The sequence below is a fragment of the Bradyrhizobium sp. HKCCYLRH3097 genome (genome assembly GCF_051167875.1).
Lineage (GTDB): Bacteria > Pseudomonadota > Alphaproteobacteria > Rhizobiales > Xanthobacteraceae > Bradyrhizobium.
The window spans coordinates 172,035-225,668 of record NZ_JBNPTX010000010.1 but is presented as its reverse complement, the minus strand read 5'-3'; the positions used below and the strand labels follow the sequence as shown (position 1 = coordinate 225,668).

Below are 53,634 nucleotides of genomic sequence, written 5' to 3'. Positions count from 1 at the left end.
GTTATGGCCGTGTTCTCGACGATCGACGTGAAGTCGCTCGACGAAGGTGCCGCATCGGTCGGAGCCGCGCCATGGCGCCGCTTCATCGACGTCATCGTTCCCAACGCCGCGCCCGGCATCCTGGCGGGCAGCCTCATGGTGGTGACACTATCTCTCGGAGAGTTCAACCTGACCTGGATGTTGCATACGCCGCTGACCAAGACATTGCCCGTCGGCCTCGCCGACAGCTACGCATCGATGCGGCTCGAGGTCGCGTCCGCCTACACGCTGATCTTCTTCGTCATGATCATCCCGCTGCTGGTGGCCATGCAATGGATCGGCGAGAGAGGAAGCCTGAGGTGAGCACGATGACCCGGCATGGAGCCGCCCTCAAGGTGGAGAATTGCGGCAAGACCTTTGCCGACGGGACCTGCGCGCTTGCGCGCGCCACGCTCGACATCGCGCAGAGCGAGACGCTGGTGCTGTTGGGGCCGTCCGGCTGCGGCAAGACCACGCTGCTGCGGATCGTGGCCGGGCTCGAAACACCCGATGCGGGCGGGCGCGTGCTTTTCGGCGGCAAGGATCTGACGAGGCAGCCGATCGAGAAACGCAATGTCGGCATGGTGTTTCAATCCTACGCGCTGTTCCCCAACATGACCGTCGCGGACAATATCGGCTACGGGCTCAAGATCCGCGGCGTGCCCAAGCCGGAGCGCGCCGCGCGGGTCGCCGAGCTGGTCGCGCTGACCAACCTCGCCGGCCTCGAAGATCGGCGCATCGATCAGCTCTCGGGCGGTCAGCGCCAGCGCGTCGCGCTCGCGCGCGCGGTCGCCATCCGGCCGAGCGTGCTGCTGCTCGACGAGCCGCTCACCGCCTTGGACGCAGCGCTCCGCGAGCGGTTGCGCGGCGAGCTCAACGGCCTGTTGCGAACGCTCGGAATCACGGCAATCTACGTCACGCATGACCAGGCCGAAGCCATGGAGCTCGGCGACCGCATCGTCGTGATGCGCAAGGGCGCCATCGCCCAGATCGGGACGCCGCGCGAGATCTATTTCTCGCCCGCCGATCGATTCGTCGCGGAGTTCGTCGGCGCGGCCAACATCATCGAGGCGCCGATCGACGGCGCCCAGCTCGTTCTGCCGGGAGGTCGGCAGCCGATCGCCGATCCCGGTCCACGTAACCTGGCGGTGGCGATGGTTCGGCCGGAAACGATCGGGATCGTCGATGCCGCGGCATCGAGTCTGACTGGCGTCGTCGACAGCGTCCGCTTTGTCGGCGACCGGCAGCGGATCATCGTCCGCGACGCCGCCTCAATTGCACTGACCGTGGACGCGCCGAATTCGATCAGGGTCGCTGCGGGAGAGCGGATCGGCCTGCGGATTGCACCGGACTCCATTCGGCTGTTGCCGGAGAAAGGCTGATCTGCTGATGACCAAGAGCCCCGTCGTCATCGCCCAGATATCCGACCTGCACATCAAGGCGCCCGGCCGGCTCGCCTACCGCCGCGTCGATACGGCGCGCGCGTTGACCCGTTGCATCACGGAGCTCAACCGGTTCGAGCCGAAGCTCGATCTGGTGGTGATCTCCGGCGATCTCGTCGATACGCCGTTGTCGGCCGAGTACGATCATCTCAAGGATCTTCTCGCCGAGCTCGAAACTCCATTCGTCGCCGTGCCCGGCAATCACGATTCACGCGAGCTGATGCGCGCGGCGTTTCCGGACGCTCTGCATGGTCAGCCCACCGGTCCGCTGAACCGGTGCGTGGAGTTGGCCGATCTCGATCTGCTTCTGCTCGATTCCAGCGTGCCCGGCCATCCGCATGGCGAGCTCGATGAAGCGAGTCTGCAATGGCTCGACGCCGCGCTGTCCGGATCCAGCGAAAGGCCGGCCCTGCTGTTTCTGCACCACCCGCCGTTCGCCACTGGCATCTGGCACATGGACCGGCAGAACCTGCGCAACGCCGACGATCTCGCGGCCGTCCTCACGCGCCATCCGCGGGTGCAACTGATCGGGTGCGGTCACGTTCATCGCGCGACGCTGACCCGGTTTGCGGGCATCCCCTGCACGATCTGCCCGGCACCGAACCATGCCGTCGCGCTCGACCTGGCCGAGCTTCGCCCGCCATCCTTCCGGATCGAGCCACCGGCCTTTCACCTTCATGCCTGGTTTCCAGGACCGGGATTTGGAACGGTCGTCACGCATCAGGTGCCGATCGGGATTTTCAACGGGCCGCATCCGTTCTTCAATCAGGACGGCACGCTCATCGACTGAGGGCGCAAGAACGAAGCGAGGCGGCGGGGTCTGGTCTAGCTCTCGACCTCGAACGTCACGCGCTCCGCCGCGAAGCGCGAGCGCTTGCTGACCAGCGGCGTCCCATCGGCATCGATGTCGGTGCTGTCGACCACCAGCACCGGACGGCCCAGCGCGAGGTCGAGCCGTGCGGCGTCGCTCGCGTCGGCGATGGCCGCCGTGATCCTGGTCGCGCCGCGGCGATAGTCGCGAATGCCGTAATGCGCAAGCAGCGCCGTCATCGAGCGGAGCGATGCGAAGATGTGGCCGGCCTCGGGAAATCGCTCGGACGACAGCCAGGACGTGCTGACGCAGATGGGGGTCTTGTCGGCAAGACGCAGTGCCTCGATTCGGACCAGCGGCGCCCCCGTCTTCAGTCGGAGCGCGTGCGCGAGTTCGCGCGTCGCCGACTCTTCGGACGCTGCGATCAACTGTCCGCGCGGCTCGCGCCCGCCGGCGCCCACGATCTCGGAGAACCTGGTTCGCGATCTCAGGGGATATGACAGACGAGGCGCTTCGACATAAGTGCCGCTGCCGCGCTCGGCGCGCACGAGGCCGCGCTCGGCCAAGGTCGCGAGCGCGCGACGCACCGTATGACGGTTGACGCGGTAGGTTTCGGCGATCTCGGTCTCGCCGGGCAGGCGGGTGCCGGCCGCGAAGCGGCCGTCGGCGATGTCGCGCTCGATGCCGTCGGCCACCCGGCGCCACAGTGCCACGCCCGAGTCGGCGCCCTGCATGCTCATCTGCGGTTCTCCGCTGCGCGACCTGAAAATCACGCCCATGTCATCAAACAGTCATGGCGCTTCGTTACGAAGTTGTCTATTAACATAGACAACTTCGCGATAGCAAGTTCGAGGTGACGATGGAGGGCGAGACCGCGATGCAGGACCGGCGCAGGACGGCGATGCGGGTATTGGCGCATGCCTCGCATGAGGACATCCGCGTCAGGCTCGACGGACTGGCGCTGCCTGAGTATCGCGACCTGCGTCCGGCGGAGAATGGTCTCGTGATGCTGCGGGGCCGGATCGGCGGTGATGGTGCGCCGTTCAATGTCGGCGAAGCGACGGTGTCGCGCGCCGCGGTACGGCTGGAGAGCGGCGAGGTCGGGTTCGGCTATGTGCTCGGACGAGACGCCGGGAAGGCGCGTCTGATGGCGCTGTGTGACGCGATGATCCAGTCGTCGAGCCATGCGCGATCGATCGAGACTCAGGTGGTCGCGCCGCTGCAGGAGCTGATGCGCGCATCGCGGGAGCATCGAGCGGAGGAGGCTGCGGCCACGCGTGTCGATTTCTATACGATGGTGCGAGGAGAAAGCTGATGGCTGCTGCCGCTTCCGATCTGCAGCCTGGTTTCGCCGACAATGTCCTGTCCGCGCAATCGACCTTCCGTACCGTCATGGAGGCCATGGCGCGTCCGGGCAATGTGCGGCAGGTCGAGGGCAATGTCGGCCGGCCGTCGTCGTTGATGCCTGGTGCTGCCGCGATCGCGTTGACCTTGTTCGATCACGATACGCCGATCTGGCTCGATGCGCCGCTCGCCGGCACGCCCGAGGTCGGCGCCTGGCTCAAGTTTCACACCGGGGCGCCGATCGTCGCCGATGCCGCGCTCGCCTGCTTTGCGGTGGCGGCGGACGCCGAAGCGCTGCCTGATCTGGATTCATTCGCGCTCGGCAGTGCTGAATACCCTGATCGCTCGACGACGCTGATCCTGCAGGTGCCGAGCTTGTCCGGAGGGCCGGCGTTCAAGCTGCGCGGTCCTGGCATCGACGGGACGACATCGTTCCGTGCAACGGTCGCGCCCGCCGATCTGTTCGAGCGGCTGTCGATCAATGAGAAGCTGTTTCCGCGTGGTGTCGATGTGGTGCTGGTCGATGGCTCGTCCATCGTCGCCATCCCGCGAACGACCCGACTCGTTTCCGCAGGAGAGTGAGGCATGTATGTTGCCGTCAAGGGTGGCGAGCGCGCCATCGAGAACGCGCACCGGCTGCTGGCGCATGAACGCCGGGGTGATCGCGATGTGCCCGAACTTTCGCTGGCGCAGATCTCCGAGCAGTTGGGGCTTGCCGTCGATCGCGTGATGACCGAGGGCTCGCTGTACGACCGCGAGCTCGCGTCGCTCGCAATCAAGCAGGCACGCGGTGATCTGATCGAGGCGATCTTCCTGGTGCGTGCCTTCCGCGCGACCCTGCCGCGCTTCGGTGCGACCGAGCCGGTCGACACCGGTGCGATGCGGGTGCAGCGGCGCGTCTCGTCGACCTTCAAGGACATTCCGGGCGGCCAGGTGCTCGGGCCGACCTTCGACTATACGCATCGGCTGCTCGATCCGCAGTTGGCGGCCGCCGCCGAGCCGGAGCCGCCGGCCCGTGCCGAGGCGCCGAATGCGCCGACGCCGCGTGTCACCGATATTCTCGGCCAGGACGGGCTGATCGAGCCGTCGCCGCAAGCCGATGTTGGCGCGCCGGTCGGCGATCTCACCCGCGATCCCCTAGGCTTTCCCGCGGATCGTGATCTGCGGTTGCAGAATCTCGCACGCGGTGATGAGGGCTTTCTGCTCGCGCTCGGCTACTCGACCCAGCGCGGCTACGGCCGCAACCATCCCTTCGCCGGCGAAATCCGCTTCGGCGAAGTCGAGGTCGAGTTCTTGGCCGAGGAGATCGGCTTTGCGGTGCCGCTCGGATCGATCGAGCTGACCGAATGCCAGATGGTGAACCAGTTCAAGGGGTCGGCGACCGAGCCGCCGTGCTTCACGCGCGGTTATGGCCTCGCCTTCGGGCAGAGCGAGCGCAAGACGATGTCGATGGCGCTGGTCGACCGCGCCTTGCGGGCGCGCGAGCTCGGCGAGGACATGGTCGCGCCGGCGCAGGATGAGGAGTTCGTGATGTCGCACTCCGACAACGTGCAGGCGACCGGGTTCGTCGAGCATCTGAAGCTGCCGCATTATGTCGACTTCCAGTCCGAGCTCGGCCTGCTGCGCAAGCTGCGCCAGGAGTTCGCCGAGGCCAATGCCGCTCCCGAATTGAAGGAGGCTGCGGAATGAACGCGCCGACCTACAATTTCGCCTATCTCGACGAGCAGACCAAGCGGATGATCCGTCGCGCGATCCTGAAGGCGATCGCGATTCCCGGCTATCAGGTGCCGTTCGCGAGCCGCGAGATGCCGATGCCCTATGGCTGGGGCACCGGCGGCGTACAGGTCACCGCCGCCATTCTCGGTCCCGACGACGTGCTCAAGGTCATCGACCAGGGCTCGGACGATACGACCAATGCGATCTCGATCCGCAAGTTCTTCGCCAAGACCGCGGGCGTTGCGACCACGACGTCGACGGAAGAGGCGAGCGTGATCCAGACCCGGCATCGCATTCCCGAGGCGCCGCTTCACGAGGGGCAGGTGCTGGTCTATCAGGTGCCGATCCCGGAGCCGCTGCGCTTTCTCGAGCCGCGCGAGACCGAGACCCGCCGCATGCATGCGCTGGCCGAATATGGCCTGATGCACGTCAAGCTCTATGAGGACATCGCACGCTTCGGCCACATCGCGACGTCCTACGCCTATCCGGTCAAGGTCAATGCGCGCTACGTGATGGATCCGTCGCCGACGCCGAAGTTCGACAATCCCAAGATGGACAATTGCCCGGCGCTGCAATTGTTCGGTGCGGGACGCGAGAAGCGAATCTATGCCATTCCGCCCTATACGCCGGTCGTCTCGCTGGATTTCGAGGACCATCCGTTCACGCGCTACAAGTTCGATGCACCCTGCGCGCTGTGCGGCGCGGAGGATTCCTACCTGGACGAGATCGTGACCGACGACAAGGGCAGCCGCATGTTCGTCTGCTCCGACACCGATTACTGCGAGGGCCGCCAGGCGTCCGGACATCGTGGCGAGCAGAGCGCCGCCCCGCACAAGGAGAGCGCCCATGGCTGAGATGATCAGCGCATCCGATCAGCCGCTGCTCGTCGCGGAAGGGCTTGCGAAGAGCTACGGCCGGTTGGCAGCCTGCCGCGACGTCTCCTTCGTGCTCTATCCCGGCGAGGTGCTCGCCATCGTCGGCGAGTCCGGCTCGGGCAAATCGACACTCTTGCAGATGCTGTCGGCGCAACTGGCGCCGACGTTGGGCCGCGTGTCCTATCGGATGCGGGACGGGGTGCTGCGCGATCTTGCCGGCCTTGGCGAGGTGGAGCGCCGTTTTCTGTTCCGCACCGATTGGGGCTATGTCCATCAGGACCCGACGCAAGGCCTGCGCATGGCGGTCTCCGCCGGCGCCAATGTCGGCGAGCGGCTGATGGCGGTCGGCTGGAATCACTACGGTCAGATCAGGCAGACCGCCTCGTCCTGGCTCGCGCGCGTGGAGATCGACGTTGCCCGCATCGACGATGCGCCGCGGACCTATTCCGGCGGCATGCGGCAGCGGCTGCAGATCGCGCGCAATCTCGTGACCGAGCCCAGGCTCGTGTTCATGGATGAGCCGACCGGAGGACTCGACGTGTCCGTGCAGGCGCGCCTGCTCGATCTGATGCGCAGCCTCGTCAACGAGCTCGGCCTCGCCGCCATCGTCGTGACCCACGATCTGGCCGTGGCGCGGTTGCTGTCTCATCGTGTGATGGTCATGAAGGAGGGGCGGGTGATCGAGACCGGCCTCACCGACCAGGTGCTCGACGATCCGCGCGAGCCTTACACGCAGCTCCTCGTATCCTCGATCCTGCCGCCATGATGCAATGAGCCCAATGCGATGACCGTGATGATCGATGTCGAAAGTGCAGAGAAGACCTTCACCATGCATCTGCAGGGCGGCATATCGCTGCCCGTGGTGCGCGGCGTGTCGTTCCAGGTCAAGGCCGGCGAATGCGTCGTGTTGTCGGGACCGTCGGGTGCCGGCAAGTCGTCGATCCTGAAGATGATCTTCGGCAACTACCGTTGCGATGGCGGACGCATCGGCGTCCGGCACCTCGGCGAGATGACCGATCTCGCCGGCGCCGAGCCGCGCCTTGTCCTCCATGCGAGGCGGCAGACCATCGGTTATGTCAGTCAGTTCCTGCGCGCGGTGCCGCGTGTCCCTGCGCTCGATGTCGTTGCCGAGCCGCTGCTCGCGGCCGGCCTGCCGCGCGACGATGCGAGGGTGCGGGCGGGAGGACTGCTGCGGCGGCTGAACATTCCCGAGCGGCTGTGGTCGCTGCCGCCATCGACCTTCTCGGGCGGCGAGCAGCAGCGGGTCAACATCGCTCGCGGCTTCATCTCCGACGTCCCGGTGCTGCTGCTCGATGAGCCGACCGCGTCGCTCGATGCGGCGAACCGTGCGGTCGTGGTCGACCTGATTGCGGCGAAGAAGAAGGACGGGGTGGCGATGCTCGCGATCGTGCATGATGACGATATCCGTGCGCAGATTGCGGATCGTACGGTCGACGTCACGACATTCGCTGCGGCGGCATGAGGTACACATTGCAGATGAGCGCGAACATGTCCGATATCGTGATAGGCAATGCCAGGCTGGTCCTCGCCGACCGGGTCGTCGAGCAGGGCTGGGTGGCGATCGCCGGAGGCCTGATCGCGGAACTGGGCGAGGGGGCGGCGCCGGCCGGCAGCCTGGATGCCGGCGGCGACCTGCTGATGCCCGGGCTGGTCGAACTGCACACCGATCACCTCGAGGCGCATTTCGTGCCCCGCCCCAAGGTCTATTGGGATCCCGTTGCTGCGGTCATTTCCTATGACGGGCAACTTGCGACCGCGGGCATCACGACGGTGCTGGATTCGCTGCGGGTGTGGAGCGAGGAGGGCGCCGAGGGCGTCGACGGCCAGGCCAATGTGCTCGCGGAAGCGATCGCGACGGCGCGCGACGGCGGGCTGCTGCGGTCCGATCACTTCCTGCATCTGCGCTGCGAGGTGCCGATGCCGACCGTGGTCGAGGAGGCGCGGCAACTGGCGGGGCGTCCGGATGTGCGGCTGATGTCGCTGATGGATCATACGCCCGGGCAGCGCCAGTTTCGCGACGAAGGCAAGCTGCGCGACTACTATCGCGGCAAGAGCGGCGGCAAGACCGATGCGGAGCTCGACGTGATGTTCGCACGCCGCTTCGCCTATCAGCAGGCCTATGCGGCGCCGAACATGCGCGACATCGTTGCACTGGCGAAGACCCATGACGTGCCCCTGGCCAGTCACGATGACACGACGGAGGAGAACGTCGCCGATGCAATCAAGGACGGCATCGCCGTCGCGGAGTTTCCAACCACGATGGAAGCCGCGCGGGGCCTTCACCAGGCGGGCATCAGCATTCTGATGGGCGCTCCGAACGTGGTGCGCGGCGGGTCTCACTCCGGCAATATCGCCGCCGTGGACCTGGCGCACGAGGGCCTGCTCGACATTCTGTCGTCGGACTACGTCCCGTCGAGCCTGCTGATGGGCGCGCTGCAATTGCCGCAGCGGGTGCCGTCCATCGGTCTTGCGGCGGCCGTCCGCACCGTCACCAAGGCCCCTGCGGACGCCGTCGGCCTGCATGATCGCGGCGAGATCGCGGTGGGCAAGCGTGCGGACCTGATCCGCGTCCATGTCGCGGGCCAGTTGTCGGTCGTGCGCAGCGTCTGGCGGGAAGGACAGCGGGTGGCATGAGCGAAACCGAGGTTGCATCGGCGAAGACGCCCGCGAAGCTCGGTCCCGGCCGCCTGATCCTGGTGGTCGGGCCGAGCGGCGCGGGCAAGGACACCTTGCTCAATGTGGCGCGCCGCGAATGCGCTGGCGACGACCGGATCGTTTTTCCGCGGCGGATCGTCACGCGCGAGGCCTCGGCTTTCGAGGATAATCTCGAGATGAGCGCGTCCGCTTTTCGTGAGGCGCTCAGCGCCGGTGAGTTCGCGCTGCATTGGGAGGCCCACGGACACGACTACGGCGTGCCGCGCGCGATCAAGAATGACATCCTGGCCGGCCGCATCGTGGTCGTGAACGTCTCGCGAACGATCATTCCCGCCGCGCGGCGGGACTATGCCGACGTCGTCGTCATCGCCATCACTGCGCCGGCGGATGTTCTCGCCGAACGGCTCGGCAAGCGGCACCGCCCGAGTGACGGCGATATCGGTGAGCGTCTTCACCGGGCGGTGAGCGAGGACGCCGCAGCGGACGTCACGATCGTCAATGTCGGCGATCCCGAGCCGCACGGTCACAGGCTGGCGAACATCATCAAGCGACCGATCGACGCAGAACCGATCGGATCCGAGGGAGGAAGCGGCCATGTCGATCATCACCACGATTGAGCAGCTCGAGGCGATCTATGGCGAGACGGGGCTGGCATCGACGGCGAAGGTGGCTGATCGCGTGACGCCGCACTACCGGATCATGATCGAGAAGTCGCCTTTCGTGGCGCTGGCGACGTGTGGTCCCGAAGGTCTCGACTGTTCGCCGCGCGGCGATCTTCCCGGCTTCATCCGCATCCATGACGACAAGACGCTGATGATGCCGGATCGCCGCGGCAACAATCGCGTGGATTCCTTGCGCAACGTCGTGCGCGATCCGCGGATCGCACTGCTGTTCCTGATTCCGGGATCGGGCAACACGCTGCGTGTGAACGGGCACGGTCACCTGTCGACCGCTCCCGATCTGTTGGAGTCGTTCCGGATGGAAGGCAAGCTGCCGCGCTCCGTCCTGGTCATGACGGTGGGAGAGATCTACTTCCAATGTGCGCGCGCGATCGTTCGTGCCGATCTCTGGAACCCGGACAAGCGGGTCGACCCGCAGCAACTGCCTACGCCGGGACAGATCCTTGCGGCGATGACGGCCAACGACATCGACGGCGCGGCGTACGATCGCGAGTGGCCCGAGCGTGCGCGGAAATCGATGTGGTGAATTCGGAGCGCGGCTCTTCAAAAAAGGGGAGGCCGCGCTCCTAAAGATCAGGCTGCGACATCGAGCAGGCGTGAGGATCCCCTGACGAGCGCCTTGCGGCCGGCCATTGTGAGTGTTGCCGCGCCATTGTCGATGGAGGCGAGTCCAAATGCAGTGAGCTCGTCGACAATCATGCCGTTCAGCCTGCGGCGTTCACGCGCGGGAATGCGAAGCGCCTTCAGCGTCTCCCATTGGTCCGGCGTGAGTTCGTGTTCGAATTCCGCGTTCATGCTGCCTCGAATGTTGACGTCCGGCACTCGTCTTAGAAAGTCCGCGTGACGAAGATGCGACCTTCATGCATCCGTACTGATACGGTCCACGTCATTACGCTCGAACCCGCCCGCGATTAATTCAAATTTGAATGATCGCGAATGTGGTGCTGCATTGCAGCTCGCCGTGTTGGTAGCGGTGAACGATCGTCCGTCGTTAACAGATAATTAAGCGATGTGGGCAGCGCACAACGGTAACGCCGCTGTCACATCGGTGTGTCAAACGGCGCCATCGTCCTGCTCGAATCGGCCGGCGCATGTTTGAAGCGAAACACGTTGAATGGCTGACCTGACCGACGTTCCGCCGCTGCGATCGAACCGCAGAATCTGGTTGCGCAGTCTGGGCGGACTGGCCTTGAGCCTCTCGATTGCAGCTGCGGCCGTGTATGTCCTGGCACGCGCCGTCAAGAAGCTCGACCTTGCTCATGTTCTGTCGATCGTCGAGGCCACGGACCTTCATCTGATCGCGATGGCGCTGGCGTTCATCGTCCTCTCCTACGCCAGCCTCACGCTCTACGACCTGTTCGCGTTGCGGACGATCGGCCGCCGGGACATTCCCTATCGCGCCGCCGCGCTCGGCAGCTTCACGAGCTACCCGATCGCGCACGGCATCGGTGCGGTCGCGCTGGTCTCGCCACTGGTGCGATATCGGATCTACGCGCCGTACCGGCTCGGTGCGATCGACATTGCCAATATCAGCTTCCTGACCGGCCTGACCTTCTGGCTCGGAAATCTCACCGCGCTCGGCCTGAGCTTGATGATCGATCCGGATGCCTTCGGATGGATGGAATATTGGCCGCCGGCGATCAACCGTCTCGTTGCCGCGGCACTGCTTTGCGCCGTTGCCGCCTTCGTCGTGTGGAGCTGGCCCGGGCGGCGAAGTGCGCGCTGGCCCGTTCGACTGCCGTCCGGGCCCGCCGTGCTGCTGCAGATCGTGGTCGGCCTGTTCGAGCTCAGCGCCGCGGCGCTGGCAATGTACGTCCTCATGCCGCCGGAACTCGGCATCGACCTCGCGCGGCTGATGGCGGTCTTCATTGCCGCGACCTTGCTTGGATTTGCCAGCCATGCCCCAGCCGGCATCGGCCTGTTCGACGCAACGATCCTGCTGGGCCTGGGCGGCGTTGACCAGGAGCGCCTGCTGGCGGCGCTGCTGATCTTCCGCGCGCTCTATCACCTGTTGCCGTTTGTGCTCGCCCTGGTCGTGTTCGGCAGCGTCGAGCTGTCGCGCTCCTGCCGGAGGTCGTCGATGGTGTCAGACCGGCGAGTTCAGCTTCAACCCGATCATGCCGGTGATGATCAGCGTGAGGCAGATCAGCCGTGTCGGGTCCGCCGGCTCGCTGTAGAGGATCATACCGGCGAGGATGCTCCCGGCCGCGCCGATCCCGGTCCATACCGCATAGGCGGTGCCAAACGGCAGTGAGCGCAGCGCGAGCGACATCATCGCGAAGCTGAGCAGAATGGCGATCACGGTGGCGACGCTGGGCCAGAAGCGCGTCAGGCCGTCGGAATGCTTCAGGCCAAGCGCCCAGATGATCTCGAGAGCTCCGGCCGCGAACAGAGCTAGCCAGCCGTTCATGAGGGCCGCGCGCCCAACGGTGTAACATCGCCCACAGATCCGAGGCGGGCCTCGCGAAGCCGCGGATCGCCTGCACCGAGCAGTCCGGCCATTTCGTCATCTCCGCGCCGGTCGAACCTGCCGTCCATCTGCATGGTTTGCGCGACGCGCATATGACAAGCTGGGCGCGCGTCGGGTCTATCTCTCCTCCATCATCGTGAATACGAATCCTGTCAGCGTTGCGCCGACAGCAAAGGACAGCGTCAATACACCGACGAAGATCACGAGCGTCGCGTGCGGATCGACACTGTGGGCGATCAGGGTCGAGATGCCGAACGCATCCAGTTGGGTCAGCCCGAAGGCGAAGCCGAGCCCCATGGCGATGCCCATCAAGGTGTGGCAGGCCAGCTCGATCAGCATGGCCGGATTGACTACTGCGCTGCGTCGTTTGGGCGGCATGGGCTCGGACTCCACGCTATGGCCGATGAACGCTGGAACGGTGAACGTTGTTCCTGTGCCGGCTGGCAAAGCCGATTGCCAAACCGAGCCGACAGCGGCTACGGATGACCGAGGTTCGGTCGCGGAAAAACAAAGCTCGAACGGCCCGCAAGGGGGGCCGGCGCGCGGCCGAGCGGCGCAGCGTCGCGCGATCCGACAGGGAGGATAACCCATGACGAACGCCATTCGTTTCCACAAGACCGGCGGTCCCGAGGTTCTCGCTTGGGAGCAGATCGAGGTCGGCAAGCCCGGCCCCGGCGAGGCGCGTATCCGCCACACGGCGGTCGGGCTCAACTTCATCGACATCTACAATCGTTCCGGGCTCTATCCGGTCCAGCTTCCGAGCGGACTGGGCAGCGAGGGCGCGGGTGTGATCGAGGAACTGGGCGAAGGGGTGACGGACCTGAAGGTGGGCGACCGGGTCGCCTACGGCTCGTCGCCGCTCGGCGCCTATTCAGAGGCGCGGCTGATGCCGGCCGCGCTGCTGTTGAAACTGCCCGACGAGATCGACGACAAGACCGCCGCTGCCATGATGCTCAAGGGCCTGACCGCCCAGTACCTGATCCGGCAGACCTACCGCGTCAAGGCGGGCGAGACCATCCTGCTGCATGCCGCCGCCGGCGGCGTCGGCCTCATCCTCAGCCAGTGGGCCAAGCATCTCGGCGTTCACGTCATCGGCACCGTATCCAGCGATGACAAGGCGCAGCTGGCCAAGGCCCACGGCTGCGAGCACACCATCATCTATACGCGGGAGGACTTCGTCGCGCGCGTCGGCGAGATCACCGGCGGCAAGAAGGTGCCCGTGGTCTATGATTCCGTCGGCAAGGACACGTTCCTGAAATCGCTCGATTGCCTCGCGCCGCTCGGCTACGCCGTGCTGTTCGGCCAGTCCTCCGGCACGGTCGATCCGCTCAATCTCGGGCTGCTCGCCCAGAAGGGCTCGCTGTTCGTGACCCGGCCGACGCTGTTCACCTACGCCGCCAAGCGCGAGAGCCTGGTCGCGATGGCCAACGAGCTGTTCGACGTGGTCAAATCTGGCGCGGTGAAGATCGAGGTCAACCAGACCTATCCGCTCAAGGAGGCGGCCCGGGCTCACGCCGATCTCGCGGCACGCAAGACGACCGGCTCGACGGTCTTTCTGGTCTGATCTGGCGCGTCCTCCGGTCGCGAGATCCCGATAGGGCCGGCGCAGCCGGGTCAAACCCGCTCGTGCTTGCGCAGGTCGCGGAGGTGATCGGACCGGGCGGCCTGCAGGTCGGCGTCCCGCCCATCGATCTCGGGCAGGGCGGCTTCGGACATGATGTCGGCCGTGACGTCGGCAACCGACCGGTCGACGATCTCGTGGATGAAGCTGACGTTCGAATATTCCCCCGACGCGATGCGCGCAACGACGTCGCGCCGGGTCATCTCAGGATCGACCACGGCCTCGCGTCCGCGCCGGCCGTAGTCGATCATCACGACGAAATACTGCATGGAGCGCCGGTTCGCCTTCGGCTGACTGTGATCGCTCCATTATTTCTTTAAATCAGAATTTTGTCAAGACTGATTCGGTCCACCCTCGTCTCACCGACTCCATCCCCAGCCTGCGCGGCCGCGACCACGCCGGTATCAGCGCAGAGATAGTCCAGGCGATGTGACGTGGCGTGCGGAAGCATGTTCCCGCACGCCATGAGGACCGCGTCATCGCCCATCACTGCACGTTGAACGTCGCGCCGGGACATTCGGTGGTCACGCTGATCGGGATCGCCTGCGCCGCCGCCGCGGTCGGCTTCGGCTTCGCAACCACCTTCCAGCGGCCGGGCTTGTTCAGCCAATATCTGTGCCTCGATGTCGCAATGCGGCGCTCGGTATAGGTCGTGCCCTTCCAGATCAAAGGGCCCTTCGGCTTCGGTGCCGCGACCTCATGCCACGGTCCGAACTCGCCGAAGTCCATGAACCACAGATGCCATTCGAGCTTCTGATATTCATGATGGGACGCGACCACCTCGACGATGGGGCGACCGTTCAGCCACGACACCTCGTCCTCGAGTGGCTTGATCTGCTGGCAACGGGTATGCAACGGCTCCTGAACGCGAAGCAGATCGTCTCGCTGGCTTTGCGTGAGCATCGCCGAGGTGACGGGCAGTCCCACGTTCGGATCATCGGCCGGATATGAGCAGATCGGCACCGTCGGCGGCCCCTGGCCCGTCCAGGGATTGTTGCTGCAATAGACGCGCCTCGTCACCGACGAAATGCCGGTGGTCGCCGTTTCCTCCGCCTTTCCGGTTTCCCGGTCCCAGACACCGCTGAACGTCGTCTTTTGATTCGGCGGACAGGCCACGGTCTTGTGGGCCGTCCACCAGTGCGAAACCTCGAATTCATAGTACGAGTAGCGCGGCTCTGGATACAGCACGGCTCTGACGCTGGTCAGCGCGTGGTGCGCTTCGCACGCCGTTCCATAGGTATCCAGCCAGCACACGAGGTGGAAGTTTTCGTTCGGCCAGCATCCCGCACGCGCCGACGACGTAAAGCCGAGTGCGGCGATCACCAAGGTAAAGGCAAGAAGATATCTCCGCATGGCGTTTCCCATGATGGCGTTTCCCCCATGTCCTGCCTGTGCAGCCACAGGTTGAAGATGAGTTTGCTCCGGCGCGGCGCCTGGTCGTTGATCGGGATCAATCCGCTTGCGCGACGCCGTCAACGCCGGCCGGACGTCGGCGATGACGCGATGGCACAGCGGGTCCGCTCGCTGGCGGCCCGTGGATCGTCGGGGCGGGTCACCGCTTGGAGCCGAGATAGCGGAAGACCAGCCTGTCCCACCGCCGCCTCCGAATGCCGACTGCTACGTCCATCGCGATGAGCTGCGGGTCGAGGACTGATCCGGGCGCCGGGCGCGGCTGGTGGCAAGGCGTCACGCCCGTCGGGCGAATCAGGGTCGATGCGCCCGCACGATGGTCCGTTCATGGCCTTCGATCGCCTGCAGACGACGTGTGCGGAAACGCTTGTTTTGGGCGAGGCTTCAACGCATTGCCCCGGTCTGGCCCGCCGGGCCGAAAGATTCTTCTTTCTCTTTTTCAGAATTCATGATTGTCTACGCGCATCCCGCCTCATGGAGAGGGGCGTATCGCGGTCGTCACGACACGTGGAGGCGGGGAGTGATGGGCGAGCCGGTTTGCAGCGTGGTCATTCGCGCCGACGAACAACACCGGCTCGTACGGTCAAGTCGCGTGGTCCTGATACCCCGATGCCGGTATCAAGCCTGCGCCGGCGCTGACAGCGCCGCGTGGGTGACGGTGACCAACAAGCCCGGCGCACCGGGGAGAACGCGAAGCAGCCGTGAAAACCATCGCGCAGGGAGGGCCGGATCGTTCCGGCTGGACCTGTGGTACCTGCCGCCTGCGTTTTTTGAGCAGGCGGGCCACGGGCCTCAGTCGAGGTCCGGCCTTCCCTGCACCCTCTCGTTTGAAGAGGGTGAGACCACTGTATCACTCGGACGCCTGGGCGCCGCGAGGCTAAGGACGCACATCCCCATATGTCGCTCAGAATTGTTGATCACGACGGCGCCACAGGCGCGGGGCCTACCCTCCCTTGGAGGCGGGATGCAGGGAGAACGCCGCGGCGTTCCCCCTGCATCCGGCGTCGAGTCTTACTTGTTCGCCGCGCGGGCGCGCGACTTGGCGGCCGCCTTGGCGCGGATCCGCGAGATCTGGCCGCGTGGCAGGGTGACGAAGATCTCGCCGATCCAGTCCAGCTTGACCCCCACGATCGGCTTGGCGTTGAAGCTCTTCAGATTGACCACGGACGGCGATTTGCCGCGTTCAATCGTCTTCAGGTAGCGCTCGCCGGACTTGAGGCGTACCACCGCCTCCTCGCCGTAGAAGCTCGACAGCGGGTGCCGCTGCTCGCGGTAGACCACGATCACGTCGCCATTCTCGTATTTCGGCAGCATCGAATCGCCCGTGACCTCGAAGGCGATGGTCTCCTCGGAGATCGGGAAGGGCAGGGCGACCTCGCCGAGGCCCTCGACGGGCACCTGCTCGTAATCCGGCTCGATCACCGAGCCGGCGCCGACCCGCCCCATGATGGGGACGGAATTGAGCTCCAGATATTCCGTGATGAGCGGAATCTCGGCCGCCTTGATCAGGCGCTGGCCGCCGAGGATCTCGGAGACCGCGCCCGGCCGCACGCCCATGGCGCGGGCCAACCCTCCTTTCGTCTTTCCCGGCTTCTCGAGTGCACGCTCGATCATGGCAACGTCCAACATGGCTTTGACCTCTTTTGCGAATCTCGGAAGGGATTATATGTTTCGAATAATCAGAACTCAAGCTTGACTTTTTCTTCGGAATATCGGAAGATTTGGCCGTCGGGTGAGCCGGCGGATCCGGCGGCCCCGACCCAGAAGGAAGAGGCGAGAATGCAATCCACAGATTGGCCAGACCAGCATTCCAAGATGCTGTGCGAGCTTCATGCCCAGGGGCGGTCCTATGCCGAGATCGCGCGCGCCCTCAATGCGCAGTTCGGAACCGCCTATACGCGGAACGCGACGCTTGGCCGCGGCAAGCGGATCGGGCTGGCCGCGCCGGGCGGGCCGAAAGCCGCGCGATCCGCGCCCCGGTCGATGTCCGCGGCGCCCCGAACCGGACGGCGAGGCGCCGACGCGGCGGTGCGGCCGATGCCGTCCCCGGCGAAGCCCGCCGCGGCCGTCAAGCTGCGTTGCGTCGGCATCAGCCCGCGCCTGCTGTCCCTGGACCAGCTCGAGCGCAACGATTGCCGCTACCCCTATGGCGGTGACCGGGACGACGATCCCATCACCTTTTGTGGTCATCCGCGCCAGCCCGGCTCCTGCTACTGCACGCCGCACTACCATCTCACGCGGCTTCCGCCCGAGGAGGCCGCCGTGCGCTCCGCCGGCCCTTTGATCCTGCGGCTGGTTGCCGCCGCGTAGAGCGCGGCAAACCCGACCCGAACCGACCCCATCCATTTTCCGGAGACGAGACATGGTGCGCCCCAGACGCAGCAAGCCCCATCGCATGTCCAAGACCCACGACCGGAGAGCTCACGACCTGCCGCGAAATGCAGACGTGATTCCCGTGGAGATCGACGATCCGCTGGCGCTCGAGCCCGGCGATAAGATCGTCGCGTTGCGATCGGTCCGCAGCGACCCGCTCGGCCGGCTGCACGCGCACAAGCAGCTGGATGACGCCCAATACCGGGCCGGACGGGCGTTCCAGAACGATTGGGAGCGGGCCGAGCGAGGCCCGCAGGCGGTCGATCCCTCGCGCGAGCACGTTGACGGCGCCCGCGGGCGTGAGCCGGTCACCGAAGGCCAGAGGCAGGCGGTGCTGCGGCTCAACCGCGCCGAGCGCGAGCTCGGCGCCGACGGCGCGGCGATCACCCATGACGTCCTGGTGCACGGCCTGACCATGGAGCAGGTCGGACACAAGCGGGGGCTCGCCAGCCAGCGCTGGAATGATTATTTTGCCCGGCGCTTCAAGGAGTGCCTGGACCGGCTGGCCGTGGTCTACGGGTTGTCCACCGACAGGGTCTCCAGGAAATGCGATGGGGCCGTGCGATCGGGCCATCGGGGCGAGAGCTAACGGCCGGTACGACCGGCACTCGTTCCGTCGTCGACGGGTACGAGCGCCGGTCGGACAATCGTTTTCCCTCAGGGATGCGGCGTCACGACATAAGTGGTGCTGTAGGGCTCGACGCGCAGCGAGGCATGCGACAGCAGACCGATCTTGGCCGAAGGTGCCATCTGCAGCTCGCCGTTCGGGCCGCGATGAACGTTGTACTGCCAGGCTGAGAGGTCGCCTTTCTGCGCCAGTGCGCGCGCAACGGCGCTGGCATCGCTGCCGCCGATCGTCGCCAGCTCGTCGCTATTGAGACCGATGACGATCTCGTCCTTGACGGTCACCACCTTGAACAGCGAGGTCGCGCTGTCACCGGCGCTCGCCATCGAAGCGGTGAGCGCCAGCGTGGCGACGGCGCTGAAGAATGGGCGTGTCAGTCTGGAAGGCATGAGGACTCCTGTTGCCGACGGCATGATGGACGGCGTCGGCGTGCAGCCATTGGTTCCCGACGGGGGGCCGTCGGTTCGAAGAAATCGATGCGGCGGTGGGCTGAACCAGGGGGCGTGACGTCGCGTCTAAGCACGATTGCGGGATGCGTACGTGCCGCCGGACGGCCGGGTTGGTCCTGAGTTGACACAGGTCAAGCTGCACGCCCGGGCATGTCGTATTTGGGAACGAGTGAAGTGAAGGGTGATGCCATGTTCAGCGGGAAATATCGATCTCCTTCGGCCGGTGGAAAAATCGCGATTGCGGCCGTCGCGGCCATCGCCGCGGTGGCGAGCGCGCCGGCGCCAGCCCATGCGGGGGCGGCGGGTCCGGCCAACAAGTCGGCGGTCGCGACGGCGACATCCGGCGATTTGACCGATCTCAGCGCTCGTCGGCGCTATCGCCGCGTCTACAGGGGCAATCCGGCCGCCGGCTTGGCCATCATGGGTGCAATGATCGGCACCATCGGCGCAATCGCCGCGCATCAGCACGACGACTATTATTACTATGGGCCCGGCTATTATCCCGGACCCGGCTATTACGGGCCGCCAAGGGTGTACTACGCACCGCGGCCATATTATGTTCGTCCGTACTACGGGCCGCCCGGTTACTACTACAGTCCGTACTGACGTGACGCGGCGCTCCGTCCATGTTGTGGTGTCGGCTCAGAAGCCGCCGGCGCTGAAACGGAGCGGCTGCACGACGTCGTACGCCGCCTTGCTGATCGGGACCGCGTAGTCGACGGTAAGCGGTCCGAACGGTGATGCCCAGGTCATGCCGACGCCGACCGAGGAGCGCAGCACGTTCCTGTTCGCCACTTGGGCATTCTGGGTCGGGCCGCGATAGCCGAACACGGTTCCGGCGTCGACGAAGGCCGATGCACGCAGGCCGTATTCCTGCGGCAATCCGGGAATGTTGCCCTGCAGCTCCGCCGTGGTCGCCCAAAACAGGCTGCCGCCGACATTGTCCATCGTCGATCCTGGCGTCAGATCGCGCGGCCCAAAGCCGCCCGGCGCGAAGCCGCGCACCATGGTGGGACCGCCGAAGAAGCTGTTGAGCAGCGGCGCCTGCTGGCCGCCCCATCCGGTGATATAGCCGCCTTGCGCGCGCACCATGCCGGTCAGGTCGCTGTTGATCGACCGATAATAGCGGACGTCGCCCGTGGTCCGTAAGAAGCGAACGTCGCCGCCGAGACCGGCGAGATCCTGCGTCAACTGCGAACGAATGCCGCTGGTCGGCACCTTGTTGTTGTCGAGCGAGCTGTAGGTGACGGTATTGCCGAGCGAGGACACCGTCTGCCGTCCGGCTGCGACCGCCTGGCGAACCGGCAGGGACACCGCCGCCGGCGAGATCCCCGGCGCGAGCACCACCCTTTGGTCGTAGAGCGAATAGCGCCACAGCATGGCAGTCTGCTCGCTGACCGGCATGCCCAGGGTGAGGGCACCGCCATAGGTGTTGCTGCCGAACGATTGGAATGTGCTGACCATGCTCTGTCGCGCGAACAGCTCCATGCCGGGTGTCGTTCGACCGAGGGCGTAGGGCGAGGTGAAGGACAGGCTGGCGCCTCGCGCGAACTGCCCGTAGGTGAAAGTGGCCTGCGCAGTGTTGCCGGTGCCGAGTACGTTGCGGTCACCGATCTTCACCTCGGCGAGCAATCCGTCCGTGGACGAATAGCCGCCGGAGACGTTGAAGTCCCCGGTCGCCTGATCGACTGCCTCGACATCCAGCACCACGCGATCCCTGGCCGAGCCCGGCCGCGTCGAGATCTTGACGGTCTTGAAGTAGTTGAGGTTGCGCAGGCGACGTTCGGCGCGGTCGATCAGCGTCCGGTTGTAGGCGTCGCCCTCGCTGACGTCGAACTCGCGTCGAATCACGTCGTCATGCGTGCGCGTGTTGCCGTGGATCTCGATGCGCTCGACATAGCTGCGCCGTCCCTGCTCGATCTGGAAGGTGACGTCGGCCTGCCGATCCTGCGCATGCCGATCGATCCTGGGCTCGACCTGCGCAAACGGAAAGCCGAGCTTGCCAAGTTCGGCCGCCAGGACGTCCGAGGTCTTGTCGATCTTGCTCTGGTCGAAGGTGTCGCCCTGCTGCGTCAGCAACAATGTGCGCAGGCGGTCGCAGGCCAGCCCCTGCACGTTGCAGGAGACGTCGACTGCGGCGAATTTATAGAGTCCGCCTTCCTCGATCGCAAAGGTGAGGTTGTAGCCGCCATTTGCCGCGTCATAGTCGACGCTCACGTTCGTGACCTCGGCATCGGCGTAGCCGTGGTCACGGTAATATCGCCGCAGCAGCTCGCGGTCCTCGTTGACGCGATCTGCGTCGTAGACGTTGCCGCCGGTCACGAAGCTCAGCACGTTGGTGGCCGAGGTCTTGATCACCGCGTGCAATTGTCGGGCGCCATAGGCGCGGTTGCCCGTGAAGTTGATCGCCCTGACCGGCGTCTTCCTGCCTTCGGTGATGGTGAAGACGAGATCGACGCGGTCGTTGCCGCGATCGATGATCTCCGGGACGACGCGGACGTCGTCGCGTCCCGCACGATGATACGCCTGGATGATGCGGGCGACGTCGCCCTGGACAGTTGCGCGTTGCAGGCCGGCTCGCGGCTTTGATAGCACCGCGCCCGTAAGCTCCGCATCCTTCACCTTCTTGTTACCTTCGAAGGCGACGCGATCGAGCACTTTTGCTTCCGAGACGCGGACCACGGTCCGTCCGTCGGCGCGGCTGATCTTCACGTCGTCGAACAGTCCGCTTGCAACCAGCGCCTTCAAGCCGGCGTCGAGCGCGGCGGCGTCGTAGCGCCCGTTGGCGTCAGCGCGAAAATAGGATCGCACGGTGTCGGCATCGACGCGCCGATTGCCCTGTACTGCAAGGGCTTCGCCCGCCACCGCCGGCGGCGCGGACGTCAGCACCGACAGCGTCGCAACGATCAATGCGACGTGTCGCGATCTGCTGTCTCCGCGGTGACGGCTGTTTTGGGTCAACATGCGCGCATCTGCCTGCTCGTCATGCCGGGATGCAAAAGCCGGTGGGCGGCCAAATCATGTCGAGGCCGTGGAGACTCGGGGGCCTGCGATCACGCCTGCGAAGGGTGGCCAGCAGGGAACTGGGCGCGGCCGCAGAATCGACGCAGAGTCGATTCAAACGACGTGCAGCATCGTCCTCATCCGTACGCGCCAGCAGATGCTGATGCGGCGAACGTTTGTCGGGAGCAGACCATGCGCGCGATCGCCTTGGCCCTCATCGCTTGCACTTTCGTTCAATCAGCCCTTGCTGCTGCGGTCGTCCCAGAGATCGACCCACGCGCGTCGCTCGGTGTCGTCCAGAATTGGATCTACAACTATCGCACCAAACCCGACTACGCCCATGTGCCGGCGGCGGTCCGGGTGCTGTTTCATTCGCAGACGTTCAAGGAGCCGGAGAACGCGGGCATCTATCTCGGCTTCATCGCGGGGGCGATCGGCTCCAATCCCGCCAAGGCCGAACAACTCGTCAACAGCTTCTTTCCCGTGCCTCCCGAGGAGGAGTGGGTGGTCGTGCGTGCCATCGCTTATTCGGGTCTGCCGGATTGGCGCAATCTCATGCGCAGGGTCGCGCCGAAGATGCCGGGCCGCCGCGTGATGATCGACGGCTATCTGAGCGGCGCACAGCCGACCTTGATGGACATCCCCTTGGAGGAAACGAAGCCTGGCGTGATGGACAAGCTGCGTGGCGCATTGACGCAGAATCCGTTCAAGAAGGAGGAGCGCAAGCTCGACACGCGGCTCAGCTACGCGACCCACCAGGATCTGCTCGACATCCTCTGGGGTTATTACTTCGCAACCGGCTCGCGCGTACCGATCCAGCGCATCGTGCAGATGCTGCCGTGGTCGAAGAGCCGCGACACGGTCGACAAGCTGACGATCGGCAGCATGGCGCGCTATACGCTTGCCAGCTATTCGGTGCGCGATGCCAGCCTGCGCGACTATCTCCGGGAGGAGCTGGCGCGGCAGTCGGGACCGGTCAAGGAGCCGCTCAGGGAGGTGGTTGAGGCCGCCGATACGGTGCAGCTCGGCGCCGTCCGCAAGGATGCCGTCGCCGCCGTCGAGGAGCTGAAGACCAGGGGCTCTGACGCCCGGCGCAACATGGATTTCTGGGGACAGCTCGGCGTCGGCGCCCTTGCGCTCGGTTGTGTCTCGGCCGCCGCGCTGGGGCAGGTCGCCGTCGGCATCCCTTGCGTGATCGGCGGCTCGGCCTCCCAGGGCCTGCTCTCGTTCTGGGAGAAGCAGCAATAGGCCCTCGGTGGCGCAGCGGCGGCGTTCGTTGGCGGCCGAGGGAAGGGGAGAGCCGGTGGAGTGGACCGGCGGGGCGTCTAGCCCTCAAGGTGCTCTTGCTGCGGAAGCGGCCCGATCGCGTGCCCGATATGCACACTCAAGAGTTGTTCGGCTTTTCGTTTCCTCTACGAAAAGTAGAAAAAGCAGTCAGCGCGCAGTCACTGCCGGCACGCCTATGAAGAAATCAGGACAGGCTGGCTTTCACTGCAGCCGGATAAACCGGCTCGCGGTGAACCTCCGCGCCAGATTCGTCGACGACGACGATGGACAGCCTGCGGTCGGTGATGCGCGGGTCGTGCCGGAGGCGCCGGGCCAAATCCCGGCTGTGCTCGATCGCCCCTGCACTCGTCGCAAATTCCAGGCCGGTCCGGTCTCTGGTCGGAATGCCATCCTTCATATCGAAATAATAAGTGCGCATGGTCTTCCTGCAGCCGCTGTGTCGCGGGAGTGGGCACGGATCCCGAGCGAGATCCGCAACCCATTCTTCCCCCCAAGCAAACTATAGAAGACCTCTAATGTGGAGGACAAGCTTACCGCTGCCGTAATCCCCCCGCCTCGTTCGGTAAACGACCGTTTCCACTGGTATCGTCAGCCAGAAACTGCCAGAAGGCTCAAATTGTGACGCCGAAATCAACCAACCGGTCAGTTCGGCTTGCTGCAAGAGTTGTTCGCTGGCATACTTTCAACCTCGTCGGGTTCCGCACGGTCGATTTCCAGGCGGGCCATCCTGAGGATCAGGGTCGCAGTCGTCAGACCGAGACTTTCAGCCTCGATTGCTGCAGTATCTACCTTGCGTGCAAGGCCTTCACGTTTGCTAAGGACTGGCATTACTGTTTCCTGCCAAAGGTGCGAGATGAAGAATTCAACATTCATCGCGGAGCTGCACACGAAGCTCGGAGCCCCATCGAGCGAAGCCGTGGAAAGCCTTCGTCTGCTGAAGGCATTCCTGAAGCTGGCTCCGGGCCAGCGCATCGAGGTGATCGAGATGGTTGAGCGGTTGACCGCGGAGTACCTTTCGGAGACCGATCGCCCTCTGTCCTGAGCTCATCCCTCCCGATTACCTGCAATGGTTGCGGGAGGTCGCGTCGCAATCGCATAGATTGCATCGTCCAGCGCTTCCGATTCGTGCAGCGTCCCGGCCGGCAGCAGAATCTTGTCGCCGGCCGTGCAGATGCGCTCGCCGCCTTCCCAACGAAACGTGAGTCGTCCCTGGATCACGACGAGGATTTCGTCGACGGGGTGGGTATGGAAGGCGTGAACCTTGCCGGCCGCATCGTGCTGCAGCTCGATGCAGCCCTGCGTCGGCAACAGCGCCAGGATGTCGGGATCGATCGCGAAGCTGGTCTTCGTTCCAGCGATGATCTGGGTCATGCGGCCTGCTCCTTGTCTGCAATGGACGATGGCTTGGTCTGCGCCAGCTTGTGGAAGGGACAGGCCGGCGGCGGCTGGTTGTCGTCGTAGAGGAAGTACTGTTTGAACTCCCGGCCCTCCGGATTGCCGTAGCGTCCGAGCTGGGGCGAAGGCGCCGTCGTGTCGAACGGGACCAGCCGTTTGCGCACCTCGCCGAAGGCCTTGGCGGCCGCCTCCTCCGTGCCGAGCATCCGTTCGAACACCCAGCGCGGCTGGAAGGTCAGCATGAATGCGCTCGAGCGGCGGCTTTGCCGCATCACATGCGCGGGCGTGCTGCAGACGACGAAGATCGGCTCACCGGCAAACGAAAACTCCCACATCGGATGATCGACGGTCTCGGGAATTTCGGCGGGCCACGGCTGGCTGTCGACGCGCGCCAGCTGATCGAGGATGTGCCAGAACTTCTTGTAGTAAGAGTTGATGGTCTGGACCGGGCGCGGGCGCGTGAACAGCACCAGCGAGGTGTTGGGTCCGTGCGAGCGGCTCTCCGAGACGAACAAGGCGAGCTGCTGGCCGAGCACGTCGATGTCGATGGGGTCGAGAAACAGATAACGAAGCTGATCGTGACGATAGCCCGCGACGCCGAATACGCACGGAAAGGGTCTTGCTTCGCTGCTCATCTGAGCCTCGAATTCCGAAAACAGGACACTTTGCCAGGTGCCGGCCTGATGGCCGGATCGGGCTTCGTCCCTTCTCAAATACAAACGCGACATACTGACCCTCTCTGTTCTTATGCTTAAGTACGAAGTATCAATTCGCGCCTCATCATCAGCGGCCCAAGGAGTCCAGGAAGCGACATCAGAACGAGAATTTCGATCAGGGCTGCGTAGCCGGAATCGCTGGCGGCACTGCGCAGGCTTGATCCGATGTCGGGGTTGAGGCCGCTCGCACTCACCATGGCAAAGGCGATCACCGGCTGAGCCAGTCCGGCAAAAATGCCGGCGGCCGTCGTATTGATCGATGCGCCGACGCCGATGCGCTCCGCCGTGTAGAGATGCTTGGTGCTTTTCAGGATCAGCGGCACGGTGCCCCCGGCCACCAGACCGAGCACGGCGAACACCGCGCCGACATAGAAGAAGCCGAAGCTGTGCGCCAGTGCCGGCAACAGCATCACGACGAGCAGCATGCGCAGCAAGGTGATGGAGATCAGAGCTGCATTGAGCGACTGCATCCGGTCCGCGGCATGGCCGAGAAAGATCGATCCGATGGCGTTGCCGACCATGAAAGCGAGCAGGGGACCGCCGGCCGCCGCAGGCGAGATGCCGAAATAATGCGCGACCATCGGGATGCCCCATACCCCGGCGAGCGTGGTCACGACCGCGAAATGGGCAGCGAAGCTCATGGCGCAGCCCCAGGTCGCGGCCGATCCGAGCGCATGCCAGCTTGTGACCAGGACGCTCTTCAGCGTCCGGCTGGTGTAGTTCGCCGGTGCCGATTTCAAGGTCGCGAACGCGCAGGCAAAGTTCGCGACGCCGACGCAGGCGATGAAGAGAAAACAGGCGCGCCAGCCGAAGCCGCTGACCGCAGCGGCGAGCGGGGTCGTGGCGAGGACGCCGCCGACATAGCCCGACACCTGGGAGATGCCGGACATCAAGCCGAAACGCTGGTCGGAAAAGCTCTGCGCGACGAGCTTCAGCAGCGCCGTGAACACCAGCGCGTCGCCGCAGGCCACGACCACGCGCGCGACGAAGACGTCGAGCAGGCTGGGCGACAGGGCGAAGGCGGCACTGCCGAGCACCGACGCCGTCATGCTGCACAGCACGACGCGCTTCACACCGTAGCGGTCGACCAGAACGCCCGCGGGGATCTGCATCAAGGTGTAGCCCCAGAAGTAGCTGGAGGCGAGCATCGCGACGCCGGAGGCGTCGGTGCCGAAGTCGCGCATGAAGTCGAGGCCCACGGTCTGCGGCGACATCCGCTGCAGGAAGGCGACGGCGTAGGCGAGCGCGACCGTACCCCACGCAACATAGGCGCGATCGAGGAACCGGAGCGGAGAGGATGCGACCGCTTGTTGTCCGAGCGCCGCCATCACACCCTCGCATAGCCGACGGAGAACAGGGCGTCGGCGGAATCCGGGATGATCCGCGACATCGCGGTCTCGACCAGCGAGGCTCTGCCGTGATAGTCTTGCCTGATGTGCTGGATGTGTCCGTAGGCGCCGCGCATGATCATGCGGGGCACCTCGAGCGGCTTGCCCGGATAGATCGTCGCGCACATCTCGACGCAGGCGGCCTGCAACTCGGCATCCGCCGTCTCATCGAGCAGCGACGGCGCGACTCTCTCGCAGATCTTGGCGTTGGCAGCCCACACGATCGGGTTGCGCGTACGCCATCCGTAAAGAATTTCTTCGCCGGGTGTGGCCGAGCCGTGATGCTTGAGGATCTGCGACGTAAAGAACCCATACAGGCCACGACCCTGATGTGCGGGTAATACTTCGGTCCCACTGCGATAAATGGCCGGCCGCTGCGCGATGGTCATCACGCGATAGACTGAGAACGCGACCAGTCCGACGTGATCGTAGACCAGAACGAGGCCGTATTTGCCGGTGAATGGCGACGAGGCCGCGGTCCAATGCGGTTCGATTGCTTTCCAGTTAATGGCAATGATCGAATTCATTGCATCCATGATCGGCTGCCGATCAGGCAGCTCGATCTCCGACGCGTCGGAAAAGCTGTAGACGGTGTAGTCGTCCCAGGGCGAGGCGATGGTCCTGTATCGACCGTCCAAATTGCGCGACATCGCGTGAACTCCACCACTGCAAGGTCGAGCTATACAGGCGGTCCTCCGATGGCTTAAAGGACAATATGCCCTCGAATTCTGCCAACTCTCCCCGGCGTGCTGCGGTGCGTCGAGATAGTGCCGAAAGGCGGCTGGCCATCTTTGCCTTTCCCGGAGTGACGTTGCTCGACGTTTCCGGCCCGGCGCAGGTGTTCGCCGAACTCAGCGAGATCGAGCTGCCAGGGCCGGGCTATGCGCTGAGCTACGTGTCCAAGGAGGGCGGACTGGTGCCGACCGATGTCGGCCTGATGATCGACACTGCGCCACTCTCGTCCCTGAAGCCTGAGGAGGTCGATACGCTGCTGATCCCGGGGGGGCCCGGCATCTGGAAGCTGCGGCAGGACGAGATGGTGATGCAGTGGATCGGCCAGGTGCTCCCCGGTGCCCGGCGCATCGCATCCGTCTGCCTGGGCGCCTTTGCGCTGGCCTGGGTCGGCGCGCTGGAGGGCAGGCGGGCCGCGACACATTGGCGCTACTGCCCCCGTCTGCAGGACAGTTTTCCGAACGTGAAGGTCGAGCCCGACGCGATCTTTGTGCAGGATGGCCGGGTCTGGTCATCCGCAGGCGTGAGCGCCGGCATCGATCTCGCGCTGGCGATGATCGAGGAGGATTTCGGCCATACGATCGCGCTCGACGTGGCGCGCCGGCTCGTCGTCTTTCTGAAACGTCCTGGTGGCCAGAGTCAGTTTTCGACCGTCCTGGCGGCGCAGGCGTCCGACGTCGAGGGTCGGTTCAGTGCGCTGCATGCCTGGATCATCGAGAACATCGCCAGCGACTTGCGGGTCGAGGCGCTGGCCGCGCGAGCCGGCATGACGCCGCGCACCTTTGCGCGCACCTATGTCAGCCGCACCGGCATGACCCCGGCACAGGGAGTCGAGGCGCTCAGGGTCGAGACGGCGCGCCTCCTACTCGAAAGCCGCCAGATCGAAAACGTGGTCGAAATCGCCAAACGGGCGGGCTTTGGCGACGACGAGCGCATGCGGCGGGCGTTCCTGCGGCATCTCGGTGTGTCGCCGTCGGAGTATCGGCGCCGCTTCTCGGGCTGAGCGGCGCTTGCCGCAACCGGGGCTGACAAGACTCGCCGGACTCGGCGCCCTTTCCTTTGCTTTCGGGTCAATCCCGCCGCTCGCTTTGAGGCCGGTGCGGCCATGCCTTATGCGAGCGCTCAAAGCCTTCCGTAAAAGGCCACGTGTATAATGCTGAAAATTTGATGCAGATCCGCCTCCGCCGAGGGGAAAGGCCAATGACCAACATCGTTCCCTTTCGCACGAGGACACTCTCTCCTGAGGCCGCCTTTGCGAGCGCTGAGCAGAAGGCGGTGGTTGTGGTGGCCGGTGCTGGCCACATGGACACCGTGCGAGCCGGTGCATTCAGCATCAGGGAGGTTGCGAGAAAAACTGTCCTCCTCCTCGATCTTGCCCTGCAGCATGCGCGAGAGCTCTCGGGCCTCGTTGCGGACGAGCGCGCGCGACGGATCTATGATCGTCACCTCGCTTCGATCGAATACGCTTTGCAGATTGCGCGCCAACGTATAGCCGCATTCTGACAGCCGCTGCTTTCCTCCGCATCCATTTGTACGGCGACGCAGGGAGTCGGATGTGGTAGTTGGATCTGTTGTGGAGGAAGCAACGATGACCCAAACCAAACTGGAAGTGCCCGCTGAACTGCGGGACCTGGCCGAAAAGACCATCTCGCAGGCTGAAAAAGCGTTCGAGATGTTCTTCGACGCAGCCGGCAAGTCGATCGGCACAGTTCCCGGGCCTGCCGCCGACATGTCCAAGCAGGCGCTCACTCTTACCGAGCAGAACATCAAGACGGCCTTCGAGCACGCTCGAAAGCTCGTTCACGCCACCGAGCTCGAGGAGGCGATGCGGATCCAGTCCGAGTTCCTGCGCAGCCAGTTCACCAACGCCGGTGAACACATGAAGACGATCACGGCGAGCATCATGTCCGCCGCGAGCAAGGCGACCGAGCCCAAGAGCTGAAGCGCGAGCCTCGCCGTCGCGGGAGCGACGGTCTGCATGGACGGAACTCGGCGGCAGCGCTGCCGCCGAATGGATGCGAGCGGACGAGACGGGCGAAAGAGCCCAGCCCTATTTTCGCAGGCTGCCGATATAGGCGGCGATGTCGGCTGCCTCCAGCCGGTTGAGCGGGAAGCTTGGCATCTTCGGATGCGGGTCGAGCAGGAAAAACGCGACCTTCTCCGGCGTGAAATCCGTTCTCTGAGCAATCTGGGCGAAGGAGGGAACGTCCGCGCTGGCCTGCTTCTGCGTCCCCTCGATGAGGTGGCACGAGGCGCACCAGCGACGGGCCAGATCTCCGCCGTGATCCGGATCGGCGGCCCAGGCCGGTGTCGACGCCGCAGCTGCGATCGCGATCGCCATAACTCTCATCACCGAGGCGTGCATCAAGGAACTCCTGATCTTTGTCTGTCGAGTGGTGGCATACCTCGCCGGAGTGACGGCGGGTGGCTCACGAAGGAATGTTTCGCCCCCGGAGAGGAGCGATCTTGGCGGCTCCGTCTCGCAGGCACGCGCGGCACGTCGATGAATCTCGACGTCAATTACAGCATGATTTGGGAAAGTGGGACAGGTCGATCCGGCTGACGATTGCCTTCAGGAGCGCGGTCGCGCGGCGCAGCCAAGACATATCGGCCGGGCGAGACACGTCGGTCGAGGCGGTGATCGTCAACTCTTCCGCAACGTAGGACATGTCGAGCCCTCCCTGTCGCTCAGCATCTTTCCGCTCAGCCTGTTGACGAGATGCGTACCGCCACATGCTGGGCATGCGGCCGCCTCATAGGCATCGAACTGGTCGGCAAGAACCGGTGCGGCCAAGTCGATCTGAACGTTCGATCCCGTCTGGGAGCAGCGAAAAACGAGAGTTTCCATCATCTAAACATGACAAATGCCGGCATCGATGCCTTGATCTGTCTCAACAGACGATGAGGCGACCGGCGCGTGCCGGACTGCCGGAGGACAGAATGTCAGGTCAGGCTATGCGATGCGGCCTTCGCCCTGCCGATCCGTTCGGCAACGTTTACCGTGGACACGGAACCCGTCTGCGCCGCACGGAGGGCCGCATCGATCTTCGACTTCACGCGCCGCGCTGCGAGCGCAGCGAGTCTGGTCTGGGTGCGTCCGGTCTTGATCTGATCGCCAAACTCGTACCGCCATTCCCAAATGTCCGGTTCAGCAGTCGCCACGACGGTATATTGAACACCTCGGTGGATCACGGAATCCCCCCTGTCAACACTTCCACTCAAAGTCAATGTCTAACCAATCTACAATCAATCCGGGCAAATACGGGACTGGAACAATTGCCAGCTCCGCGGTGGTTAGAGGGTTAACACCACCATGCCGACAATGTTCCGCAGGTGCCCGGCTTCCGTGCACACTTTTCCGGTGCGGATATCGGCCGTGCACAATCGGCGGAAATCGCGGGGCAGCCTGAAGACGCAGACGGGGGCTGCGTTCAAGGGCCCGAAATCTGCCAGAAGGGCGGACGACGCGTGTGGCGGATTCGAGTTCCGATCGATGGCCGGCAGGAGATATCAAGGCACGACATGCCGGAGTCGATGTTAGTCCGCCATCCCGAGACGAGGTCCATCTTGCTTGCCGATGATCAAGAGCTGGCGAAGACAGATAGCGTGGCAGCCGGCAACGGCAACGGAGGTCGTGACCTCCGGGTCGACGCGTTCCGGGGGCTCGCCCTTTGGTTCATCTTCATCGATCATGTTCCGGACAATTCGCTGGCGTGGCTGACGCTGCGCAACTACGGCTTCAGCGACACCTCCGAGGTGTTCGTCTTCGTCTCCGGCTACACCTGCATGCTCGCCTATGGCGGAACGCTGCCGAAGCAGGGCTGGGCGACCACGGTGGTGCGGGCGCTGCGGCGCGCCTGGGAGATCTATGCGGCGTTCCTGGTGCTGCTGCTCGCCTATGCGGCGCTGGTCTGGGTGATCGGCGGCGGCACGCGCTTCGTCGACGAGACCAACACCGGCTTCTTCTTTCGCGAGCCCGGGCCCACGCTGGTGCATGTGGCGCTGCTGCAATTCGCGCCCGTCAACACCGACATCCTGCTGACGTTCGCAATCCTGCACATCTGCTTTCCCGTCATCCTGTGGCTGATGATCACCAGCGCGACGTTGACGCTGGTGCTTTCATTCCTGCTCTACATGATGGTTCAGCTGTTCAGCTGGCAGGTGCCGGCGTGGCCGAGCGGCGAACTGTATTTCAATCCGTTCGCCTGGCAGTTCCTGTTCGTGATCGGCGCCTGGTACGGCTGTGCCGGCACCACGCGCCTGCGTCCGCTCCTCGACTCGCGAGCGCTGTTGATCGTGGCGATCACCTATCTCGCGTTCAGCCTGTTGATGGCGCTCAGCTGGGAGTTCAAGAGTCTCGAGAACCTGATCCCGTCGGCCATCAGCGGCCTGATCTATCCGATCTACAAGAGCCACCTGGCGCCGGTGCGGCTCTTGCACTTCCTGGCGCTTGCCTTCGTGGTGTCGCGGCTGGCGCCGCGCGACTGGAAGGGGCCGATTCGTCCGCTGATGACGGCCATGATCAGGTGCGGCGAGAACTCGCTCCCGATCTATTGCCAGGGTGTGCTGCTGGCCTTCCTCGGCCAGGTCATTCTGACCGACGTGGCGAGCGGGTTGGCGATGCAGCTGCTGATCAGTGTCGCCGGGATCGCGATCATGACCATCGCGGCCACGCTGCTGACATGGGAATCACAGCTCGACCGGCGCGGGCCGCGGCTGTTCTGACCACCGCTCCTCAACGCCGGCGTGCGACGGTGACCCCGAGCAGGAAGGCGACGAACAGGCTCGCGAGCGGCGCCTCGCGGGTGATCGCGCTGATGGTCGACAGGGCGGTCCCCGGCCGCCGCGCGGCCCTTGCCGCTTCGCTCAGCCGGTCGACGGCGGCACCCAGCGTGCCCACCACCTCGCCGAGTGTATGTGACATGTCCGTCGCGGTGTCGAGCGCGCGTTCGGCAACGCCCGGCTGTGGAGGTGTTTCGAACGTTTCGCTGTTCACTGTCGTTGCCTTCTTGCCGCGGCTCGTCGGATTGGCACCCCCCGTGCCGACGCGATTCGGCCGAGGGCGAATGTAATGCTCCTGAAAATGCCGGCTGATGCGATTGGTTCCCATGGACCGAGACGTCGCTGGCGAAGCATGCGGTGCAAAATCGCGCTACGCTGGGCGACCGGCCGTCGATGAAAGGATTCCGTCTTGGCTTCTCCAGACCTTACAGCGCCACATCGCATCGCCGTCCTCGGTGCGCCGATCGATCTCGGCGCGTCGGTCCGCGGTACGCTGATGGGGCCTGCTGCGCTGCGCACCGCAGGTCTCGTCACCGTGCTGGAAAGCCTCGGGCTCGACGTCACCGACTACGGCGATGTCGGCATCGCCGACATCACGGAGCAGGTTGACGAGCCGCCGATGAAGGCCAAGCACTATCGCCAGATCCAGCGCTGGTCGCGGGTGCTGGCGCGTCGCAGTCAAGAGCTGGCGCAGACCGGCGCCATCCCGGTGTTTCTCGGCGGCGACCATTCGCTGTCGATGGGGTCTGTGAACGGGATCGCGCGCCATTGCCGCGAGATCGGGCGGGAGCTGTTCGTGCTCTGGCTCGACGCACATGCCGACTACAACACGCCTGAAACCACCATCACGGCGAACATGCACGGCATGTCCGCCGCGTTCTTGTGCGGCGAGCCGGGTCTCGATGGTCTGCTCGGCGACGAGGCACGCATGTCCATCACCCCAGATCAGTTGGAGCTGTTCGGCATCCGCTCGATCGACAGAGCGGAAAAGGAACTGCTGCGTCTCCGGCGTATCAGCATCGCCGACATGCGCGCCATCGACGAATTCGGCGTCGGCGTGCTGATGCGCCGGATCCTCGACAAGGTTCGTGCGCGGAACGGCGTCCTGCATGTGAGCTTCGATGTCGACTTCCTCGATCCCGAGGTCGCCCCCGGCGTCGGCACGACCGTACCGGGCGGCGCGACCTATCGCGAGGCGCATCTCATCATGGAGATGCTGCACGATTCCGGCCTGGTCCGTTCGGTCGACATCGTCGAGCTCAACCCGTTCCTCGACGAGCGCGGCAAGACCGCGCGCGTCGCCGTCGAACTGGTCGCCAGCCTGTTCGGTCAGCAGATCACGGACCGGCCGACGCCGAGCAATGCGATCGTTCCGGATCAATAGAGCGGATGCCTCCTCACTCGACCTCGGTGAGCCCGAGGCATCCGCGATCTCGGGCTCAGTAGCGGGCGTCGTACATCTTCGACTCGACGAAGCCGAGCAGATCGTTCGGCGCAGGCCCTGTGGCGAGCCCGTTCTGATAGGCAACGCCGGCCACCGCGGCGCCGATATAGGCAGACACCTCGCGGATGCGCGGCAGCGCCGGGTAAAGGCTGCCCTGCTCAAGATCGGCGCCGGTGACGCAGTTCGCCAGGGTATGCGCGGCGGCCATGAACATCTCGTCGGTCACCAGCCGCGCGCCGCTGGCGATGGCACCCAGGCCGACGCCGGGAAAGATGTAGGAGTTGTTGCCCTGGCGCGGCACGAAGGTCTTGCCGTCGAGCTTGACCGGATCGTAGGGGCTGCCGCAGGCGAACAGCGCGCGGCCCTGGGTATAGCGATAGGCCGACTCCGCGGAGCATTCCGCCTTCGAGGTCGGGTTGGAGAGCGCGAAGATGATGGGTCGCTCGTTCAGTTCGGCCATGGCCTGCAGCACTTCTGGCGTGAAGGCGCCGCCGACGGCCGCCACGCCGATGATCGCGGTCGGCTTCAGCGTCCTGATCGCGGTCAGGAAGTCTGCGATCGGCGCCTGGTCGTGCGCATAGCGCAGCTTGTGGCCGTGCAGGTTCTCTCGCCCCTTGATGACGAGGCCGCGCGAGTCCGTCAGCCAGTTGCGCCGCAGCGCCTCTGCTTCGGACAGGCCCTCGGCCATCATGGCGGAGACGACGAGATCCGCGATGCCGGTGGCCGCCTCGCCGGCCCCGAGGAACAGCACCGTCTGGTCGCGGAGCTTGCCGCCGGTGATGCGCAGCGCCGAAAACAGGCCGGCAAGCGCCACCGCCGCCGTGCCCTGGATGTCGTCGTTGAAGACGCAGGCGTCGTCGCGATATTTGTGCAGCAGCTTGAATGCGGCGTGGTTGGCGAAGTCCTCGAACTGGATCAGCACGCCCGGGAAGGCGGCGCGGGCCGCGGTCATGAACTCGTCGACGAACGTGTCGTAGGCTTCGCCCGTAAGGCGCTTCTGGCGCAGCCCAATGTAGTAGGGGTCGGCCAGAAGCTCTTCGTTGTTGGTGCCGACATCGAGCATGACGGGCAGGCACTCTTCCGGATGGATGCCGGCGCAGGCCGAGTACAGCGACAGCTTGCCGACCGGAATGCCCATGCCGTTGGCGCCGAGATCGCCGAGGCCCAGTATGCGCTCGCCGTCGGTGACGACGATGAGCTTGGCGCGATACGGCCAGTTGGCGAGGATCTCCGCGATCCGGCCGCGGTCGTTGGCCGAGATGAACAGGCCGCGCGGACGCTGGAAGATCAGGCCGAATTTCTGGCAGGCGAGGCCGACGGTCGGCGTGTAGATCAGCGGCTGGATCTCGTCGATGTTGTCGCAGACCACCCGGAAGAACAGCGCTTCGTTGCGGTCATGCAGTGCGTTCAGTGCCACGTACTTCTCGAGGTCGCTGGACAGGCTGCGAAGATTGACCAGGATCCGCTCGGCCTGGGCCTGCATCGACATGACCCCGGCGGGCAGGAAGCCGCGCAGGCCGAGCGCATCGCGCTCCTGCTCGGTAAAGCCGGTGCCCTTGTTGAGCAGCGGATCGCGCAGCAGCGCGAGTCCGCGCGGAGAATAGGGGGGTAGCGTCGATGCGCTCATGCGTTGCGGCTGGGTCAAGGCAGTCTCCGAGGTCCTTTGTTCGAGCACCGCCATACCGGAGCGCGCCCGGCGTTGATCGGCATCAATCGCGGCGGGATGGCGGGAACGGGACTGTTAACACAGTTTACGTTCCGCATTGCACCAATGACGTTGTGCAACTGCGTTGCAGCCCACGCAAAGGAAAATGCGATGGCCGCTAGGCGCGGCCCGTGACGAATGACCAAAGCAGCGCCAGCACGGCGATGGCCATGATACCTGTCCCCATCCACCCCAGGGCGATCAGCCAGGTCCGTCCGCGGAAGCGGCCCATCAGCCTGGGATTGGACACGATCACCATCATCATCGCCATGATCGGCACAGCGGCGATGCCGTTGAGCACGGCGCTCCACACCAGCATATGGATCGGGTCGATGCCGGTGAAGCCGAGCCCGAAGCCGATGATCGTGGCGGCAGCGATGATGCTGTAGAAGCCGACCGCCTCGTCCGGCTTGGCCTCCAGGGTCGCGTGCCAGCCGAAGATCTCGGCGACGGCGTATGCCGCCGAGCCCGCCAGCACCGGGATCGCCAGCATACCGGTCCCGATGATGCCGAGCGCGAACAACAGGAAGGTGAAGTCGCCCGCGAGCGGGCGCAGGGCTTCGGCGGCCTGCGTCGCCGAGTCGATCCTGGTGATGCCATGCGCGTGCAGCACCGTGGCGGTCGTCACGATGATGAAGAACGCGATCGCGTTCGAGAAGATCATGCCGATCGTGGTGTCGATCCTGATCCGTCGGAGGTCGGGGTGGTCCTTCTTCGACAGCTCGCGCAAGGGACGGTCGACCTTGCCCTGGTTCATCTCCTCGACCTCCTGCGAGGCCTGCCAGAAGAACAGGTAGGGGCTGATGGTGGTGCCGAGCACGGCCACCACCGTCAGCAGATAGTTGGCCTCCGTCGAGAAGCTGGGCCAAACCGCCGCGAGCAGCGCCGTGCTCCAGGGCACTTTGACCATCAAGGCGGTCGCGACGTAGGCGAACAGGCTGAGGGTCAGCACCTTGATGAAGGGTGCGTAGCGGCGGTAGGGCAGGAATACTTGGAGCAGCGTCGAGCCGGCGGCGAAGATCAGCGCGTGCTCATGATTGAGACCGCCGATCACCAGCGACAGCGACTCCGCCATCGCCGCAATGTCGGCTGCGATGTTGAAGGTGTTGGCGCCGACCAGGAGCGCGACGAGGCCGAAGACGATGCCGCGTGGCGCAAGCGCGGTGATGTTGGCCGCCAGCCCTTTGCCGGTGACACGGCCAATGCGCGCGCTCACCAGCTGGATCGCGATCATGAAAGGCGCTGTCAGAAAGACCGTCCACAACAGCCCGTAGCCGAACTGCGCGCCGGCCTGGGAGTACGTCGCTATTCCCGACGGATCGTCGTCGGCGGCACCGGTCACGAGACCTGGACCCAACAGCCGGAATACGCTCCAGAGCGACCGTTTCGGCTTGTTCGGTTCAGATCCGATGGTCGTGGTCATGGCAGCGCTCCCCCGGCGGTGTATGTCTCTCGAAGTCGCACGACCCCTTTTTGTTCCCGGCTCCGGAACCGGAGGAGATTACCAGCGTTCCAGATCACGTCGGATTTCGACCAGGGGGAGCGCGTGCCGGACCAGCGACAAACAGGGCACGATCAGGAGCTCGGCATGGCCGAGCGCGAGAGGCTTTTTTCCGGAGGCAGTGAGCTGGCCGGACTGATGTTGCGGTTCGATTGGGAGAGCACCTCGATCGGACCGCCGGCGCGTTGGCCGCAGAGCCTGAAGACGGCCGTCAGGATCATGTTGACATCCCAACAGCCGATCTGGATCGGTTGGGGCAGGGAGCTGATCTATCTCTACAACGATGCTTACAAGACCATCATCGGCGGCAAACATCCGTGGGCTCTCGGCCGACCGATCTCTGCAGTCTGGCACGAGATCTGGGAGGACATCGGTCCGTTGCTGGCCAAGGCCGGCGGCGGTGATCAGGGCACCTATGTCGAGGCGCAACTCCTGATCATGGAGCGCAACGGCTTTCCCGAGGAGACGTACTACACATTTTCCTACAGTCCCATTCCGGACGACGATGGATCACCCGGAGGAATCTTCTGCGCGAACACCGATGACACTCAGCGCGTGATCAGCGAGCGCCAGCTCTCGTTGCTGCGCGAACTGGCAAATGCCGGGGCCGGGGCCCGCAGCATCGATCAGGCCTGCGCAAGCTGCGCGGACGCCTTGGCGCGGGAGTCGCGCGACCTGCCGTTCGCAATGATCTACATGACCGACCCGGACGGCGAGGCGGCGCGACTGGAGGCCCTGACCGGCATCGACCGCGATCATCCTGCCGTTCAGCCGAGGCTGAGAATTCAGCCGGAGGGAACGTGGCCTCTGGCTGAAGCGCTGAAGCTGCAGGATGCGGTGCTGGTTCGTGACCTTCCGCGGCGGTTCGGCCTCAGTTTTCCGACCGGCGGATGGCGTCAGCCGCCACAGCACGCCGTTGTGCTTCCGCTGCCCGCGTCGGGGGAAGCCGGACGGGGCGGATTCCTCATCGCAGGTCTCAATCCGTTCCGTCTCTACGACGAGAGCTATGCCCGCTTCCTGAACCTCGTCGCGGGGCAGATTGCAGCGGCCGTCAGCAATGGCGGGGCCTATCAGGCAGAGCGCCGTCGGGCGGAAGCGCTGGCCGAAATCGACCGCGCCAAGACGACGTTCTTTTCCAACATCAGCCACGAGTTTCGCACGCCGCTGACGCTGATGTTGAGCCCGCTGGAAGACCTGCTCGGCCGCGACGAGGCCCAACTCACCTCCGACGCGCGATCCGTCCTCAGCCTGATCCACCGCAACGGCATTCGCCTGTTGAAGCTCGTGAACACTCTGCTCGACTTTTCGCGCATCGAGGCCGGCCGCATGACCGCGCACTTCGAGCCGATCGATCTTGCGGTTTTCACGGCCGAGCTCGTGTCCAACTTCCGCTCGGCGACGGATCCTGCCGGCCTGCGTCTCACCATCGACCCAACGCCGCTGTCCGAGTCGGTGTATGTCGACCGCGACATGTGGGAGAAGATCGTTCTCAATCTGGTGTCGAATGCGTTCAAGTTCACCTTCGAAGGTGAAATCGCGGTGTCGATCGGCTTGTCCACTGACGGCAATCATGCCGAGCTCAGGGTTCGCGACACCGGCACCGGCATCCCGCCCAGTGAACTGCCGCACCTGTTCGAACGGTTCCGTCGCATCGAAGGCGCGCGCGGCCGATCCTTCGAGGGCAGCGGCATCGGTCTCGCTCTCGTGCAGGAGCTGGTGAGGCTTCATGGAGGGGAGATCGCTGTAGACAGCGAGCTCGGTCGCGGCTCGGTTTTCACCGTGCGAATTCCGCTAGGCTCGGCGCATCTGCCAGCGGGCCAGATCGGACCTTCCCGTGTCCTGGCCGTTACCAACGTCCGTGCCGAAGCCTACATCGAGGAGGCGCTCGGGTGGTTGAACGGCGGTGTGCCGTTCGAGCTTCCTCACCCGTCATCATCCGACGACCTGGGAGTTCGCTCCGCGACGGCATCGGCCCGTGATCGCGTGGTGCTCGCGGACGACAATCCTGATATGCGCGACTACGTCCGCCGTCTGCTCGGCGAGGATTATGACGTGGAGGCGGTCAGCGATGGCATGTCTGCCCTGGAGGCCGTCCGACAGCGCCGCCCCGATCTCGTGCTGACCGACGTCATGATGCCGGGGCTCGACGGCTTCGGCCTGCTGAAAGCGCTGCGTAGCGATGCGCAGCTTCGCGACATTCCTGTGGTCATGCTGTCGGCGCGCGCCGGAGAGGAGGCCAAGGTCGAGGGGCTTGATGCCGGGGCGAGCGACTATCTCACCAAGCCGTTCAGCGCGCGCGAGCTGCTGGCGCGGGTGCGCGCCAATATCGATCTGTCGCGGGTGCGGCACGAGGCCGAGATCACGCTGCGTGAGCTGAACGAGCGTCTGGAGACGCAGGTCTCCGAGCGTACCGCGGAGCTGCAGGCCAAGGAGGCGCGGCTGCGGACGATCTTCGAGGCGAGCTACACGTTCCAAGCGCTGCTCTCGTCCGATGGGACGCTTCTGGACGCCAATGCGACCTCGCTCGAAGCGATCGCTGCGCCGCTGCACGAGGTCGCAGGGCTGCCATTCTGGGAGACGCCGTGGTTTGCGGGTACGCCCGGCATGCCCGAGGTGATCAGATCCCTGGTCGACGCCGTCGCTCGCGGCGACGGGGCGCGCCAGGAGCTGCAGCTCGAACTGCCGGTCGGCGGCTCGCGCTGGTTCGACTTCCAGATGCGGCCGGTGCGGGACGAGACCGGACAGGTGGCCGCCATCGTGCCCGAGGCGGTCGAGCTGACCGAACGGCGCAAGGCGGAGGAGGCATTCCGCCAGGCCCAGAAGATGGAGGCGATCGGCCAGCTCACCGGCGGCGTCGCGCACGACTTCAACAATCTGCTGACCGTGATCCGGTCGTCGGCCGACCTGTTGCGCCGGCGCCAGCTGTCCCCGGAGCGCATGCGGCGCTACGTGGATGCGATCTCGGACACGGCGGATCGCGCCGCCAAGCTCACCGGACAGTTGCTCGCTTTCGCGCGGCGGACGCCGATGGAGCGCCGCGTCTTCGATGCCGCGGGGCATATCGAGCGGATCGAAGAGATGCTGCAGACCGTCCTCGGAGCGCCGGCCGTGATCGAACTCGACCTCGCATTGCGGCCGCTTCCGGTCGACGTCGACATCAATCAGTTCGAGACGGCGCTCGTGAACCTCGTCGCCAATGCGCGTGATGCGATGGAGGGGCAGGGCGTCCTGACCATTCGCGGCGAGATCGTCCGAGAGGACGGTCGGTCCGGGCAGTCGTCGTTCGTCTCCATTGCCGTCAGCGACACCGGATCCGGCATTCCTCCAGATCAGATCGACCGGATCTTCGAGCCGTTTTTCACCACCAAAGGGGTTGGGCGCGGCACCGGCCTCGGCCTGTCTCAGGTCTACGGCTTCGTTCATCAGTCCGGCGGACGGGTGCTGGTCGACAGTGAGCTCGGCAAGGGCACGAAGCTGACATTGTTACTCCCGCTGACGCACAAGCCGCTGGGACCGCGCGAGCGGAGCGAGCAGGGTCCCGAACAGCTCGCCGCGCGCTGGAATGTGCTGGTCGTCGAGGACAATCCGGAAATCGGCGAGTTCTCCACGCAGTTGCTCGAGGATCTCGGCTACCGAACGGTGCTCGCGCGCAGCGGAACGGATGCGTTGCGGATGATCGACGAGGATCCCGAGAGCTTCGATCTCGTGCTCAGCGACGTCGTGATGCCCGGCATGGACGGGGTGACGCTCGGCCAGGAAATCCGCCGGCGGCTGCCGATGATCCCGATCGTGCTCAACAGCGGCTACAGCCATGTCCTCGCCGACGGCGACCGCCACGGTTTCAGCCTGATCCAGAAGCCTTACTCGGTCGACGAGCTGTCGCGCGTGCTGCGGCAGGTCATGGCCGCGCGAGCCGCAGGCGCGAAGCCGGCGTCGTCGGCATGAGAACCGCGGCAGCTTTCCCCTGACCATGGTGGGCCTCGCGCGATCCGCACTTGAAGGATCGCGCCGGACCGGCGTATTTTCGGTCTCCGGGGGAAGTCTCATGGCAGACGAGAAATGGCGGCTGCGTGGCGGTCGGGCGCAGCGGCGGATATTCGCTCTTGTCTCGGGCGCGGCGCTGGTGACGAGCGGCGGCGCCCTTGCCAAGGACGATGAGGCGGACGCGCCGGCGCCGGGCCTTGCCAACGTCTACATCGATTTCCGCACGAACTACGCCTATGTGCCCGGCGGAGCATTGTCGACGGGCCTTGGCGACACCTCCCTGTTCGGAACTCTGTCGCAGCTCGCGACCTTGCGCAAGCTGCTCGACCGTCCAGCCTTGCCAGGACGGCCGCAACTGTCGGCTCCGACCAACCAGGGCCTTGGCGTCGACGTCCCGCTCACGGTCGATCTCGGCGACGCGTTGTCGCTCTACGCGGGCTTCACCGGCAGCACGTCGTACAACGGCCTGTCCGGCTGGTCCGACGTGGCGGTCACGAGCTGGTTCCTCGGCTTCCAGGCCGATGTCTATCAGCAGAACGGCGGCGCGCTTCCGACGCTCACCTTGCAGTCGACGCTGACCCGGTCGGTGCCGGACGCGCCGTTGGCGACGACCTCGTTCAACACCGTCATCGAAGCCAAATACGCGCTCGATCCGGATGAGATGAAAGGCTGGCTCGCCGGCGTTCAATATACCCATGTCGAGGTCGACTCAGTGCTAGCGCATGTCGGCAGCACGACGGCGGGCTATGTCGGCGGCTTCTATCAGTGGGAGAACAACTGGAAGGTCTCCGCGCGCGTCGGCCTCCAGTCGTTCGGCGGTGCGCAGCTGCTTGCTGTCACGCCGATCGCGCCCTACACGCAGCCGCTGGTCAGGCTGGATCTCGACCGCATGGACGATGACGACAACCGGCTGTTCGGCATCACCGCGCAGATCGCCTGGGCGCCGAAGCCGGTCTACCAGCTGACGGTGAGAACGCCGCTCTACGCGATCAAGAACTGACGGGTTGATCGAAGCTTCGCGCCGGCTCGTGTCAGCGCATGCTCACGAACTTGCCCCAGAGGGCGGCCAGCAACGCGCCCGTCATCATGTAGTGCGGCTTGTCGCAGAACAGGCTGCCATATTGACAGACATCGGCGCCGACCGCTCCGAGCTGGTGCTGGCTCGCCACATAGAACAGGGCGGACAAGCCGGCGAGCACGACCGCAACGACATACATCGGAAGATCTCCTCCGCCGGCCGCGCCCGACGGGCTGAAGTTGCGTTGCCGGCCGGCGCAACTATCTGCGCTTGACACGTCGGGCAAATCAGGCGCATTTTGCCATCGTCGAAGAAATCATAGAGCCCGCGCCGCGAACTCGGCAGCGGGCTTTTTGTTCGCTCGGACCGGATTTGGAGCGGCGGTTATCGAAATCGCAAGGCCTGACTGCTGCATTTCGATCAAATTTGACACGTCGGGCAAATCACCGGCATAGTGTTATTATCGAATTTTCCGAAAATATGATGCCGGGTTGTCCGCGGGCATTTGACGTGAGCAGCGCAGGCCGGCATCGTCTGTCGACCATGATCGCCGGCAATTCATCGCGCGCCGGCGCGAAGACAACTTCGAACATCCGGTTACTCGCTGGCCTGCGCGAACGGGCCGGCGCGTGGGCGTGGCGACCGTCGCTCCGCCCGCAGCGGTCTCTTGCTTGAGCCGAGGGATAGGGTTCGCGCCTGAAACGATCGCGCGTTCGGCTGCGATCTGCCGCACTTTTCCTTCGCCCAGGAGAGAGAGGAAGATGACCGCCTATCTCATCGCGCTCGCCCTGATCGGCCTGGTGATGATCGCAGCCGCCGATGCGATCTCGTGACGATCACCAACCTCGCATTCACCATCCATGATACCGGACTTGACCATGTCGAAGACGATCACCGAAATTCGCTCGATGGCCCGCAGCCACACCAAGACGGCGATCAATACGCTGGTTGGCGTGATGCGCTCGCCGAAGGCGACACATGCCGCGCGCGTGTCCGCCGCCAACGCCATCCTCGACCGCGGTTGGGGGAAGGCGCCTCAGGCGCTGCAGAACAGCGAGGACGGCGCCCTCGAGCTGATCCACCGCATCGAGCGTGTCATCGTGCATCCGGATGGAGAGGACGATGCACAGGAGGATGAGTGATCCCGGTGGTGGGTGAGGCGTGTGCGCTCGTACGATCGGAAGATCGACGTTCAATTGAGTGGCGGCTTGCTGTTCACCCCGGCTTCCGCGACGGTGGCGAAACCAGATCAAAACGCGTCGGCCCGAAATAGTGTGTCAAGACGGACTCAGCGCCCAAACAAGTAGGAAAAGTCGGAGCCGGCCGACTTGACGCCGATGCGCGTTTGTTCGAGCTTTGTTCTCGATGCGAACGTCGCCCCGCGTCGTTTCTTTCCGTGGGAAATCGCAGTCTGGATATCTTCGGGTCATCAACATGATTGCATCAGCATGGTCTCGGCAGGCGCGAGTTGTGAGTGTCTTGAAGCGGCTGCTTGCTCTCTGGCTGTTGCTCTTCGGATTATCGTGCCGCGCGGCTGTCGCAAGCGATGTCCTCATCAGCTATGCGGTTGAAGCCAAGGGAGAGACGGATAGCGGCAATCTCAACGATTGCGAAAAGGTCGGCGTATGCCGCTTCCACGCTGCCGGTCTGGACGTTGAAATCGTCCTCTATTCAGAAGCAGGCGTTGCCATGCTGGAGATGATTGTCAAAGGACCGCCTGACTGCTGTTATACCTTCGAGGCCAAAGAGCAATTTCGAGCGACCATCAAACCCGGCCTGACGCGGTTGGAGATCTATCAGCGCATGTGGTCACCGCACGATGATTTCGTCAGGACCCCATTCTCCTGGAATGGACGGATTGGAACCGTCTATCTCGCATTCTCACAAAAGCGCTTGGCGAAGTAATCGGGCGCGCGGGAGCTGGCCGTTGACAATTCCTCCGTAATCTGATGTTCTGTTTTTGTTCCAGGGGAGCTCAGCTCGTGCGACTGTCCTCGTTCGCCCCTCGCCTCAGAGGCTGGAGGCCGTCGGATGACACTTGTCGCGACCAGCCTCAGCACTTCGGTAGCCCGCATGCGTTGCGCGGTAGAGGAGGCGTATTGTGCGACCTAATAAGGGGGGACTGATCGCTTCGGCCCTCTACGCCGTGCACTTTCTGGTGTTCAGCTGCCTGTCATATTTCGCCGGCTTGAAGTCAAGCGTATTGTTGGCCGAAATGGCTGTTCTTCCGGCCGGGATGATCCTTGGTTGGTTGTGGCCAGCCTTGGGTCTTCACGATCCGCCCTTCGATATCGATAGTTGGATGAATAGCTATCTCTTCTATTTCCCCGTAAGCCTGCTTGTGTCGTATCTTTTCGGATGGATGCTTCATAGTCTCTGGCGTCTGGCTGTCAGACGCATTGGTCCTGGCCTGGACCGGATCGACGCCCGTTTGATCAAACGATTCCATCGGGATTAGTCGCACGACGCGACGACCGGTGGCCTCGTTGCGCGGCGAGCGCCGATCCGCATAGCGGCGCGCAGGACGGACTGCCCGCTCCAACATTTCGCGGTCGCAAGATGAATGAGCCCGACGCTGAGCCGCCGGCGTCGTCATATGGATAGCTGCGCCACCATGTCGCGTCCAACTGCGCTCGCAGCGAGCACGCAGCGTTCATTCAACAATCTCTATCAACACAAAGGGAGGCGACTATGGCCGCTCGACACTCGCTCACATTTCAGATCAATCCCGGCCTGCCGGGGCACGCCGCCGTCGTCGTCAATGATCCGACCGGGCAGGTGTATGCGGGATTCGGGCCAGAGCATCATGGTTCGATTTCTGACAAGGGAAGATTCGACGCTCATTCGATGCAGGATGGAAAGGCGCCACCGAACGACTTTTCCAGCGTTGCGGATGAGGGCCAATACGCAACGTTCACAGTTCCAATCACCGAACGGCAAGCGGATCTCGCCCGTGGCGAGATCGCAAAGCTCAGTGCCGAGCCTCTCTTTTACAATGGCTGGGATCTTGCTCGTTTTTCACAAGACCCCCGCATCTGTACTTCGATCGTGAACCGGATCACCGAAGCTGCAGGTCTCGGAAAGCACCTCTATCCGGTTCCGCAAGCCAACTACGAGTATCTGTCCGACATAGCCGACACGTTGGCGAAGGATCCAAAAGCGCGGAGATTGGCACGAACCGGATTGCCAGTTCCTGACGCCCTTCGTGGAATTCAGAAGGACTACGCCTACGTCGGCGGTGGAGCGGACACTCCTTCCGAGCGATTGGGACGGTTTCCCGGTCAATCAAACAGCGGCGCGCGATCCGTGCCCGCCGCCCTCTTCGATGAGCGGTTTGGAGACTGGATCAATCCGGTGGAAGGAGCCGCCGTGCCAAGGCAGGCCGAGTCGGGCTTCACCATCGAGGACAAGCGTCAGCCCTTACGCCGTCTTCGATCGCGGCAGTCGACTCCGACGGATCAATCCGTATTCGATGCTGGGGCTCCGCCCGTGCCCTTCCTGTCGGGCCCGTGGACCGCGCAGCCGCCCGGCAGAAGCAGGTGATCGTTGTCTACGCTGAAAATCCTCACCGCAAGAGTGTTCGAGCCACTGCTCGCGCCGGCTCGCTACAAGGGCGCGTTCGGCGGGCGTGGCTCGGGCAAGTCGCACTTCTTCGGCGAACTGCTGGTCGAGACCTGCCAGGCCGAACGAGGTACGCTCGCCGTCTGCATTCGCGAGGCGCAACGCACCTTGGCGCAATCATCCAAGCGGCTGATCGAGGACAAGATCGCGGCGCTCGGCCTCGGCCAAGGCTTTCGGTCGTTCAGCGACCGCATCGCGACGCCGGGCGACGGGCTCATCATCTTTCGCGGCATGCAGGATCACACCGCGGAATCGATCAAGTCGCTGGAGGGATTTCGCATCGCCTGGATCGACGAGGCACAGACCCTGAGCGCGCGCTCGCTGGCGCTACTGCGGCCGACGATCCGCGCGCCGCGCTCGGAACTGTGGGCGAGCTGGAATCCGCGCCGCAAGTCGGATGCCGTCGACGATTTCCTGCGCAGCCGCAAGCCGGACGGGGCGGTCGTGGTGAAGGCGAATTGGCGCGACAACCCGTGGCTTCCGGCGGTGCTTGACGAAGAGCGCCGACTCGACCTCGCGCTCTATCCCGACCGTTACGAGCACATTTGGGAGGGCGACTACGTGCGCGCGTTCGAAGGAGCCTATTTCGCCGATCTGCTTGCGCAAGCGAAGCGCGACGGGCGGATCGGCAAGCTGGCGGCGGATCCGCTGCTGCCGTTGCGCGCCTTCGTCGATATCGGGGGCGCCGGCGCCACAGCCGACGCGTTCACGATCTGGATCGTGCAGTGGGTCGGCAACGAAATTCGCGTGCTCGACTATTATGAGGCGGTCGGCCAGGTCCTCGCCTTCCACGTCAACTGGCTCCGCACGCGCGGCTATCAGAACGCGATCCTCTATCTTCCGCATGATGGCCTCGCGACCAATGCGGTGACCGGCAAGCGCTATGCCGACCATCTGCGCGACGCCGGCTTCGCTGTCGAACCGCCGCTCAAGAACCAGGGCAGGGGGGCGGCGATGATGCGGATCGAGGCCCTGCGCCGGCTCGGCCCGCAGCTCTGGTTCAACGAAGCGGCGACCGAAGCCGGGCGCGAGGCGCTCGGCTTCTATCACGAGCGCAGGGATGAGACGCGCAATGTCGGGCTCGGCCCCGAGCACGACTGGTCGTCGCACGCCGCCGATGCGCTCGGACTGATGGCGGTCTGCTACGAGGCTCCGGGGCGGACCGCAAGCTTTAACCGTCCCATTCGATATCAGGATGCGGGGTGGCGGTAACGTCGCCAGGGCTGGCGAAGGCGTTGGAGAGCCGATGGTCCCAGACGTTATGCGTGCCGCACTCTTCGCGATCGTGATTGACAACCGCGAATTGTCGTCGTTCTTTATTTGTTCCCGACGCGCCCGCTGGCTCTGAACTTCGTGAAGGCCGACATGCAGCTTCTGTTCAAGCTTCTAAAGTATGGCTCCGTAACGCTCATTCTCGTCGCGTGGTTTCCGCTCCAGTTTTCAGTTGTTTCGAACCTTCCGCAGCTTGCGCTGGCGGTCGTCGTGACTGGTTATCTGGTTGCAATCCTTCTGCTTGCCCTGGCGACCGTGTCAGGAAGGTTTGGTGTGAAGCTGACAGCTCGGCTGAATAGGTGGTTTGTGCTCTTCGCGCCTGTGGCGCTTGCGCCGCCTGTCCACCTCTATCTGGTGCTCGAGACCTATTGGTACGACATCTACTACCGCTGCGACGAGTGCGGATGGGTGCAGTTCCTGGCTCTTCTTGTGAAGGAGCAGGAGAGCCTCCTCGCGTCCCATACGCTCCAGATCTTTGCTGCGGCCGCAGCGCTGTATGCCATCCTCCTCGCTTCAAGCCTTTTCATCCAAGTCATGCACGGACGTTTCCAGGGGAATTGAATGACAACCTATTTGCGAACTGCGGAAGATAGAAAGCGGGCGCTCCTGGATGATGCGCCGGATACCAAGTTCGAATTCGAAAGCCAGAAGTTCTCCGACATTCCGAAGGATAAGCGACCTGCCATCAATACCGCTGTGCAGCACCACCAGTGGGGTGCTCAGCAAGTCAAGACGTACAATGCGCTGATCGAGGAGGCCGCCAGGCGCCATGGGGTAAACCCCGATCTCGTGAGAGCCGTGATCTACACGGAGGTCTCGAGAGGCGGCGAGTACGGTTATCCGGGGGAGGCTGTGGGCCGGGCGGTGAGGTCGCTGTTTCGACTCGACCATGACGTGATTGCTCGCACGATCCTGCCAGGCAACATCGATTCCAGTTGGCAGAAGCTCATTCCCGGATCCGACGTTCACACCCCGCGAGACAACATCGAGCTCACCGCGAAGCTGCTGGCGGGGATCGCAAAGCGGCTGGACGATCCCAGCGTAGAAAACATCTACTCGCTCTACAACGGCCTGTCGCACGATCGAACGTATGTGAACAAGCAGATCAAGTCGACGCCTTACTATGCCAAACGTGCGTTCGAGGATAAGGCCTGGGAGAAAGACGAGTGGTCCGCGCCCGATCCGGCCGATGATCCCGCGGAGGGCGGACCGGTGGCTCCGGGCAACCAGGTCGGTCCCGTCGGATCGCGCGCGCCGTCGGCTGCTCATGATGCTCCCGCCTGGTTCGACGACCGCTTCGACCGATGGTCGCCTCCGACCAGCGCCGCCGCGGTGTCGCAATCACCGCTCCTGCGTGAGCTCGCGCGCCGCGGGAATGCGGAGGCGGCTGGCGCTCAGCCGTTTCGGTCCGGGTCCCCACCGCCGTCTCTCCCGTTTCCTGGAGAGTCGGGAGAGCCGCCGAACCAGGCCGATCTCGCCGCGAGTGGAGGCGGCCCCGATCCGGTCAGGTCTCCCATCCGCATCCTGCGCTCCCGCCGCGCAGATCAGATGCTGCCAACAGCGAACGTCGGACCGCCCGGGACTGCTCCCAATCAAATGCCCGTCGGGGACCAAGTGCCGTCGTTCGATGATCGGTTCGGAAGCTGGGCGTCGACGGGCAATGTGACCGCGCCGCTCTCGCCCTATATGCCGTTCTTGCCGATGCCGGAGTCGGCAGGCTCGGCCGGTGTGCTCACCGGGAATGCAATGCCGGATTATCCCTTCGAGATTCCGGCGTTTGGAGAGGCAACGCCTGGCTTGGAGGATTGGGCCGGGACTCGGCGTCGGCGTTCGCCGTGGGGCCCGGCGCGCTGATTGCGGCCCCGTCTGCGAACAGGCTTGGCGGCGACCGCGTCTGGCGCCTTCCCGTTGATGCCGCTCTTCATCGCCCGGCGCCAGTCGGCCCATCTCATCGCTCACATCATGCCAACGATACGGTTCTGACCATGCCGAAAATGTCGAACGCCGACCTCAAGACGATGCTCGCCGCCGAGAAGGCCGATGCACTGGCCGCCATCTCCGCCGCACGGCTGGCGGAAGAGCGCGCTGATGCGATGGATTATTATCTCGGCAACATGCGCAAGGACATGCCGGCGCAGGAGGGGCGCTCGCGGGCGGTCTCGACCGATGTCGCCGACACGGTAGAAGGACTGATGCCGCACCTGATGGACATCTTCGCCGGATCCGACGAGGTCGTGCGGTTCGAGCCCGTCGGGCCGGAGGACGAGGCCGCCGCGGCCCAGGAGACGGACTACGTCAATCATGTCTTCATGCAGCAGAACCCCGGCTTCATGATCCTGTATTCCTTCATCAAGGATGCTCTCCTCTCGAAGGTCGGTGTCGTCAAGGTGTGGTGGGAGGAGCGCGAGGAGGAGAGCCGTGAGACCTACTATGACCTCACTGAGGATCAGTTCGCGCTGCTGGCGCAATCCGTCATGGAGTCCGAGGGCGCTATGAGGATCGTGGCGCATTCGATGCGGGGCCGGCGGCAGGACGTCAAACTGCGCGGCGCCGGTCAGGATGTGGCGGACGCGTGACCGCGTTGGCCGCGGCGGCGGTGCCGGAAACGGTCGCTCGCTCCGACGATCATCGGCCGCCTCGGCAGCCGTAGCTCGCATACGAACCAGTGCGCCCGAACGGCGCAGGCCTGTTGGAGGGAAAGATCAATGGCAGGGGTATTATTCGTTCTCGGTGGATTTCTCCTGTTCGTCGCGGCTATCCACACGCATTCTGTCTATCGTGCCATTCTCGACACGCTGCCTCCGCAGTTTCAGGACGAGTGGACGTCGCGGTACGCATTCTCGGTATATGCCTTGGCGCCGACGACGCCGTTGGATGTTCAGGCCTCCTACGTCAAGGCCATGGTCCTGTCCTGCCCGGCCTGTCTGTCGATCTCTTTCGGCTTCTTTGCTGCAGGGAATGTCGTGTTGGGCTGCCTTGCGATGCTGGCCTTCGTCATCGCGACGTACCGCGCGCTGCAGGGCTGGAGAACCTACAAATCGAATCTCGATCGGCCGATCGATCGTGTTGAGGAGACGAGTCAATGACCAAAGGAACGTATGGTGGTGGCACGTTCGGTATTCCCTGGTTGGGGGGCCTCGGCGGCGGGCTCTATATCGACAATCACGGGCGCGTGTACCCGCAGGTCTACTACGGCACGCCAGGCGCGAGCTTGTCGGCGGGCTACACGGATGACCTCGAAGGCTTGTTGACGGGGACTTCGATCTCCGGGAGTCCGGGGATCGGAGTGATCCGTCCCAATGCCGGATTCAGCGGCGGCGCATCCGGCTTCGGGATCGGGACGCCTGGCGTCGGAGTGACCTACGGGCTCGGCCCGCTCGAGATGTCCCAGGATTTCTCGCATCCCTGGATCAAGACCATCGTCCGCGACCGGGCCGCGATGGCCGGAGTCCCCAGCCGCTACAACGTGTTCGAGTACGGCTTCCCTGATGTTCAAGACGCGCCCGCGGGTGCGCGAGTTTCGCGATCGGCGGCCGCGAACGATGCCCGAGCTACGACGAAACCCTCTGGCCGTTCAGGAGAGACGTCGGTCTTCGACACGGCAGGTCCGCCGATTCTTTATCCCTACGCAGGCAGCTTATCCGGTCCAGTCGCGTTCGCCGCACGCGGCGATCGACCAGAGACGGATCAAGACCAGCCCGCCGCAGGCGGCCTGCTGGGCATGATCCAAGACTACATGCGCTCCGCTCAAGGCGGGCGCGCAGGAGACTGAACGCACAGTTGCCGACCGCGGGTTAGATATGTGTATTTGAGACGGCTTGCCAGTTGCTTGAAGCCGTCATCTTAGTGTTCCCAACGCCAAGATGATGAGAAAGCCGCCAGCCAACCATCCCCACAGGATGCGTTCGTGCCGGATTGCGATTTTCAGATGTTCTCGACCGGGCTCCGTCAGCTTCGCAGGATCCATTGCCGAGAAGCGAAACCCGCAAAACAGCCATGACGTGTAATAGCCCGGCCTCATGTAGCGCATGTCCGAGGCGCTCGGGGCAATGTGATTGTGAATGACGCGAAGGTCATTCAGCCAGAGTGCCCATAGCGGCAGACCTGCGATCGTCCAAACGAGAAGGATGCCGATTGTCGCGTAGGACATGTTTGCAGATCCGGCGAGGGGTCGATCGAAGCTGATCGATGAATTTCATCGCCAGCCGATAGACACCGTCCCGATCCGTTTCTCTATCACCGAATGAGCCCCAACGCCATGAACATCTCTCCTCAGTCCGCACCGCTGCAACCGGTGCCGGAACCGATCACGCACGACGTCACCATCGTCACCACGCGAAAACTCGCCCAGGCGCGGGTGATGGGCGTGCCGCCGGAGGAGTTCGGGATCGAGCGCGGCGCGCGTTCGATCCGCGACTGCAACTATTGCTTCCATGAGATCGTTACCAAGACCGAGGCGCAGCTGATTGCCGAAGGATTTGACGCCGCGCAGATCCGCTCGCTCGGCAACGATGGCGGGACGACCCGGGTCGAGACGCTCGCCCGCGATACGGTCGACGAGCACTCTCCGGCGTCATCGAGCGCGTCGAACTCGGGTACCAGGCTCGTCCGGACCACCGAGCACTACGTCCGGATGGACTATGAAGGCGAGGGCAGGCCGTGCCTGTACCAGATCATCACCGGCGGTGACCAGGGCGAGATCCTGCGCAAGGACGGCCAGGACTGCATCACGCCGTTCGACGCGATCCCGTTCGCGGCGACCACGCCGGTGCCGATGACGCATCGCTTCTTCGGTCGCTCGATCGCCGATCTGGTCATGCCGCTGCAGCGCGAGAAGACAGCGCTGAAGCGCGGCGCGCTGGACAATCTCTATCTGCACAACAATCCGCGCGTCGAGGTGGCCGAGCAGAACGCGGGGCCGAACACGCTGGACGATCTCCTGGTCTCGCGTCCCGGCGGCGTCGTTCGGACCAAGACGGCGGGCGGGCTGAACTGGCAGGTCGTGCCCGACATCACCAGCTCGATCTATCCGATGCTGCAATATATCGATGCCGAGCTCGAGAGCCGCTCGGGGCTCTCGAAGCAGGCGCAGGGCATCGACGCCAATGCGCTGCAGAACCAGTCGGCGACGGCAGTTGCGCAAGTGTTCTCCGCCTCGCAGATGCGCATCAAGCTGATCGCGCGGATCATGGCGGAGGGCGTGCGAGACATGTTCGGCCTGCTGCATGGCACGATCCGCAAGCATGGTCAGCAGCGCCAGACCGTGCGGCTGCGCAATGCCTGGGTCCAAATCGATCCGCGCGGCTGGAAGACGCGCGACGACATGACGATCGAGGTTGGGCTCGGCTCCGGCGGCAAGGCGCAGCAGTTCGCACAGACCATGGCGATCGCCAACGTGCAGAAGGAGCTGGCGATGGCCGGCAAGATCAACCTGGTCGGCGATCGCGAACTCTACAACACGGCGGCCGAGCTGACACGGATCATGGGGCACAAGAATCCCGGACGCTTCTTCAACGATCCGGCCGCGGTCGACCCGCAGACCGGCCGGCAGCTGCATCCGCCGCCGGCGCCGCTGCAGCCGCCGCCCGATCCGAAGCTGCTCGCGGCGCAGGCGCGTCTGCAGACCGAGCAGGCGATCGCAGCGCATAAGGCGGAGCTGGCGCAGCAGCAGGCGCACAACGACATGGTCCATCAGCAGGTGAAGATGCAGGCCGAGATCGAGCTGGCCAAGATCAAGGCCGGGCTGGATGCCAAGATTGCGCTGTTCGATGCGCACCTCAAGTCGATCGAGTCGGCGCAGAAGCGCGAGCAGGCGCATGCGGCTCACGAGCTGAAGATCGCCGAAGCGGCCGTGGGCCTCGCAACTGCAGCTCATGCCAATCGCGCATCTGATGAGCAGAAGGAGCGGCACGATGACTGACGAGAGCATCCTGCAACAGACGGCGGCGCGGGGCACTCGCGCCAAGGCGCTGCTCGACGACGAACTGCTCGCCGGCGCCTTCGACGTGCTGGAGGCGAGCTACAGCGCGGCCTGGCGGCAGACGCAGATCGACGACGTCGCCGGCCGCGAAAAGCTGTTCCTCGCCATCAACATCGTCGGCAAGGTGCGCAACCATCTCGGTGCGATCGTCGCCAACGGCAAGCTGGCGGAGGCGGAGCTGAGGGAGCTCGCGCAAACCGCGGAGCGGAGGAAGCGGTTTGGCGTGCTATGAGCAGCCCGGCCCCGCCAGAGGACGACCAAGGCGGCATTGACATGTTCGCGATTTGTTCTGTACGTTCCTGAGCGGAGACCCGTTGGGCGGGGGACAGAATGCGAAGGTGCATCAGTCCGGCGTTCCGACCGTCGCGAACTCCTTGTGCGCCTGCCTGGTCACTGGCGAACATTCGATCGTGGTGTTGCATGTGCCGAAACCTGATACGTATCGTAAGCCGCGGGCTGTTCACGAGCTTCGCCGTGCTCGTTCTCATTGTCCCGCACCATCTGGAAGCCCAGCAGGTCAAGCCGGACCCCGAGGCTTATCATCGCGCGGTGGATTACTGTCGCGGCGACGTGCCGCGGCCCACGGCGATCAGCCCCGACCGGACGATCGTCTGCTTCGGCGATCCGTACGGCGCCGACGTCGACCCGTCTATCGTGAGCCAGATCGCCGAGAACGGGCTCTTCGTCGTGCGCGGCTATGGTGGAAGGCGCGCGACGGCGATGAGCGTCTCCGACCTGCTGCGCAGCCGCAATGCGACGGTGGTGGTTTTCGACGTCTGCGCTCTCTCTTGCTCCGCGTATTACTTCGTGGCTTCGGCAAGAACCTACGTCGTGAAGAATACGATCGTACAATGGCAGCAGGCTTTGGAAGATTGCAGGGTCACGTTTCGTCAGCCGCGCGATTCCAGCATCCCGAAGCTTTGGCGCGCGGAGTGTCCGAAAGGTGATGAATGGCGTCTCACCTTTGCGAGCGACTATCCGGAGTTCGGGCGCTTCTATCAGGACAGGGTCATCGATCAATTCCATTTCGAACCGCTGCCCGACAGCGAATATGTCCGAAAGCGCCTGAAGGGGCTCTACGATCAGACGGGGCGATTTCCAGCCATTGGATGGATGTTGAGCCCGACATCGCTCAAGCGCCTTTTCAAGGCTGAAATCATCTACGAGGCCTACCCGCAATCGCAGGAGGAAGCGACGGCATTGGCCAATCATTTCGGCGCGCGCGACGTGATCTATGATCCATGATCATCAGCGCATCCGATCTGATCAACAACGCGATAGCATTGTCAGGAGTGT

The 53,634-nt window shown here is 64.3% G+C and carries 61 protein-coding genes (2 of these 61 running past the window's edge); 38 read left to right on the top strand and 23 right to left on the bottom strand.

Going from position 1 to position 53,634, the window contains the following annotated elements:
* The 3 genes in view from ACQR0U_RS23515 to ACQR0U_RS23505 are tightly spaced (at most 7 nt apart) and all read left to right on the top strand, a layout consistent with a single transcriptional unit that may run on beyond the window.
* A protein-coding gene (locus tag ACQR0U_RS23515) for an ABC transporter permease (RefSeq protein WP_315810534.1) crosses the window boundary here: on the top strand, nt 1-342 show its 3' portion. It extends 444 nt beyond the left edge of the window; 342 of the gene's 786 nt are visible here — the last part of the coding sequence; its start codon lies off the left edge, out of view; its stop codon occupies nt 340-342.
* A 5-nt stretch (nt 343-347) separates the two neighbouring features.
* On the top strand, nt 348-1,400 hold the full coding sequence (locus ACQR0U_RS23510) for an ABC transporter ATP-binding protein (RefSeq protein ID WP_315825153.1): 1,053 nt from the start codon (nt 348-350) through the stop codon (nt 1,398-1,400).
* A 7-nt stretch (nt 1,401-1,407) separates the two neighbouring features.
* Complete coding sequence (locus tag ACQR0U_RS23505) at nt 1,408-2,250, top strand: phosphodiesterase (protein WP_315825152.1); 843 nt, start codon at nt 1,408-1,410, stop codon at nt 2,248-2,250.
* Nucleotides 2,251-2,285: 35 nt separating this feature from the next.
* Here the strand turns inward: ACQR0U_RS23505 and phnF are convergent, their stop codons facing one another.
* Nucleotides 2,286-3,011 (bottom strand): phosphonate metabolism transcriptional regulator PhnF, encoded by a 726-nt coding sequence (phnF, locus tag ACQR0U_RS23500; protein WP_315752880.1) that lies wholly within the window; start codon nt 3,009-3,011, stop codon nt 2,286-2,288.
* A 119-nt stretch (nt 3,012-3,130) separates the two neighbouring features.
* Here phnF and phnG point away from each other — a divergent pair, with 119 nt between their 5' ends.
* The 9 genes from phnG to ACQR0U_RS23455 are packed head-to-tail and all read left to right on the top strand — an operon-like array spanning nt 3,131 to nt 10,088.
* Nucleotides 3,131-3,586, top strand: a complete 456-nt coding sequence (gene phnG / locus ACQR0U_RS23495; RefSeq protein WP_315825151.1) for a phosphonate C-P lyase system protein PhnG — start codon at nt 3,131-3,133, stop codon at nt 3,584-3,586.
* Nucleotides 3,586-4,197, top strand: coding sequence for a phosphonate C-P lyase system protein PhnH (gene phnH / locus ACQR0U_RS23490; protein ID WP_315825150.1), 612 nt, complete (start codon nt 3,586-3,588; stop codon nt 4,195-4,197). Before phnG ends, phnH begins: the two co-directional genes overlap by 1 nt.
* Before the next feature lie 3 nt (nt 4,198-4,200).
* Entirely contained in the window at nt 4,201-5,304 is a 1,104-nt protein-coding gene (locus ACQR0U_RS23485; protein ID WP_434844001.1) for a carbon-phosphorus lyase complex subunit PhnI, read from the top strand.
* Nucleotides 5,301-6,185: an alpha-D-ribose 1-methylphosphonate 5-phosphate C-P-lyase PhnJ gene (locus ACQR0U_RS23480; RefSeq protein WP_315752883.1), complete on the top strand. Its 885-nt coding sequence runs from the start codon at nt 5,301-5,303 to the stop codon at nt 6,183-6,185. Before ACQR0U_RS23485 ends, ACQR0U_RS23480 begins: the two co-directional genes overlap by 4 nt.
* Entirely contained in the window at nt 6,178-6,972 is a 795-nt protein-coding gene (phnK, locus tag ACQR0U_RS23475) for a phosphonate C-P lyase system protein PhnK (protein ID WP_315752884.1), read from the top strand. Before ACQR0U_RS23480 ends, phnK begins: the two co-directional genes overlap by 8 nt.
* An 18-nt stretch (nt 6,973-6,990) precedes the next feature.
* Nucleotides 6,991-7,689, top strand: a complete 699-nt coding sequence (gene phnL / locus ACQR0U_RS23470) for a phosphonate C-P lyase system protein PhnL (protein WP_315752885.1) — start codon at nt 6,991-6,993, stop codon at nt 7,687-7,689.
* A 14-nt stretch (nt 7,690-7,703) separates the two neighbouring features.
* On the top strand, nt 7,704-8,861 hold the full coding sequence (locus ACQR0U_RS23465) for an alpha-D-ribose 1-methylphosphonate 5-triphosphate diphosphatase (RefSeq protein WP_315752886.1): 1,158 nt from the start codon (nt 7,704-7,706) through the stop codon (nt 8,859-8,861).
* The gene (gene phnN / locus ACQR0U_RS23460; RefSeq protein ID WP_315752887.1) at nt 8,858-9,499 is read left to right on the top strand and encodes a phosphonate metabolism protein/1,5-bisphosphokinase (PRPP-forming) PhnN; all 642 of its coding nucleotides are present in this window, start codon (nt 8,858-8,860) and stop codon (nt 9,497-9,499) included. Before ACQR0U_RS23465 ends, phnN begins: the two co-directional genes overlap by 4 nt.
* On the top strand, nt 9,477-10,088 hold the full coding sequence (locus tag ACQR0U_RS23455; protein WP_315752888.1) for a pyridoxamine 5'-phosphate oxidase family protein: 612 nt from the start codon (nt 9,477-9,479) through the stop codon (nt 10,086-10,088). The genes phnN and ACQR0U_RS23455 overlap by 23 nt, the downstream gene beginning before the upstream one ends.
* Before the next feature lie 47 nt (nt 10,089-10,135).
* On the opposite strand, the gene ACQR0U_RS23450 is transcribed toward ACQR0U_RS23455, so the two are convergent.
* The 3 genes from ACQR0U_RS23450 to ACQR0U_RS23440 all read right to left on the bottom strand — a co-directional run bounded on the left by ACQR0U_RS23450 (nt 10,136) and on the right by ACQR0U_RS23440 (nt 12,410).
* Nucleotides 10,136-10,357 carry a hypothetical protein gene (locus ACQR0U_RS23450; RefSeq protein WP_315752889.1) on the bottom strand — a complete coding sequence of 74 codons (222 nt, stop codon included), beginning with the start codon at nt 10,355-10,357 and terminating at the stop codon, nt 10,136-10,138.
* A gap of 1,291 nt (nt 10,358-11,648) precedes the next feature.
* A complete protein-coding gene (locus ACQR0U_RS23445) occupies nt 11,649-11,972 on the bottom strand; it encodes a DMT family transporter (protein ID WP_315713012.1) in 324 nt (107 codons plus the stop codon).
* A 177-nt stretch (nt 11,973-12,149) separates the two neighbouring features.
* A complete protein-coding gene (locus tag ACQR0U_RS23440; RefSeq protein ID WP_315825146.1) occupies nt 12,150-12,410 on the bottom strand; it encodes a hypothetical protein in 261 nt (86 codons plus the stop codon).
* 211 nt (nt 12,411-12,621) lie between these two features.
* On the opposite strand from ACQR0U_RS23440, the gene ACQR0U_RS23435 reads away from it, so the two are divergent.
* Nucleotides 12,622-13,596 carry a quinone oxidoreductase family protein gene (locus ACQR0U_RS23435; RefSeq protein WP_315752890.1) on the top strand — a complete coding sequence of 325 codons (975 nt, stop codon included), beginning with the start codon at nt 12,622-12,624 and terminating at the stop codon, nt 13,594-13,596.
* A gap of 50 nt (nt 13,597-13,646) precedes the next feature.
* Here ACQR0U_RS23435 and ACQR0U_RS23430 read toward each other — a convergent pair whose 3' ends face one another.
* The 3 genes from ACQR0U_RS23430 to ACQR0U_RS23420 all read right to left on the bottom strand — a co-directional run bounded on the left by ACQR0U_RS23430 (nt 13,647) and on the right by ACQR0U_RS23420 (nt 16,692).
* Complete coding sequence (locus tag ACQR0U_RS23430; protein WP_315713008.1) at nt 13,647-13,922, bottom strand: hypothetical protein; 276 nt, start codon at nt 13,920-13,922, stop codon at nt 13,647-13,649.
* Between the two features lie 217 nt (nt 13,923-14,139).
* Entirely contained in the window at nt 14,140-15,129 is a 990-nt protein-coding gene (locus tag ACQR0U_RS23425; protein WP_316192889.1) for a hypothetical protein, read from the bottom strand.
* Between the two features lie 945 nt (nt 15,130-16,074).
* Complete coding sequence (locus ACQR0U_RS23420) at nt 16,075-16,692, bottom strand: LexA family transcriptional regulator (protein ID WP_315713004.1); 618 nt, start codon at nt 16,690-16,692, stop codon at nt 16,075-16,077.
* Between the two features lie 150 nt (nt 16,693-16,842).
* On the opposite strand from ACQR0U_RS23420, the gene ACQR0U_RS23415 reads away from it, so the two are divergent.
* Together ACQR0U_RS23415 and ACQR0U_RS23410 are read left to right on the top strand one after the other, a co-directional pair.
* Nucleotides 16,843-17,373 carry a GcrA family cell cycle regulator gene (locus ACQR0U_RS23415; RefSeq protein WP_315825144.1) on the top strand — a complete coding sequence of 177 codons (531 nt, stop codon included), beginning with the start codon at nt 16,843-16,845 and terminating at the stop codon, nt 17,371-17,373.
* A 52-nt stretch (nt 17,374-17,425) separates the two neighbouring features.
* Nucleotides 17,426-18,025 (top strand): DUF6456 domain-containing protein, encoded by a 600-nt coding sequence (locus tag ACQR0U_RS23410; protein ID WP_315825143.1) that lies wholly within the window; start codon nt 17,426-17,428, stop codon nt 18,023-18,025.
* A 68-nt stretch (nt 18,026-18,093) separates the two neighbouring features.
* Here ACQR0U_RS23410 and ACQR0U_RS23405 read toward each other — a convergent pair whose 3' ends face one another.
* A complete protein-coding gene (locus tag ACQR0U_RS23405) occupies nt 18,094-18,450 on the bottom strand; it encodes a hypothetical protein (protein WP_315825142.1) in 357 nt (118 codons plus the stop codon).
* 249 nt (nt 18,451-18,699) lie between these two features.
* Between ACQR0U_RS23405 and ACQR0U_RS23400 the strand changes: the two genes are divergently transcribed.
* The gene (locus tag ACQR0U_RS23400) at nt 18,700-19,116 is read left to right on the top strand and encodes a hypothetical protein (RefSeq protein ID WP_316192890.1); all 417 of its coding nucleotides are present in this window, start codon (nt 18,700-18,702) and stop codon (nt 19,114-19,116) included.
* Nucleotides 19,117-19,152: 36 nt separating this feature from the next.
* On the opposite strand, the gene bamA is transcribed toward ACQR0U_RS23400, so the two are convergent.
* Nucleotides 19,153-21,474, bottom strand: a complete 2,322-nt coding sequence (gene bamA / locus ACQR0U_RS23395; protein WP_316192891.1) for an outer membrane protein assembly factor BamA — start codon at nt 21,472-21,474, stop codon at nt 19,153-19,155.
* 231 nt (nt 21,475-21,705) lie between these two features.
* Here bamA and ACQR0U_RS23390 point away from each other — a divergent pair, with 231 nt between their 5' ends.
* A complete protein-coding gene (locus tag ACQR0U_RS23390) occupies nt 21,706-22,761 on the top strand; it encodes a hypothetical protein (protein WP_315825140.1) in 1,056 nt (351 codons plus the stop codon).
* A gap of 223 nt (nt 22,762-22,984) precedes the next feature.
* Here ACQR0U_RS23390 and ACQR0U_RS23385 read toward each other — a convergent pair whose 3' ends face one another.
* Both ACQR0U_RS23385 and ACQR0U_RS23380 read right to left on the bottom strand, forming a co-directional pair.
* Nucleotides 22,985-23,218: a DUF6894 family protein gene (locus tag ACQR0U_RS23385; protein ID WP_315712992.1), complete on the bottom strand. Its 234-nt coding sequence runs from the start codon at nt 23,216-23,218 to the stop codon at nt 22,985-22,987.
* Between the two features lie 224 nt (nt 23,219-23,442).
* Nucleotides 23,443-23,673: a hypothetical protein gene (locus ACQR0U_RS23380; RefSeq protein WP_315712990.1), complete on the bottom strand. Its 231-nt coding sequence runs from the start codon at nt 23,671-23,673 to the stop codon at nt 23,443-23,445.
* On the opposite strand from ACQR0U_RS23380, the gene ACQR0U_RS23375 reads away from it, so the two are divergent.
* On the top strand, nt 23,654-23,842 hold the full coding sequence (locus ACQR0U_RS23375; protein WP_316166114.1) for a hypothetical protein: 189 nt from the start codon (nt 23,654-23,656) through the stop codon (nt 23,840-23,842). The genes ACQR0U_RS23380 and ACQR0U_RS23375 overlap by 20 nt on opposite strands.
* A gap of 2 nt (nt 23,843-23,844) precedes the next feature.
* Here the strand turns inward: ACQR0U_RS23375 and ACQR0U_RS23370 are convergent, their stop codons facing one another.
* The 4 genes from ACQR0U_RS23370 to ACQR0U_RS23355 all read right to left on the bottom strand — a co-directional run bounded on the left by ACQR0U_RS23370 (nt 23,845) and on the right by ACQR0U_RS23355 (nt 26,949).
* Nucleotides 23,845-24,171 carry a cupin domain-containing protein gene (locus ACQR0U_RS23370; protein ID WP_316166115.1) on the bottom strand — a complete coding sequence of 109 codons (327 nt, stop codon included), beginning with the start codon at nt 24,169-24,171 and terminating at the stop codon, nt 23,845-23,847.
* Nucleotides 24,168-24,830, bottom strand: a complete 663-nt coding sequence (locus ACQR0U_RS23365; RefSeq protein WP_409977957.1) for a YqcI/YcgG family protein — start codon at nt 24,828-24,830, stop codon at nt 24,168-24,170. The genes ACQR0U_RS23370 and ACQR0U_RS23365 overlap by 4 nt, the downstream gene beginning before the upstream one ends.
* A gap of 116 nt (nt 24,831-24,946) precedes the next feature.
* Nucleotides 24,947-26,239, bottom strand: a complete 1,293-nt coding sequence (locus ACQR0U_RS23360; protein WP_434872281.1) for an MFS transporter — start codon at nt 26,237-26,239, stop codon at nt 24,947-24,949.
* Nucleotides 26,239-26,949: a hypothetical protein gene (locus tag ACQR0U_RS23355; protein WP_315825136.1), complete on the bottom strand. Its 711-nt coding sequence runs from the start codon at nt 26,947-26,949 to the stop codon at nt 26,239-26,241. The genes ACQR0U_RS23360 and ACQR0U_RS23355 overlap by 1 nt, the downstream gene beginning before the upstream one ends.
* 65 nt (nt 26,950-27,014) lie before the next feature.
* Between ACQR0U_RS23355 and ACQR0U_RS23350 the strand changes: the two genes are divergently transcribed.
* From ACQR0U_RS23350 to ACQR0U_RS23340, 3 genes are all read left to right on the top strand, one after another.
* Nucleotides 27,015-28,034 (top strand): GlxA family transcriptional regulator, encoded by a 1,020-nt coding sequence (locus ACQR0U_RS23350; RefSeq protein WP_315753489.1) that lies wholly within the window; start codon nt 27,015-27,017, stop codon nt 28,032-28,034.
* 197 nt (nt 28,035-28,231) lie between these two features.
* Nucleotides 28,232-28,534, top strand: coding sequence for a hypothetical protein (locus ACQR0U_RS23345; RefSeq protein WP_434843998.1), 303 nt, complete (start codon nt 28,232-28,234; stop codon nt 28,532-28,534).
* Between the two features lie 85 nt (nt 28,535-28,619).
* Nucleotides 28,620-28,973 carry a phasin gene (locus tag ACQR0U_RS23340; protein ID WP_315713636.1) on the top strand — a complete coding sequence of 118 codons (354 nt, stop codon included), beginning with the start codon at nt 28,620-28,622 and terminating at the stop codon, nt 28,971-28,973.
* A 108-nt stretch (nt 28,974-29,081) separates the two neighbouring features.
* Here ACQR0U_RS23340 and ACQR0U_RS23335 read toward each other — a convergent pair whose 3' ends face one another.
* Both ACQR0U_RS23335 and ACQR0U_RS23330 read right to left on the bottom strand, forming a co-directional pair.
* Nucleotides 29,082-29,396, bottom strand: a complete 315-nt coding sequence (locus ACQR0U_RS23335) for a c-type cytochrome (protein ID WP_315712974.1) — start codon at nt 29,394-29,396, stop codon at nt 29,082-29,084.
* 151 nt (nt 29,397-29,547) lie between these two features.
* On the bottom strand, nt 29,548-29,700 hold the full coding sequence (locus tag ACQR0U_RS23330) for a hypothetical protein (protein WP_315712972.1): 153 nt from the start codon (nt 29,698-29,700) through the stop codon (nt 29,548-29,550).
* A gap of 865 nt (nt 29,701-30,565) precedes the next feature.
* Here ACQR0U_RS23330 and ACQR0U_RS23325 point away from each other — a divergent pair.
* Entirely contained in the window at nt 30,566-31,756 is a 1,191-nt protein-coding gene (locus ACQR0U_RS23325) for an OpgC domain-containing protein (RefSeq protein WP_410052688.1), read from the top strand.
* 10 nt (nt 31,757-31,766) lie between these two features.
* Here ACQR0U_RS23325 and ACQR0U_RS23320 read toward each other — a convergent pair whose 3' ends face one another.
* Nucleotides 31,767-32,027, bottom strand: coding sequence for a hypothetical protein (locus ACQR0U_RS23320; RefSeq protein WP_315712969.1), 261 nt, complete (start codon nt 32,025-32,027; stop codon nt 31,767-31,769).
* A gap of 195 nt (nt 32,028-32,222) precedes the next feature.
* Here ACQR0U_RS23320 and rocF point away from each other — a divergent pair, with 195 nt between their 5' ends.
* Nucleotides 32,223-33,197, top strand: coding sequence for an arginase (gene rocF / locus ACQR0U_RS23315; RefSeq protein WP_316174107.1), 975 nt, complete (start codon nt 32,223-32,225; stop codon nt 33,195-33,197).
* A 55-nt stretch (nt 33,198-33,252) separates the two neighbouring features.
* On the opposite strand, the gene ACQR0U_RS23310 is transcribed toward rocF, so the two are convergent.
* Nucleotides 33,253-34,884, bottom strand: coding sequence for an NAD-dependent malic enzyme (locus ACQR0U_RS23310; RefSeq protein WP_315713635.1), 1,632 nt, complete (start codon nt 34,882-34,884; stop codon nt 33,253-33,255).
* A gap of 196 nt (nt 34,885-35,080) precedes the next feature.
* Nucleotides 35,081-36,385 (bottom strand): NRAMP family divalent metal transporter, encoded by a 1,305-nt coding sequence (locus ACQR0U_RS23305; protein WP_316192894.1) that lies wholly within the window; start codon nt 36,383-36,385, stop codon nt 35,081-35,083.
* Nucleotides 36,386-36,550: 165 nt separating this feature from the next.
* On the opposite strand from ACQR0U_RS23305, the gene ACQR0U_RS23300 reads away from it, so the two are divergent.
* Together ACQR0U_RS23300 and ACQR0U_RS23295 are read left to right on the top strand one after the other, a co-directional pair.
* A complete protein-coding gene (locus ACQR0U_RS23300; RefSeq protein WP_316192895.1) occupies nt 36,551-40,408 on the top strand; it encodes an ATP-binding protein in 3,858 nt (1,285 codons plus the stop codon).
* A 100-nt stretch (nt 40,409-40,508) separates the two neighbouring features.
* Nucleotides 40,509-41,447: a hypothetical protein gene (locus ACQR0U_RS23295; protein WP_315753499.1), complete on the top strand. Its 939-nt coding sequence runs from the start codon at nt 40,509-40,511 to the stop codon at nt 41,445-41,447.
* 31 nt (nt 41,448-41,478) lie between these two features.
* Here ACQR0U_RS23295 and ACQR0U_RS23290 read toward each other — a convergent pair whose 3' ends face one another.
* Nucleotides 41,479-41,664 (bottom strand): hypothetical protein, encoded by a 186-nt coding sequence (locus tag ACQR0U_RS23290; RefSeq protein WP_315753501.1) that lies wholly within the window; start codon nt 41,662-41,664, stop codon nt 41,479-41,481.
* 679 nt (nt 41,665-42,343) lie between these two features.
* On the opposite strand from ACQR0U_RS23290, the gene ACQR0U_RS23285 reads away from it, so the two are divergent.
* Complete coding sequence (locus ACQR0U_RS23285) at nt 42,344-42,607, top strand: hypothetical protein (protein WP_316169731.1); 264 nt, start codon at nt 42,344-42,346, stop codon at nt 42,605-42,607.
* 337 nt (nt 42,608-42,944) lie between these two features.
* On the top strand, nt 42,945-43,370 hold the full coding sequence (locus ACQR0U_RS23280; protein WP_316192896.1) for a hypothetical protein: 426 nt from the start codon (nt 42,945-42,947) through the stop codon (nt 43,368-43,370).
* 289 nt (nt 43,371-43,659) lie between these two features.
* Here ACQR0U_RS23280 and ACQR0U_RS23275 read toward each other — a convergent pair whose 3' ends face one another.
* The gene (locus ACQR0U_RS23275; protein ID WP_434843997.1) at nt 43,660-44,061 is read right to left on the bottom strand and encodes a hypothetical protein; all 402 of its coding nucleotides are present in this window, start codon (nt 44,059-44,061) and stop codon (nt 43,660-43,662) included.
* A 95-nt stretch (nt 44,062-44,156) separates the two neighbouring features.
* Between ACQR0U_RS23275 and ACQR0U_RS23270 the strand changes: the two genes are divergently transcribed.
* From ACQR0U_RS23270 to ACQR0U_RS23240, 7 genes are all read left to right on the top strand, one after another.
* Complete coding sequence (locus tag ACQR0U_RS23270; protein ID WP_434843996.1) at nt 44,157-45,008, top strand: hypothetical protein; 852 nt, start codon at nt 44,157-44,159, stop codon at nt 45,006-45,008.
* 3 nt (nt 45,009-45,011) lie between these two features.
* The gene (locus ACQR0U_RS23265; RefSeq protein ID WP_434872280.1) at nt 45,012-46,298 is read left to right on the top strand and encodes a PBSX family phage terminase large subunit; all 1,287 of its coding nucleotides are present in this window, start codon (nt 45,012-45,014) and stop codon (nt 46,296-46,298) included.
* 153 nt (nt 46,299-46,451) lie between these two features.
* Nucleotides 46,452-46,919, top strand: a complete 468-nt coding sequence (locus ACQR0U_RS23260) for a hypothetical protein (RefSeq protein ID WP_434872279.1) — start codon at nt 46,452-46,454, stop codon at nt 46,917-46,919.
* Nucleotides 46,920-48,212 carry a hypothetical protein gene (locus ACQR0U_RS23255; RefSeq protein ID WP_434872278.1) on the top strand — a complete coding sequence of 431 codons (1,293 nt, stop codon included), beginning with the start codon at nt 46,920-46,922 and terminating at the stop codon, nt 48,210-48,212.
* A gap of 131 nt (nt 48,213-48,343) precedes the next feature.
* Nucleotides 48,344-48,934 carry a portal protein gene (locus ACQR0U_RS23250; protein ID WP_434844914.1) on the top strand — a complete coding sequence of 197 codons (591 nt, stop codon included), beginning with the start codon at nt 48,344-48,346 and terminating at the stop codon, nt 48,932-48,934.
* Nucleotides 48,935-49,063: 129 nt separating this feature from the next.
* Nucleotides 49,064-49,444 (top strand): hypothetical protein, encoded by a 381-nt coding sequence (locus ACQR0U_RS23245; protein ID WP_434844915.1) that lies wholly within the window; start codon nt 49,064-49,066, stop codon nt 49,442-49,444.
* On the top strand, nt 49,441-50,130 hold the full coding sequence (locus ACQR0U_RS23240; RefSeq protein WP_434872277.1) for a hypothetical protein: 690 nt from the start codon (nt 49,441-49,443) through the stop codon (nt 50,128-50,130). The genes ACQR0U_RS23245 and ACQR0U_RS23240 overlap by 4 nt, the downstream gene beginning before the upstream one ends.
* Before the next feature lie 66 nt (nt 50,131-50,196).
* Here ACQR0U_RS23240 and ACQR0U_RS23235 read toward each other — a convergent pair whose 3' ends face one another.
* Complete coding sequence (locus tag ACQR0U_RS23235; protein ID WP_434844917.1) at nt 50,197-50,508, bottom strand: hypothetical protein; 312 nt, start codon at nt 50,506-50,508, stop codon at nt 50,197-50,199.
* A 108-nt stretch (nt 50,509-50,616) separates the two neighbouring features.
* On the opposite strand from ACQR0U_RS23235, the gene ACQR0U_RS23230 reads away from it, so the two are divergent.
* From ACQR0U_RS23230 to ACQR0U_RS23215, 4 genes are all read left to right on the top strand, one after another.
* A complete protein-coding gene (locus ACQR0U_RS23230; RefSeq protein ID WP_434872276.1) occupies nt 50,617-52,278 on the top strand; it encodes a portal protein in 1,662 nt (553 codons plus the stop codon).
* Nucleotides 52,271-52,570, top strand: a complete 300-nt coding sequence (locus ACQR0U_RS23225; protein ID WP_434844919.1) for a hypothetical protein — start codon at nt 52,271-52,273, stop codon at nt 52,568-52,570. Before ACQR0U_RS23230 ends, ACQR0U_RS23225 begins: the two co-directional genes overlap by 8 nt.
* A 242-nt stretch (nt 52,571-52,812) precedes the next feature.
* On the top strand, nt 52,813-53,583 hold the full coding sequence (locus tag ACQR0U_RS23220) for a hypothetical protein (RefSeq protein WP_434844920.1): 771 nt from the start codon (nt 52,813-52,815) through the stop codon (nt 53,581-53,583).
* Nucleotides 53,580-53,634 carry the start of a hypothetical protein gene (locus ACQR0U_RS23215; protein ID WP_434844921.1) on the top strand. The gene runs 524 nt beyond the window's last position, so the window shows 55 of its 579 coding nt (coding positions 1-55); the start codon lies at nt 53,580-53,582; its stop codon lies beyond the right edge, outside the window. Before ACQR0U_RS23220 ends, ACQR0U_RS23215 begins: the two co-directional genes overlap by 4 nt.

Bases quoted from the DNA above. Each gene is read 5' to 3' on its own strand.
- ACQR0U_RS23445 (WP_315713012.1), bottom strand. From the start codon at position 11,972: ATGAACGGCTGGCTAGCTCTGTTCGCGGCCGGAGCTCTCGAGATCATC.
- ACQR0U_RS23350 (WP_315753489.1), top strand. From the start codon at position 27,015: ATGCCCTCGAATTCTGCCAACTCTCCCCGGCGTGCTGCGGTGCGTCGA.
- ACQR0U_RS23405 (WP_315825142.1), bottom strand. From the start codon at position 18,450: ATGCCTTCCAGACTGACACGCCCATTCTTCAGCGCCGTCGCCACGCTG.
- ACQR0U_RS23440 (WP_315825146.1), bottom strand. From the start codon at position 12,410: ATGCCGCCCAAACGACGCAGCGCAGTAGTCAATCCGGCCATGCTGATC.
- ACQR0U_RS23285 (WP_316169731.1), top strand. From the start codon at position 42,344: ATGTCGAAGACGATCACCGAAATTCGCTCGATGGCCCGCAGCCACACC.
- ACQR0U_RS23260 (WP_434872279.1), top strand. From the start codon at position 46,452: ATGCAGCTTCTGTTCAAGCTTCTAAAGTATGGCTCCGTAACGCTCATT.
- ACQR0U_RS23430 (WP_315713008.1), bottom strand. From the start codon at position 13,922: ATGCAGTATTTCGTCGTGATGATCGACTACGGCCGGCGCGGACGCGAG.
- ACQR0U_RS23420 (WP_315713004.1), bottom strand. From the start codon at position 16,692: ATGTTGGACGTTGCCATGATCGAGCGTGCACTCGAGAAGCCGGGAAAG.
- ACQR0U_RS23325 (WP_410052688.1), top strand. From the start codon at position 30,566: ATGTTAGTCCGCCATCCCGAGACGAGGTCCATCTTGCTTGCCGATGAT.
- ACQR0U_RS23355 (WP_315825136.1), bottom strand. From the start codon at position 26,949: ATGTCGCGCAATTTGGACGGTCGATACAGGACCATCGCCTCGCCCTGG.
- ACQR0U_RS23270 (WP_434843996.1), top strand. From the start codon at position 44,157: ATGGCCGCTCGACACTCGCTCACATTTCAGATCAATCCCGGCCTGCCG.
- phnN (WP_315752887.1), top strand. From the start codon at position 8,858: ATGAGCGAAACCGAGGTTGCATCGGCGAAGACGCCCGCGAAGCTCGGT.
- bamA (WP_316192891.1), bottom strand. From the start codon at position 21,474: ATGTTGACCCAAAACAGCCGTCACCGCGGAGACAGCAGATCGCGACAC.
- phnF (WP_315752880.1), bottom strand. From the start codon at position 3,011: ATGAGCATGCAGGGCGCCGACTCGGGCGTGGCACTGTGGCGCCGGGTG.
- phnL (WP_315752885.1), top strand. From the start codon at position 6,991: ATGACCGTGATGATCGATGTCGAAAGTGCAGAGAAGACCTTCACCATG.
- ACQR0U_RS23290 (WP_315753501.1), bottom strand. From the start codon at position 41,664: ATGTATGTCGTTGCGGTCGTGCTCGCCGGCTTGTCCGCCCTGTTCTAT.
- ACQR0U_RS23335 (WP_315712974.1), bottom strand. From the start codon at position 29,396: ATGCACGCCTCGGTGATGAGAGTTATGGCGATCGCGATCGCAGCTGCG.
- ACQR0U_RS23485 (WP_434844001.1), top strand. From the start codon at position 4,201: ATGTATGTTGCCGTCAAGGGTGGCGAGCGCGCCATCGAGAACGCGCAC.
- ACQR0U_RS23310 (WP_315713635.1), bottom strand. From the start codon at position 34,884: ATGAGCGCATCGACGCTACCCCCCTATTCTCCGCGCGGACTCGCGCTG.
- ACQR0U_RS23240 (WP_434872277.1), top strand. From the start codon at position 49,441: ATGACCAAAGGAACGTATGGTGGTGGCACGTTCGGTATTCCCTGGTTG.
- ACQR0U_RS23245 (WP_434844915.1), top strand. From the start codon at position 49,064: ATGGCAGGGGTATTATTCGTTCTCGGTGGATTTCTCCTGTTCGTCGCG.
- ACQR0U_RS23505 (WP_315825152.1), top strand. From the start codon at position 1,408: ATGACCAAGAGCCCCGTCGTCATCGCCCAGATATCCGACCTGCACATC.
- ACQR0U_RS23365 (WP_409977957.1), bottom strand. From the start codon at position 24,830: ATGAGCAGCGAAGCAAGACCCTTTCCGTGCGTATTCGGCGTCGCGGGC.
- ACQR0U_RS23340 (WP_315713636.1), top strand. From the start codon at position 28,620: ATGACCCAAACCAAACTGGAAGTGCCCGCTGAACTGCGGGACCTGGCC.
- ACQR0U_RS23295 (WP_315753499.1), top strand. From the start codon at position 40,509: ATGGCAGACGAGAAATGGCGGCTGCGTGGCGGTCGGGCGCAGCGGCGG.
- ACQR0U_RS23465 (WP_315752886.1), top strand. From the start codon at position 7,704: ATGAGCGCGAACATGTCCGATATCGTGATAGGCAATGCCAGGCTGGTC.
- ACQR0U_RS23450 (WP_315752889.1), bottom strand. From the start codon at position 10,357: ATGAACGCGGAATTCGAACACGAACTCACGCCGGACCAATGGGAGACG.
- ACQR0U_RS23300 (WP_316192895.1), top strand. From the start codon at position 36,551: ATGGCCGAGCGCGAGAGGCTTTTTTCCGGAGGCAGTGAGCTGGCCGGA.
- ACQR0U_RS23235 (WP_434844917.1), bottom strand. From the start codon at position 50,508: ATGTCCTACGCGACAATCGGCATCCTTCTCGTTTGGACGATCGCAGGT.
- ACQR0U_RS23230 (WP_434872276.1), top strand. From the start codon at position 50,617: ATGAACATCTCTCCTCAGTCCGCACCGCTGCAACCGGTGCCGGAACCG.
- ACQR0U_RS23480 (WP_315752883.1), top strand. From the start codon at position 5,301: ATGAACGCGCCGACCTACAATTTCGCCTATCTCGACGAGCAGACCAAG.
- ACQR0U_RS23255 (WP_434872278.1), top strand. From the start codon at position 46,920: ATGACAACCTATTTGCGAACTGCGGAAGATAGAAAGCGGGCGCTCCTG.
- ACQR0U_RS23510 (WP_315825153.1), top strand. From the start codon at position 348: ATGACCCGGCATGGAGCCGCCCTCAAGGTGGAGAATTGCGGCAAGACC.
- ACQR0U_RS23435 (WP_315752890.1), top strand. From the start codon at position 12,622: ATGACGAACGCCATTCGTTTCCACAAGACCGGCGGTCCCGAGGTTCTC.
- ACQR0U_RS23305 (WP_316192894.1), bottom strand. From the start codon at position 36,385: ATGACCACGACCATCGGATCTGAACCGAACAAGCCGAAACGGTCGCTC.
- phnG (WP_315825151.1), top strand. From the start codon at position 3,131: ATGGAGGGCGAGACCGCGATGCAGGACCGGCGCAGGACGGCGATGCGG.
- ACQR0U_RS23400 (WP_316192890.1), top strand. From the start codon at position 18,700: ATGTTCAGCGGGAAATATCGATCTCCTTCGGCCGGTGGAAAAATCGCG.
- ACQR0U_RS23385 (WP_315712992.1), bottom strand. From the start codon at position 23,218: ATGCGCACTTATTATTTCGATATGAAGGATGGCATTCCGACCAGAGAC.
- ACQR0U_RS23370 (WP_316166115.1), bottom strand. From the start codon at position 24,171: ATGACCCAGATCATCGCTGGAACGAAGACCAGCTTCGCGATCGATCCC.
- ACQR0U_RS23225 (WP_434844919.1), top strand. From the start codon at position 52,271: ATGACTGACGAGAGCATCCTGCAACAGACGGCGGCGCGGGGCACTCGC.
- phnH (WP_315825150.1), top strand. From the start codon at position 3,586: ATGGCTGCTGCCGCTTCCGATCTGCAGCCTGGTTTCGCCGACAATGTC.
- ACQR0U_RS23410 (WP_315825143.1), top strand. From the start codon at position 17,426: ATGGTGCGCCCCAGACGCAGCAAGCCCCATCGCATGTCCAAGACCCAC.
- ACQR0U_RS23275 (WP_434843997.1), bottom strand. From the start codon at position 44,061: ATGACGACGCCGGCGGCTCAGCGTCGGGCTCATTCATCTTGCGACCGC.
- ACQR0U_RS23250 (WP_434844914.1), top strand. From the start codon at position 48,344: ATGCCGAAAATGTCGAACGCCGACCTCAAGACGATGCTCGCCGCCGAG.
- ACQR0U_RS23415 (WP_315825144.1), top strand. From the start codon at position 16,843: ATGCAATCCACAGATTGGCCAGACCAGCATTCCAAGATGCTGTGCGAG.
- ACQR0U_RS23455 (WP_315752888.1), top strand. From the start codon at position 9,477: ATGTCGATCATCACCACGATTGAGCAGCTCGAGGCGATCTATGGCGAG.
- ACQR0U_RS23330 (WP_315712972.1), bottom strand. From the start codon at position 29,700: ATGTCCTACGTTGCGGAAGAGTTGACGATCACCGCCTCGACCGACGTG.
- ACQR0U_RS23345 (WP_434843998.1), top strand. From the start codon at position 28,232: ATGACCAACATCGTTCCCTTTCGCACGAGGACACTCTCTCCTGAGGCC.
- ACQR0U_RS23380 (WP_315712990.1), bottom strand. From the start codon at position 23,673: ATGAATGTTGAATTCTTCATCTCGCACCTTTGGCAGGAAACAGTAATG.
- phnK (WP_315752884.1), top strand. From the start codon at position 6,178: ATGGCTGAGATGATCAGCGCATCCGATCAGCCGCTGCTCGTCGCGGAA.
- ACQR0U_RS23390 (WP_315825140.1), top strand. From the start codon at position 21,706: ATGCGCGCGATCGCCTTGGCCCTCATCGCTTGCACTTTCGTTCAATCA.
- ACQR0U_RS23360 (WP_434872281.1), bottom strand. From the start codon at position 26,239: ATGGCGGCGCTCGGACAACAAGCGGTCGCATCCTCTCCGCTCCGGTTC.
- ACQR0U_RS23375 (WP_316166114.1), top strand. From the start codon at position 23,654: ATGAAGAATTCAACATTCATCGCGGAGCTGCACACGAAGCTCGGAGCC.